At 70.2% G+C, this 45,454-nt stretch carries 38 protein-coding genes and 1 rRNA gene; 31 read left to right on the top strand and 8 right to left on the bottom strand.

Annotated features, from left to right (window positions below):
* The 7 genes from ACJMNC_RS09135 to ACJMNC_RS09105 all read left to right on the top strand — a co-directional run.
* On the top strand, positions 1 to 408 hold a 408-nt coding region (locus tag ACJMNC_RS09135; RefSeq protein ID WP_408947634.1), incomplete at its 5' end, for a DALR anticodon-binding domain-containing protein.
* 4 nt (positions 409 to 412) lie between these two features.
* Entirely contained in the window at positions 413 to 1,837 is a 1,425-nt protein-coding gene (gene lysA, locus ACJMNC_RS09130) for a diaminopimelate decarboxylase (protein ID WP_408947789.1), read from the top strand.
* Positions 1,834 to 3,141 carry a homoserine dehydrogenase gene (locus tag ACJMNC_RS09125; RefSeq protein ID WP_408947633.1) on the top strand — a complete coding sequence of 436 codons (1,308 nt, stop codon included), beginning with the start codon at positions 1,834 to 1,836 and terminating at the stop codon, positions 3,139 to 3,141. The genes lysA and ACJMNC_RS09125 overlap by 4 nt, the downstream gene beginning before the upstream one ends.
* On the top strand, positions 3,134 to 4,219 hold the full coding sequence (thrC, locus tag ACJMNC_RS09120) for a threonine synthase (RefSeq protein ID WP_408947632.1): 1,086 nt from the start codon (positions 3,134 to 3,136) through the stop codon (positions 4,217 to 4,219). The genes ACJMNC_RS09125 and thrC overlap by 8 nt, the downstream gene beginning before the upstream one ends.
* On the top strand, positions 4,216 to 5,148 hold the full coding sequence (gene thrB, locus ACJMNC_RS09115; protein WP_408947631.1) for a homoserine kinase: 933 nt from the start codon (positions 4,216 to 4,218) through the stop codon (positions 5,146 to 5,148). Before thrC ends, thrB begins: the two co-directional genes overlap by 4 nt.
* A 219-nt stretch (positions 5,149 to 5,367) precedes the next feature.
* Positions 5,368 to 7,311 (top strand): transcription termination factor Rho, encoded by a 1,944-nt coding sequence (gene rho / locus ACJMNC_RS09110; RefSeq protein ID WP_408947630.1) that lies wholly within the window; start codon positions 5,368 to 5,370, stop codon positions 7,309 to 7,311.
* 26 nt (positions 7,312 to 7,337) lie between these two features.
* A complete protein-coding gene (locus ACJMNC_RS09105; protein WP_408947629.1) occupies positions 7,338 to 7,994 on the top strand; it encodes an HAD family hydrolase in 657 nt (218 codons plus the stop codon).
* A 51-nt stretch (positions 7,995 to 8,045) separates the two neighbouring features.
* On the opposite strand, the gene ACJMNC_RS09100 is transcribed toward ACJMNC_RS09105, so the two are convergent.
* Together ACJMNC_RS09100 and ACJMNC_RS09095 are read right to left on the bottom strand one after the other, a co-directional pair.
* The gene (locus ACJMNC_RS09100) at positions 8,046 to 9,044 is read right to left on the bottom strand and encodes a carbon-nitrogen hydrolase family protein (RefSeq protein WP_408947628.1); all 999 of its coding nucleotides are present in this window, start codon (positions 9,042 to 9,044) and stop codon (positions 8,046 to 8,048) included.
* On the bottom strand, positions 9,044 to 10,213 hold the full coding sequence (locus ACJMNC_RS09095; RefSeq protein WP_408947627.1) for a sulfite reductase flavoprotein subunit alpha: 1,170 nt from the start codon (positions 10,211 to 10,213) through the stop codon (positions 9,044 to 9,046). The genes ACJMNC_RS09100 and ACJMNC_RS09095 overlap by 1 nt, the downstream gene beginning before the upstream one ends.
* Positions 10,214 to 10,417: 204 nt before the next feature.
* Between ACJMNC_RS09095 and rpmE the strand changes: the two genes are divergently transcribed.
* From rpmE to prmC, 3 genes are read left to right on the top strand one after another with little or no spacing between them, the layout of a single operon-like run.
* Positions 10,418 to 10,630: a 50S ribosomal protein L31 gene (gene rpmE / locus ACJMNC_RS09090; protein ID WP_408947626.1), complete on the top strand. Its 213-nt coding sequence runs from the start codon at positions 10,418 to 10,420 to the stop codon at positions 10,628 to 10,630.
* A gap of 33 nt (positions 10,631 to 10,663) precedes the next feature.
* Complete coding sequence (gene prfA / locus ACJMNC_RS09085) at positions 10,664 to 11,737, top strand: peptide chain release factor 1 (RefSeq protein WP_408947625.1); 1,074 nt, start codon at positions 10,664 to 10,666, stop codon at positions 11,735 to 11,737.
* Positions 11,734 to 12,597 carry a peptide chain release factor N(5)-glutamine methyltransferase gene (gene prmC, locus ACJMNC_RS09080; protein ID WP_408947624.1) on the top strand — a complete coding sequence of 288 codons (864 nt, stop codon included), beginning with the start codon at positions 11,734 to 11,736 and terminating at the stop codon, positions 12,595 to 12,597. The genes prfA and prmC overlap by 4 nt, the downstream gene beginning before the upstream one ends.
* Positions 12,598 to 12,613: 16 nt before the next feature.
* Here the strand turns inward: prmC and ACJMNC_RS09075 are convergent, their stop codons facing one another.
* From ACJMNC_RS09075 to ACJMNC_RS09060, 4 genes are all read right to left on the bottom strand, one after another.
* A complete protein-coding gene (locus ACJMNC_RS09075; protein ID WP_408947623.1) occupies positions 12,614 to 13,633 on the bottom strand; it encodes a heme transporter in 1,020 nt (339 codons plus the stop codon).
* Between the two features lie 64 nt (positions 13,634 to 13,697).
* Positions 13,698 to 15,482: a sulfite reductase subunit alpha gene (locus ACJMNC_RS09070; protein WP_408947622.1), complete on the bottom strand. Its 1,785-nt coding sequence runs from the start codon at positions 15,480 to 15,482 to the stop codon at positions 13,698 to 13,700.
* Between the two features lies 1 nt (position 15,483).
* A complete protein-coding gene (locus ACJMNC_RS09065) occupies positions 15,484 to 20,871 on the bottom strand; it encodes a glutamate synthase-related protein (protein ID WP_408947621.1) in 5,388 nt (1,795 codons plus the stop codon).
* A 207-nt stretch (positions 20,872 to 21,078) separates the two neighbouring features.
* Positions 21,079 to 22,824: a sulfite reductase flavoprotein subunit alpha gene (locus tag ACJMNC_RS09060; RefSeq protein ID WP_408947620.1), complete on the bottom strand. Its 1,746-nt coding sequence runs from the start codon at positions 22,822 to 22,824 to the stop codon at positions 21,079 to 21,081.
* Positions 22,825 to 22,991: 167 nt separating this feature from the next.
* On the opposite strand from ACJMNC_RS09060, the gene ACJMNC_RS09055 reads away from it, so the two are divergent.
* From ACJMNC_RS09055 to ACJMNC_RS08995, 13 genes are all read left to right on the top strand, one after another.
* On the top strand, positions 22,992 to 23,651 hold the full coding sequence (locus tag ACJMNC_RS09055) for an L-threonylcarbamoyladenylate synthase (RefSeq protein ID WP_408947619.1): 660 nt from the start codon (positions 22,992 to 22,994) through the stop codon (positions 23,649 to 23,651).
* Positions 23,648 to 24,880 carry a serine hydroxymethyltransferase gene (gene glyA, locus ACJMNC_RS09050; protein ID WP_408947618.1) on the top strand — a complete coding sequence of 411 codons (1,233 nt, stop codon included), beginning with the start codon at positions 23,648 to 23,650 and terminating at the stop codon, positions 24,878 to 24,880. Before ACJMNC_RS09055 ends, glyA begins: the two co-directional genes overlap by 4 nt.
* A 13-nt stretch (positions 24,881 to 24,893) precedes the next feature.
* Entirely contained in the window at positions 24,894 to 26,072 is a 1,179-nt protein-coding gene (locus tag ACJMNC_RS09045; protein WP_408947788.1) for an MraY family glycosyltransferase, read from the top strand.
* A 10-nt stretch (positions 26,073 to 26,082) separates the two neighbouring features.
* A complete protein-coding gene (locus tag ACJMNC_RS09040) occupies positions 26,083 to 26,598 on the top strand; it encodes a hypothetical protein (RefSeq protein ID WP_408947617.1) in 516 nt (171 codons plus the stop codon).
* Between the two features lie 349 nt (positions 26,599 to 26,947).
* Positions 26,948 to 27,631, top strand: coding sequence for a F0F1 ATP synthase subunit A (atpB, locus tag ACJMNC_RS09035; protein ID WP_408947616.1), 684 nt, complete (start codon positions 26,948 to 26,950; stop codon positions 27,629 to 27,631).
* Between the two features lie 80 nt (positions 27,632 to 27,711).
* Positions 27,712 to 27,957 carry an ATP synthase F0 subunit C gene (locus tag ACJMNC_RS09030; RefSeq protein WP_408947615.1) on the top strand — a complete coding sequence of 82 codons (246 nt, stop codon included), beginning with the start codon at positions 27,712 to 27,714 and terminating at the stop codon, positions 27,955 to 27,957.
* A gap of 17 nt (positions 27,958 to 27,974) precedes the next feature.
* Positions 27,975 to 28,541 (top strand): F0F1 ATP synthase subunit B, encoded by a 567-nt coding sequence (locus ACJMNC_RS09025; protein WP_408947614.1) that lies wholly within the window; start codon positions 27,975 to 27,977, stop codon positions 28,539 to 28,541.
* Positions 28,542 to 28,592: 51 nt separating this feature from the next.
* Positions 28,593 to 29,417, top strand: coding sequence for a F0F1 ATP synthase subunit delta (locus tag ACJMNC_RS09020; RefSeq protein WP_408947613.1), 825 nt, complete (start codon positions 28,593 to 28,595; stop codon positions 29,415 to 29,417).
* A 58-nt stretch (positions 29,418 to 29,475) separates the two neighbouring features.
* A complete protein-coding gene (gene atpA, locus ACJMNC_RS09015; RefSeq protein ID WP_408947612.1) occupies positions 29,476 to 31,110 on the top strand; it encodes a F0F1 ATP synthase subunit alpha in 1,635 nt (544 codons plus the stop codon).
* 1 nt (position 31,111) lies between these two features.
* Positions 31,112 to 32,068: a F0F1 ATP synthase subunit gamma gene (locus ACJMNC_RS09010; RefSeq protein ID WP_408947611.1), complete on the top strand. Its 957-nt coding sequence runs from the start codon at positions 31,112 to 31,114 to the stop codon at positions 32,066 to 32,068.
* Between the two features lie 30 nt (positions 32,069 to 32,098).
* Positions 32,099 to 33,547 carry a F0F1 ATP synthase subunit beta gene (gene atpD / locus ACJMNC_RS09005; protein WP_408947610.1) on the top strand — a complete coding sequence of 483 codons (1,449 nt, stop codon included), beginning with the start codon at positions 32,099 to 32,101 and terminating at the stop codon, positions 33,545 to 33,547.
* Between the two features lie 9 nt (positions 33,548 to 33,556).
* On the top strand, positions 33,557 to 33,934 hold the full coding sequence (locus ACJMNC_RS09000; protein ID WP_408947609.1) for a F0F1 ATP synthase subunit epsilon: 378 nt from the start codon (positions 33,557 to 33,559) through the stop codon (positions 33,932 to 33,934).
* 98 nt (positions 33,935 to 34,032) lie between these two features.
* Positions 34,033 to 34,509: a DUF2550 domain-containing protein gene (locus ACJMNC_RS08995; RefSeq protein WP_408947608.1), complete on the top strand. Its 477-nt coding sequence runs from the start codon at positions 34,033 to 34,035 to the stop codon at positions 34,507 to 34,509.
* 68 nt (positions 34,510 to 34,577) lie between these two features.
* Here the strand turns inward: ACJMNC_RS08995 and ACJMNC_RS08990 are convergent, their stop codons facing one another.
* Positions 34,578 to 35,168 carry a cob(I)yrinic acid a,c-diamide adenosyltransferase gene (locus tag ACJMNC_RS08990; RefSeq protein ID WP_408947607.1) on the bottom strand — a complete coding sequence of 197 codons (591 nt, stop codon included), beginning with the start codon at positions 35,166 to 35,168 and terminating at the stop codon, positions 34,578 to 34,580.
* 87 nt (positions 35,169 to 35,255) lie between these two features.
* On the opposite strand from ACJMNC_RS08990, the gene murA reads away from it, so the two are divergent.
* From murA to ACJMNC_RS08955, 7 genes are all read left to right on the top strand, one after another.
* The gene (gene murA, locus ACJMNC_RS08985; protein WP_408947606.1) at positions 35,256 to 36,512 is read left to right on the top strand and encodes a UDP-N-acetylglucosamine 1-carboxyvinyltransferase; all 1,257 of its coding nucleotides are present in this window, start codon (positions 35,256 to 35,258) and stop codon (positions 36,510 to 36,512) included.
* Between the two features lie 138 nt (positions 36,513 to 36,650).
* Positions 36,651 to 37,922, top strand: coding sequence for an NDMA-dependent methanol dehydrogenase (gene mdo, locus ACJMNC_RS08980; RefSeq protein ID WP_408947605.1), 1,272 nt, complete (start codon positions 36,651 to 36,653; stop codon positions 37,920 to 37,922).
* Positions 37,923 to 38,074: 152 nt separating this feature from the next.
* Positions 38,075 to 39,142 (top strand): MadB family AAA-type ATPase, encoded by a 1,068-nt coding sequence (locus ACJMNC_RS08975; RefSeq protein ID WP_408947604.1) that lies wholly within the window; start codon positions 38,075 to 38,077, stop codon positions 39,140 to 39,142.
* A gap of 3 nt (positions 39,143 to 39,145) precedes the next feature.
* Positions 39,146 to 40,663 carry a MadC family VWA domain-containing protein gene (gene madC / locus ACJMNC_RS08970; RefSeq protein WP_408947603.1) on the top strand — a complete coding sequence of 506 codons (1,518 nt, stop codon included), beginning with the start codon at positions 39,146 to 39,148 and terminating at the stop codon, positions 40,661 to 40,663.
* A gap of 37 nt (positions 40,664 to 40,700) precedes the next feature.
* Positions 40,701 to 41,897, top strand: a complete 1,197-nt coding sequence (locus ACJMNC_RS08965; RefSeq protein ID WP_408947602.1) for an iron-containing alcohol dehydrogenase — start codon at positions 40,701 to 40,703, stop codon at positions 41,895 to 41,897.
* A 2-nt stretch (positions 41,898 to 41,899) separates the two neighbouring features.
* Positions 41,900 to 43,237: a MadS family sensor histidine kinase gene (locus ACJMNC_RS08960; protein WP_408947601.1), complete on the top strand. Its 1,338-nt coding sequence runs from the start codon at positions 41,900 to 41,902 to the stop codon at positions 43,235 to 43,237.
* Positions 43,234 to 43,899, top strand: a complete 666-nt coding sequence (locus ACJMNC_RS08955) for a MadR family response regulator transcription factor (RefSeq protein ID WP_408947600.1) — start codon at positions 43,234 to 43,236, stop codon at positions 43,897 to 43,899. The genes ACJMNC_RS08960 and ACJMNC_RS08955 overlap by 4 nt, the downstream gene beginning before the upstream one ends.
* Positions 43,900 to 43,933: 34 nt before the next feature.
* On the opposite strand, the gene mftM is transcribed toward ACJMNC_RS08955, so the two are convergent.
* Complete coding sequence (gene mftM, locus ACJMNC_RS08950; RefSeq protein ID WP_408947599.1) at positions 43,934 to 44,722, bottom strand: mycofactocin oligosaccharide methyltransferase MftM; 789 nt, start codon at positions 44,720 to 44,722, stop codon at positions 43,934 to 43,936.
* Between the two features lie 625 nt (positions 44,723 to 45,347).
* On the opposite strand from mftM, the gene ACJMNC_RS08945 reads away from it, so the two are divergent.
* Positions 45,348 to 45,454, top strand: a 16S ribosomal RNA gene (locus tag ACJMNC_RS08945); the annotation flags it as partial.

Raw genomic sequence — 45,454 nt, 5'->3', positions numbered from 1 at the left:
CTGCTGCGCAAGCAGTCGTCCGACAACCCGGTGTACTACGTGCAGTACGCGCACGCCCGCCTCTGCGCTCTGGCCCGCAACGCCGCCGAACTGGGTGTCACGGCCTCCACCGAACACCTCGACCTGCTCGACGATCCGGCCGAGGGCGAACTGATCCGCACCCTGGGCGACTTCCCGGAGGTGGTGGCCACCGCCGCGGAACTGCGCGAGCCGCACCGGATCCCGCGGTACCTGGAGAATCTCGCCGGGTCGTACCACCGCTTCTACGCGCGCTGCCGGGTGCTCCCGCAGGGCGACGAACCGGCCGGCGACGTGCACGCCGCGCGGCTGAGCCTGTGCTCGGCCACCCGGCAGGTGCTGGCCAACGGACTGGAACTGGTGGGCGTGAGCGCCCCCGAGAGGATGTGAGGCGATCATGGCCCACCCCGCAGGACCCCGGCACGCCGAGATCCTCGCCGCCCCGCACCTCGCGGAACGGCCGAGTTCGCCCGAGGCGCTCGCGGCCATCCCGCCGAACGTGTACCCGCGCAACGCCTCCCGGAACGCCGACGGTGAGCTGACCGTAGCCGGCGTGGGGGTGCGCGAGCTGGCGCAGACCTACGGCACCCCGCTCTTCGTCTACGACGAGGACGACTTCCGCTCCCGCTGCGCCGACATGCAGCGCGCCTTCGGGCCGTACGGCCGCGTGCACTACGCCTCCAAGGCCTTCCTCTCCGTCCAGGTGGCCACCTGGATCGAGGAGGAGGGGCTGTCGCTGGACGTCTGCAGCGGCGGTGAACTGGCCGTGGCGCTGCACGCCGGCTTCCCCGCCGAGCGGATCGCCATGCACGGCAACAACAAGAGCGAGGCCGAGCTGGCGGCCGCCCTGGACGCCGGGGTGGGTCACATCGTGCTCGACTCGCTCATGGAGATCGAACGCCTCGACCGGCTTGCCGGCGAGCGCAATGTGGTCGCCGACGTGCTCATCAGGGTCACCGCCGGCGTGGAGGCGCACACTCACGAGTTCATCGCCACCGCGCACGAGGATCAGAAGTTCGGCTTCGCGCTGACCGGCGGGGCGGCGATGGACGCCGTCCGGGCGGTCTTCGCCACCGGCAACCTGCGGCTGGTGGGCCTGCACAGTCACATCGGCTCCCAGATCTTCGAGATCGACGGCTTCCAGCTGGCCGCGCAGCGCGTCCTGGGACTGCTCGCCGAGGTGGTCGCCGAGTTCGGCGTCGACAAGACCGCGCAGATCGAGGTGCTCGACCTCGGCGGCGGCCTGGGCATCTCCTATCTGCCCACCGACGATCCGCTGCCGGTGCAGCAGCTGGCCGACTCGCTGGCCGACATCGTCCGCCGCGAATCGGCACAGCTCGGCCTGCCGATGCCGCTGATCGCCGTCGAACCGGGCCGGGCCATCGCCGGGCCGGCCGGCATCACCGTCTACACGGTCGGCACCATCAAGGACGTCTCGCTCGACGGGGGAGCGGTGCGCCGCTACGTCTCCGTCGACGGCGGTATGAGCGACAACATCCGGACGGTGCTCTACGACGCCGAATACGATGTGCGCCTGGCCGATCGCGCCTCCGGCGCGCGGGCCACCGTCTGCCGCGTAGTGGGCAAGCACTGCGAGAGCGGCGACATCGTGGTGCGGGACTGCTGGCTCCCCGAGGATCTGGCGCCCGGTGATCTGCTCGTGATCGGCGCCACCGGCGCCTACTGCTATGTCATGTCGAGCCGGTACAACATGGTGGCCCGGCCGGCCGTCGTCGCCGTCGACGAGGGAGCCGCCCGGCTCCTGCTGCGCCGGGAGACCGTCGCAGACATCCTGAACCTGGAGGTGAGCGAGCAATGACCGCCACGAACTCGCGCCCCATCGGCGTCGCCGTACTGGGCATGGGAAATGTGGGTGCCGAGGTGGTGCGCATCCTCACCGAGGGGGCCGACGATCTGCGGCAGCGGATCGGTGCCCCGCTGGAACTGCGCGGGGTGGCGGTGCGCGACGCCAAGCGCGCCCGCGGCGTGGACCCGGAACTGCTCACCGACGACCCGGCGGCGCTCGTCGCCCACGACGACGTCGATCTGGTGGTGGAGCTGATCGGCGGCATCGAGCCGCCGCGCACCCTGATCCTGCAGGCCCTCGAATCCGGCAAGTCCGTGGTCACCGCCAACAAGGCGCTGATGGCCGCCCACGCCGGCGAACTCTCCGAGGCCGCCGAACGCAACCGGGTGGACCTGTACTTCGAGGCCGCGGTGGCCGGCGCCATTCCGGTGATCCGGCCGCTCACCCAGTCGCTCTCCGGCGACCGGGTGACCCGGGTGACCGGCATCGTCAACGGCACCACCAACTACATCCTCTCGGAGATGGACGCGACCGGCGCCGACTACGCCGACGTCCTCGCCGAGGCCGGCCGGCTCGGCTACGCCGAAGCCGACCCCACCGCCGACGTCGAGGGCTACGACGCGGCCGCCAAGGCGGCCATCCTCGCGTCCATCGCCTTCCACTCGCGGGTCACCGCCGAGGACGTCTACCGCGAGGGCATCACCGCGATCACCGCCGCTGACCTCGACGCGGCGAAGAAGTTCGACTGCACCATCAAGCTGCTCTCGATCTGCGAGCGCTTCGACGACGACGGCGTGGAGAAGATCTCAGCCCGCGTCTACCCGGCGCTGATCCCGCTCGACCACCCGCTGGCCACCGTCAACGGCGCCTTCAACGCGGTGACCGTCGAATCGGAGAACGCCGGCCGGCTGATGTTCTACGGTCAGGGCGCCGGCGGCGCACCCACCGCCGCCGCGGTGATGGGCGATCTGGTGATGGCCGCCCGCAACCGGGTGGTCGGCGGCCGCGGTCCGCTCGAGTCGACGTACGCCTCGCTGCCGGCGGCGCCGATCGACCGGGTGCAGACCCGCTACTACGTGTCCATGAAGGTGGCCGACCGTTCCGGCGTGCTCGCTCAGGTGGCCGGCGAGTTCGCCAAACGCTCGGTGAGCATCTCCGCGGTCCGCCAGGACGGCTCCGGCGAGAACGCCCGGCTGATCGTAGTGACCCATCGCGCCTCCGACCGCGCACAGTCGGAAACCGTTGCCGCACTTGAGAAGATGGACTCCGTCATCAAGGTGTCCAGTGTGCTCCGCCTGGAGGGAACAGATGAGTAACAACGACCACACCCCGGTGCACCGCGCCTGGCCCGGGCTGATCGAGGCCTACCGGGACCGGATGCCGGTCCGGGACGACTGGCAGATCGTCACCCTCCTCGAGGGCGGGACCCCGCTGATCCCGGCGCCCCATCTGTCGGAGCTGACCGGCTGCGAGGTGTACCTGAAGGTCGAAGGCCTCAACCCGACCGGCTCGTTCAAGGATCGCGGCATGACCATGGCCGTGACCACCGCCGTCAACAACGGCAAGAAGGCGGTGCTCTGCGCCTCGACCGGCAACACCTCCGCGTCGGCGGCGGCCTACGCCACCCGGGCCGGCATCACCTGCGCGGTACTCATCCCCGAGGGCAAGATCGCCATGGGCAAGCTCGCCCAGGCGGTGATGCACGGCGCCAAGGTGATCCAGGTGCAGGGCAACTTCGACGACTGTCTCGAACTGGCCCGCAAGGTCACCGCGGACTACCCGGAGATCGAACTGGTCAACTCGGTGAACCCGGCCCGTATCGAGGGGCAGAAGACGGCCTCGTTCGAGATCGTCGACGTGCTGGGCCGGGCACCCGATGTGCATGCGCTGCCGGTGGGCAACGCGGGCAACATCACCGCGTACTGGAAGGGCTACCGCGAGTACCACGCCGACGGCATCATCGACACCCTGCCGCGAATGCTCGGCGTGCAGGCCGCCGGTGCCGCCCCGCTGGTGCACGGCGCCCCCGTCAAGGACCCGGAGACCATCGCCACGGCCATCCGGATCGGCTCGCCGGCCAGCTGGAATCAGGCCGTCGCCGCCAAGGACGAGTCTCGCGGACAGTTCCGCGCCGCCACCGACGAGAAGCTGCTCGAGGCGTACCGGCTGGTCGCCGGCCGGGAGGGCGTCTTCGTCGAGCCGGCGTCCGCGGCGAGCGTCGCCGGACTGCTGGCCGCGCACGCCGACGGCTGGATCGAACCCGGCTCGACCGTCGTGTGCACCGTGACCGGCAACGGACTCAAGGATCCCGACACCGCGCTGCGCGACATGCCGCAGGTCGAGGCCATCGCCGTCGACCCGGTGGCCGTGGCCGGCGCGCTGGGCGTGGGATGACCGGCGCCTCACCGGCCACAGCGATGCTCACCGACGGACTCCGGGTGAGTGTGCGGGTGCCGGCGTCGACGGCCAACCTGGGTCCGGGCTTCGACTGCCTGGGCCTGGCCCTGGGCATCTACGACGAGGTCGCGGTGACCGTGCGCGGCACCGGTGTGAGCGTGGACGTGCGCGGTGAGGCCGCTGCCGATGTGCCGCGCGACGAGCGTCACCTGGTGGCCCGCGCGGTGGCCCGCGGGCTCGACTTCGCCGGGGTGAGTGCGCCCGGACTGCACCTGGACTGCGTCAACGCCATTCCGCACTCGCGCGGTCTGGGGTCCTCGGCGGCCGCCGTGGTCGGTGGTCTGGCCGCCGCCTCGGCGCTGCTGCTGGCCGCCGGACGCGAGGCGCTCACCGATGCGGAGCTGGTCCAGCTCGCCGGTGAATTCGAGGGGCACCCGGACAATGCCGCCGCCAGTGTGCTCGGCGGCGGAGTGGTCACCTGGACCGACACCGACGGGTGCTACTTCGGGAGGCGGCTGCCGCTGCACCCGGATCTGGTGGCCACCGCCTTCGTCCCGCAGGTCGAATCGTCCACCTCGGTGACGCGGGGGCTGCTGCCCGACGTGGTGCCGCGCGCCGACGCCGTCTTCAATCTCAGCCGTGCCGCCCTGGGCGTGGTGGCCCTGACCGTCGACCCGGGCTGTCTGATGGCGGCCACCGAGGATCGTCTGCACCAGCCCTACCGCGCCGAGGCGATGGCGCCGACCGCGGATCTGGTCGAGCAGCTGCGCCGGCACGGTCATGCGGCCACCGTCTCCGGTGCCGGACCGTCGGTGGTGGTGCTCGGGACCGCCCCGCTGACCGCCGCCGAAGCCGAGCTCGCCGCGGTGCACGGTTTCGAGATGCGCGAGATCCCGATCGCCGACGGCGTGTCGTTCGGCGGGTGATTCGTGGCGCCGGCTGTGGCCGGTGCTACACTGTAGGCGTTCCGCCGCGTGGACCGTACGTCCCGCGCCTTCGGATTTCCCCGGCACCGCCGACATCGACGCCTGGCAGCGCCGTCCGGATCGGTCGCGTTCTCACCGCGGCAGAGCATAAAGAATCTCCACACCATTCGTCATCGAATGGGCCCGACGGCCTCTGCCGCGGGCAACGAAAGGACATCCGTGACCGATACGGACCTGAGCACAGCCACTCCTGCGCGACGGGGACTGACGTCCATGCTGCTTCCCGAACTCCGCGGCCTGGCCGGTGAGCTGGGTATCAAGGGCACCTCGGGCATGCGTAAAGGCGACCTGATCGAAGCGATCCGGGCCCATCAGGCCGGTGGCCGTCCGGCGGCCGCGAGCGCGCCGGCCCCGGAGAAAGCCGCCGACCAGGCGAAGGCCCCGGCGGCGCAGGCTCGCGCCGAGCGTGCGGCCGCGCCGGACCGGGAGCAGCGCGACGAGCCCAAGCAGGAGCGCTCGGACAAGCAGGACCGGCCCCGCCGGGACGCCAAGAACGACACGGCCAAGACCGACACGGCTAAGACCGAGGCCGGCAAGAACGACGCCGGCAAGGCCGACCTCCGGCAGGGCGACAAGCAGCCCGCAGAGGGTAAGTCGGCAGAGGGTAAGTCCTCTGAGGGCAAGTCCGGCGAGGGTAAAGCCGCTGAGGGTAAAGCCGCAGAGGGTAAAGCCGCAGAGGGTAAGTCGTCGGAGGGCAAGTCCGGCGAGCGCAACCAGAACCGCAATCGCGACGGCCAGAACCGGGACAACCAGAACCGGCAGGGCGACAAGCGCAATCAGGGCGGCCAGAATCAGGGCGGCCAGAACCAGCGCGGCGGCCAGAACAACAATCAGCACGACGACGAGGACGGCGAAGGCGGCGGTCGCCGGCGCGGACGCCGATTCCGCGAGCGTCGCCGCCGCGAAGGCGGACAGGGCGGCGGCGGAGGCGAGCCGCAGCTCAATGAGGGCGACGTCGTCGCACCCGTGGCCGGCATCCTCGACGTCCTCGACAACTACGCCTTCGTCCGGACCTCCGGCTACCTGGCCGGCCCGAACGACGTCTACGTCTCGATGAACATGGTGCGCCGGTACGGCCTGCGCCGTGGCGACGCGATCACCGGCGCGGTCAAGGTGCCGCGCGAGGGGGAGCAGCAGAGCAACCAGCGGCAGAAGTTCAACCCGCTGGTGCGGCTGGACACCGTCAACGGCGGTGAACCCGATGCCTCGCGCAAGCGGCCCGACTTCAACAAGCTCACCCCGCTCTACCCCAACCAGCGGCTGCGGCTCGAGACCACCCCCGAACGGCTCTCCACCCGGGTCATCGACCTGATCATGCCGATCGGCAAGGGCCAGCGCGCCCTGATCGTGTCCCCGCCGAAGGCCGGTAAGACGACCATTCTGCAGGACATCGCCAACGCCATCACCACCAACAATCCCGAATGCCACCTGATGGTGGTGCTGGTGGATGAGCGTCCCGAAGAAGTCACCGACATGCAGCGCAGCGTCAAGGGCGAGGTGATCGCCTCGACCTTCGACCGCCCGCCGTCAGACCACACCTCGGTGGCCGAACTGGCCATCGAGCGGGCCAAGCGACTGGTGGAACAGGGCCAGGACGTGGTGGTGCTGCTCGACTCGATCACCCGCCTCGGCCGCGCCTACAACAACGCCTCACCGGCGTCCGGACGGATCCTCTCCGGTGGTGTCGACTCGACGGCGCTGTACCCGCCGAAGCGTTTCCTCGGTGCCGCCCGCAACATCGAGAACGGCGGCTCGCTGACCATCGTTGCCACCGCCATGGTCGAGACCGGCTCCACCGGTGACACCGTGATCTTCGAAGAGTTCAAGGGCACCGGCAACGCTGAGCTCAAGCTCGACCGCAAGATCGCCGAACGCCGCGTGTTCCCGGCCGTCGACGTCAACCCGTCCGGCACCCGCAAGGACGAGCTGTTGCTCAGCCCTGACGAGTTCGCCATCGTGCACAAGCTGCGCCGGCTGCTCTCCGGGCTGGACTCGCAGCAGGCCATCGATCTGCTGATCAACCAGCTGAAGAAGTCGCGGTCCAACGTCGAATTCCTCATGCAGGTGCAGAAGACCGCGCCGGGTGGACTCGACCAGGACTGAGCCCGGGCGGCGGTAGCGTGGCCGGGATGAGTGAGATTCCCGGCCGGGTGGCGGCGGTGGTGTTCGACTGCGACGGTCTGCTGCTGGAGACGGAGTCGCGCTGGACGCTGGTGGAGGAGTCGCTGTTCGCCGACCACGGCCTCGATTTCGGACCGGCGGAGAAGGATCTGCTCATCGGCCGGAGCCTCGCCGACGGCTGCGCCGCGATGGCGAGGCTCCTGGGGCGTCCCGGCGCAGGACCTGACCTCGAGGAGGAGCTCTTCGCACGGGTCGAGGCCGAACTGGCCGCCGGCGTGGAACCCATGCCCGGTGCCGTGGAGCTGCTCGGCCGGCTGCACGGACGGATTCCGCTCGGGATCGCCTCGAACAGCCCGCGAGGACTGCTCGATGCGGCTCTCGGCGCCTCCGGGATCGGGGACTGTTTCGACGTCTCGTTCGCCGGCGACGAGGTGAGTGCACCCAAGCCGGATCCCGAACTGTACCTGCGGTCGTACGCCCATTTCGGGGCGGCGCCGCAGCAGTGCATCGCCCTGGAGGACTCGGCCACCGGGGTCGCGGCCGCCCGCAGCTATCTGATCACCGTGCCCTCGCAACCGGGCGAAGCCCTCGACGGCGACCATCTCGCCGACAGCCTGGCCGATTCGGCGATCCTGCAGTGGGCGGCCCGGGTGGCGCCGAGCTGAGCGGACGGCGCACCGATCGGGTAGCGCAGAGGGGCCTGAGGCCGACTTCCGCTACCGGATCGGAACGCTCCGCTCCGCGGCGGCCAGCCCCAGGGCACGGCCGCGGGCGCGGTAGTACCACTTGGCCGCCAGATTCTGCTGATGCCAGTAGGCACGCAGCAGCACCGGCAGGTGAGGGATCCAGAAATCGTCCGCCGGCGCGCGGACCGGTTCACGCGCACCCGTCACCACGTCGGCCACCACCACGCCGGGGCCGTCCTCGGTGCTGCGGGCGGCCAGCACCGTGCCGTCCGAGGCCACGATCTGGGTGGCGCCGACGAAGCGGGTCTCGTACGGCACGGAAGCCGGGCAGCCCGGCGACAGCAGGAAATCCGTCCGGAACCGGCCGCAGTGTGAGGCCTGCAGCACCGGTGCGCCCAGCAGCCTGGCGAACTCGACCGGCGCGTTCTCCGACAGGTACCGGTTGTACTGAGCCAGAGCGCCGGTGGCCGCCGACACCGCCCGGCCCCAGTTCTCCGGCACCGTCCACCAGTGGGTGCCGGACATCATCACATCCACTCCACGCAGCCGTCGCACAGTCTGACCGCGGATCAGTTCCCAGCACACCCCGGCGCCCACCTCGCCGTCGGACGTGACGAAGCGTCCGTCGTCGTGGCCGGGCGCGTAAAAGGCGTTCTCCCACATGGTGGGCAGGTCCTTGTCGTGGACGTGCACAGTGCCGTCGGCCTCGACGAAGTGGTAGCGGTTGTAGATCTCGCCGCCGTCGGCGATGAGCATCGAGCCGCCGATCCGCACCCGGTGCCCGGTGGCGATCCGGCGCAGCATGGCCACCGCCGCATTGTCCGGCGGCAGCACCGCCTCATACGTCCGCGCCGTGAGGGGCAGGGGAGACGTGGCGAACTCGGGGACGGCGATCAACTCGGCGCCGCGCCCCACCGCCTCGGTGATCAGGACCTCCAGCCGCCGCAGGTTCTCCGGGACGTCGCCGACCACACCCTGCAGCTGCACCGCCGCCGCCCGCACAGTGGTGCCGGCCCCGCCGTCGGCCATCAGTAGACGTCGCGCAGGTAGCGGCCCTGCTCGCGAAGCTCGGCCAGCCGTTCGGCGGCGGCCGCCACATCCATGTCGCCGTACTTGGCGACGATCCGGGCCAGGGCGGCATCGACTTCGCCGGCCATCGAATCGGCGTCACCGCACACGTACAGGACCGCGCCGTCGCGCAGCCAGTGGTACAGCTCCTCGCCGTGGCCGTCCATCAGGTGCTGGACGTACACCTTCTGATCCTGCTCCCGTGAGAACGCCACGTCGAGCCGGTCCAGGGTGCCCTCGGCGTCGAAGCGCCGCATCTCCTCCCGGTAGAGGAAGTCGTGATCGCGGTGCCGGGCGCCGTGAAAGAGCCAGTTGCGGCCCGCCCCCGGCTCCTGCGCCCGCTGATGCAGGAAGCCGCGGAACGGTGCGATCCCGGTTCCCGGCCCGATCATGATGATGTCGGTGTCCGGCTCGGGCAGCCGGAACGACTTGTTCGGGCTCAGATAGATCCCCACCGTGTCGCCGGCGCTCACCCGATCGGCCAGATAGGTCGACGCGGCGCCGCCGCGATCGCGGCCGTCGCCCCACTCGTCGGTGGCCGGATGCCGGACGGTGGCCGGCGTCAGGTGCAGGGTTCCCGGGTGCGCGCTCGGCGACGAGGAGATCGAGTAGGTGCGTGCGACCAGCGGCCGCAGCTCGGCGATCAGCGCCTCCGGGGTGGGGGTCCAGTCCGGTTCCAGGTTCAGCAGATCGAGCACGTCCCGGCCCCGGGACCAGGCCTCGAGCTCCGCGCGTTCACCGGCCAGCAGCCGTTGTGCGGTGGGGTTCTCCAGTGCCGTCGCCAGATGATTGAGCAGATAGGCCGACACCGAGGTGATCTCCACCCCGGTCGAGAGCACCTGGTCGAACCGGCGGCGGCCCTTGCGGTCGACGATCTCGGTGTCGGCCGGCACCCCCAGTCGCCCGATGATCCGCGCCACCAGCCCGGGGTCGTTCACCGGCAGCACCGACACCCCGTCGCCGGGCTGGTACTCGAGGCCCGAATCGGCGATGTCGAGCACCAGATGCCGGACCTGCTTGTCGGTGTCAGGCGAGGTCAGCAGCTGATTCTCCACGACGCGGGCGGGGTACGGATTGCGCCGCGACCAGCGGGGCTTTCTCGGCTCACGACTCTTCTCGGCAGCGCTCATACCGCGATTTTAGTCGGCGCTCTCCCGGTGCTCCGCGCCGCCGCCGGGACACGGCCGGGCCGGGGCCGGACCGCGATTTCGGGGAGTCGCGGTCCCTGTGGAATAATCGATCGGTCAGTCCGGTTGTTCGGACAGTCCGGTACCGGTTCACACCGTGCGCACCCGGCCGCGGTGACCCGGCGACCACAAGAGATGAGGACATTCATGAAGCAGGGAATCCATCCCGAGTACGTGGCGACCACCGTCGTCTGCGGTTGCGGGAACACCTTCGAGACGCACAGCACCAAGAAGGACGGCCGCATCAACGTGGAAGTCTGCTCGCAGTGCCACCCGTTCTACACCGGCAAGCAGAAGATCCTCGACACCGGCGGCCGCGTCGCCCGCTTCGAGAAGCGCTACGGCAAGCGCCAGAAGTAGTCCATTCCGACAGACAGCGGTACATCGAGCACAGTGAGCAGCCAGGCACCGTCCGCGATCGACGACGTCATCGCCGAACACGCGGGACTGGAACAGCAGCTCGCTGATCCGGCGCTGCACGACGACCCGGCGAACGCCCGCCGGGTCGGCAAGCGCTTCGCCGAACTCGCTCCGGTGATGGCCACGCACGCCAAGCTCGTCGCCGCGCGCGACGATCTGGCGGCGGCCCGGGAACTCGCCGAGGCCGATCCCGGCTTCGCCCAGGAGATCCCTGCCCTCGAGGCCACCGTCGCCGAGCTCGATGCCGCGCTCACCGATCTGCTCGCACCGCGCGACCCGCACGACGGGGACGACGTGGTGCTGGAGGTCAAGTCCGGGGCCGGCGGCGAGGAGTCTGCGCTCTTCGCCGCCGACCTGGTGCGCATGTACGTCAAATACTGCGAACGGCGCGGCTGGAAGGCCACCGTCCTCGGAGTCACCGAATCCGATCTGGGCGGATACAAGGACGCCACCGTCTCGATCAAGGCCCGCGAGGCCGGGCGCGACGGTGTCTGGTCGCGCCTGAAGTTCGAGGGCGGCGTGCACCGCGTGCAGCGGGTGCCGGTCACCGAATCGCAGGGCCGTATCCACACCTCCGCCGCCGGTGTGCTGATCTTCCCCGAACCCGACGAGGTCGAGCAGGTCGCGATCGACGACAACGACCTGCGGGTGGACGTCTACCGCAGCTCCGGCAAAGGCGGTCAGGGCGTCAACACCACCGACTCGGCGGTGCGCCTGACGCACCTGCCCACCGGCATCGTGGTGACCTGCCAGAACGAGCGCTCGCAGCTGCAGAACAAGGCGCGTGCCATGCAGGTGCTCGCCGCCCGGCTGCAGGCCGCCGCCGAAGAGGAGGCCGCCGCCGAGGCCGCGGCCGGCCGTGCGGCGCAGATCCGCACCGTGGACCGCTCCGAGCGGATCCGGACCTACAACTTCCCGGAGAACCGGATCACCGATCACCGGATCGGCTACAAGGCCAACAATCTGGACTCGGTGCTGGCCGGCGACATGGAGGCGCTGCTCGACGCGCTGGTCGCGGCCGATCGACAGGCTCGCCTCGAGCAGTGAGTCAGTCGCCCGCCGCGCTGCGCCGATGGTCCACCGATATTCTCTCAGCGGCCGGAATCGACTCGGCCGCAGCCGAATCCATCGACCTGCTGGCGCACGTGCTCGGGGTGGAGCCCGGACGCCTGATCCTGGTCGACGAGGTCTCCGACGATGACGCGGAGACCTTTCGCGGGCTGATAGCTCAACGCGCACAACGTGTTCCGCTGCAGTATCTGACCGGCCGCGCGTACTTCGCGGGCCTGGAGCTGCAGGTGGGGCCGGGTGTGTTCATCCCGCGCCCGGAGACCGAACTGCTGGCCTCCTGGGCCCTCGAAGAACTGGCGGGCCGTCCGGGACCGGTTCCGGTGGCCGACCTGTGCTCGGGCAGTGGCGCGCTGGCCCTGGCGGTCGCCGCCGGATCGCCGGCGGCGCAGGTGATCGCCGTGGAGCGGTCCGCCGATGCCGCAGACTATCTGCGCCGCAATATCGACGCGCAGGGGCCGGCGGTGGCCGGCCGGGTGCAGGTGCTCCGGGCCGATGTCCTCGACCGCGACCGGATGGTCGCCGCACTGGGCGCGCGTGAGCTGATCGTCGTCAATCCGCCGTATGTGCCGTCCGGGTCGCCGGTCTCGCCCGAGGTCGCGGCCGATCCGTACGAGGCGGTGTTCTCCGGTCAGACCGGGATGGACCTGATCGAGAGGCTGATCCCGGTGCTCGCCGAGGTGCTGGCGCCGGGTGGCGCGGTGGCCGTGGAGCACGACGACACCACCGGTCCGGCCACCGTGGCGGCGTTCACCGGCGACGGGCGTTTCACGCGGGTCACCGCACACGCGGATCTGGCGGGCAGGCCCCGGTTCGTGACCGCCGTCCGCCGCGACTGAGGAGGCGCAGCCCCGTTCAGGCGGCCTGGTGCCAGCCGGCCACCTCGTGCAGCAGGGCGTCCCACTGGGCGTGATCGGCGGCGGAGACCGGACCGGTCTGGGTGAGCACCGCGCAGCAGTAGCCGTGCCGGTCGTAGAGCTCGACGGCCCCGGTGGGACCCCAGATGCCCTGGGTCCAGGTGATCCAGCAGGCGCCGAGCAGCGGCAGGGTGACCATCATCCGGGCCCGGCCGGAGACCACGAGCAGGTTCCCGCAGTTCTCCCGGGCGGCGTCGATGCGACCGGTGTGCAACTGCTGGCAGCCGGATCCGGTGGCGCACAGGCTCAGCGGCAGCGCCCGCTGCGCGGCCTTCTCGAGCACCTCCGGCAGGGCCGGTGCCGGCACCTCGGTGGCGTCGGCGCATCGTCCGGCGAAGAGCGAGCTCACCCGGGACAGGCCGCCGTCGTCGAGGACGGTGTCGAACAGATCGATCTGATCCTCCGGCGGCTGCACCTCCGATGCCGGGCGGAACGGCGGAAAGTCGGGTCCGCTCGCGCCGTCCGGGGCGGCGCCGAGCATGCCGAGGGCCTCGAAGGCCAGCCGGTCCGAGGTATGGGTGAGATAGCTGGTGTGCACCGCGGCGTCGGCGTCGTCGAACAGCCGCAGACTCGGCGGGGTGCCGCCGGCCGGGTCACAGGCGACGGCGGCCCCGATCAGGTCCGGGTGCAGGCGCAGCCCCACCTTCTCCTGCCCGGCCGGCAGCAGACCGCCGAGGGTGCTGGGACTGTGGTGCACGCCGATGTCGTTGAGGATGACCGGTCCGGCCGCGGTCACCGCCACCACCTCGTCGAGCAGCGGCATCGCCGCGCCGACCGTCAGCGGATGGCCGCCGAGCACCGAGCCGGAGAACCCGGGCGCCTCGACCAGGGCGGCCAGATCGCTGCGGCCGTCCCGGCTTCCGCGCCGGCAGCAGTGGTCGCCGCAGCCGCTCCGGGCCGGGACGGCGGCCTCGTCGCCGCGGCCCGTGGAGACCTCATCGTCGTGGAACTCGGTCATGCTGATCCTCTCCGCGGGGACGCCGTTGTCGCCGCGCTGTCGGTGCGTGTGCTGCGGGGGCCGGTCAGTAGACGTCCCGCAGATAGCGTTTGGCCGTCTTGAGCTCGTCGAGGTAGGCGCGCGCCCCGTCCGCGTCGAACCCGCCGTGTGCGGCGACGATGCCGGCCAGTGCCTCGTCGACGTCGTGCGCCATCCGGGTCGCATCACCGCACACGTAGAGGTGTGCGCCGCGCTGCAGCCAGGCGAAGAGCTCCGCCCCGGCGGCGGTCATGGCGTCCTGCACGTAGACCTTGTGCGCCTGATCGCGGGAGAACGCCAGATCCAGCCGGGTGAGCACCCCGGAGTCCTGCCAGGCCGCCAGCTCGTCGGCGTAGAGGAAATCGGTCTCGCGGTGCTGGTCGCCGAAGAACAGCCAGTTCTCGCCGGTGGCGCCGGCCGCGGCGCGCTCCTGCAGGAAGCTGCGGAAGGGGGCGATGCCGGTGCCGGGTCCGATCATGATGACCGGGACGTCCTCGGCCGGCAGCCGGAAGCTCTTGTTGGGCGTGACGTACACCTGCACCGCGCCGTCGGGGCAGCGGTCGGCCAGCATGGTCGAGCAGACCCCGCCGCGGTCCCGGTCGCCGGATCGGTAGCGGACGGTGGCCACCGTCAGCGAGACGCTCCACGGATCCGCCCGCCGGCTCGACGAGATCGAGTACACCCGGTGCGAGAGCGGACGCAGTTCGGCGATCAGCTCGTCGGGGGTGATGGTCAGCGACGGATCGACGTTCAGCAGATCGAGCACGTCCTTGCCCCACAGCCAGGCGTCGAGTGCCTCGTGGTCGCCGGCCGTGGACAGGTGCTCGAGCTCGGGATCGGCGGTGCGGGCGGCGATGTAATCGACCAGATACTTGGACGCGGTCGCGATCTCGAATCGGTCGGTGAGGGCATCGCGCAGCGAGCACACCCCGCTGCGGTCGGCGATCGGCTCCTCGCCGGTGGCACCGAGCCGCGCCAGGATCCGGTCGACCAGCGCCGGATCGTTGGCGGCGACCACCGACAGCCCGTCGCCGGGCTGATAGTCGATGCCCGAATCGCCCAGCGCGATCTCGAGGTGGCGCACCTCTTTGGCCGAGCCCGGCGCCGACAGCAGCCGGTTGACGGTCACCGTGGCCGGATACGGGTTCTTCCGGCCCCAGCCCTTCGGCGCCTCGACCGCCGGCGCCGCCGCGGACGCGGCCGGGGAGGCAGCGGCCGGGCCGGCGTCGACGGCGCTGAGTGCGTCGAGGGCCCGCGGCAGCCATTCGTCGGCGGTCGACTGGAAGTCCAGATCGCAGTCGCCGCGGTCGACGACCCGGGCGGCGCCGAGTTCGGCGAGCCGGCCGTCGAGGTTCTTGCCGGCCTGACAGAAGCCGTCGTACACCGAGTCGCCCAGGGCGAGCACCGCGAAGTGCAGCCCCTCGAGCCGGGGTGCGTCCGGACCGGCCAGCGCCAGCCAGAAGTCCTCGGCGGCATCGGGCATCTCGCCCTCACCGTAGGTCGAGCACACCACCAGCAGGCGGCTCATGCCGGCCAGCCGGGCCGGCGAGAGGTCCTCCAGGTCGGTGCAGACCGCCTGCAGTCCGCGCTCGGCGGCCAGGGTGGCCGCCTGCTCGGCGATCCATTCGGCGTTGCCGGTCTGGGTGCCGTAGGCGATCTGCAGCAGCGGTGCGGCCGGTCCCTCGGCGACGGTCGCGGCGCTGCCGGCCGCCGTGGCCGGCGCGGCGCTGGGCATGGCCACCCGGGTGTTGAGCCCGGCGAGGAAGCCGGCGAACCAGGCCTTCTGCTCACCGGTGAACGGGACGTCGGCGGGAATGTAGGGAAGTTGCATGTCAGACCCCCGTGGTCGAGGTGGCGGGACCGTCGGCCGGCGCCGAGACCAGCATGCGCAGCTGGTCGGCGACGTCCGGGACGGCACGGACGGCGAAGAGTTCGTCGAAGCTGGGCAGATGTCCGAGCAGCTCGCGGTTGCGGGCGTCCTGGAGCAGCAGCCAGCCGTAGGTGGCCGGCGCATCCATCGAGCGGACGTTGCGGCGGGCCAGGGACTGCTTGTAGTCGTCGACGCGTTTGGCGCCGATCAGTGCGGCGAGCTGGTCGTCGGTGTACCCGCCGAGGATGTCCCGGGCGTACCGGCTCACCCGCCCGACCAGTTCGAAGTCCTCGGTGAGCACCAGATTGCGGGCGGCCTCGGCCACCGACTGCTCGGTGCGGGCGCGGGCCGGCCGGGTGCGTGAGCGCCGCAGCCGGGCGTCGGCGGTGTCCCGCGCGAGTTCGAAGACGGTGAACGCGCCCAGCAGCCGGTAGGTGACCTGGTCGTCGGTGTGCCCGAGCTCGGGCACCTGCCCGCCCTGGACCGGGGTGGCCGCGCGCATATCGGCCTTGAGCGCACGCACCTGATGCACGGCCAGCGAACGGGCCAGCTCGTCGAGCAGCTCGCGCCGGTTGGTGCCGGCCATGATCGTGGCCGAATCCTGGTGTGCCACCAGGGCTCTGGGCATGGCATAGCAGAAGTAGTGCCGTTCGGTCTCCCAGTTCTGCAGCAGCCAGGAGGCCATCGCCGACTCGGTGGCCTCGGCGTGCCAGGTCAGCAGCAGGCGGGCCGCCTCGTGGTGCAGGGCGGCGAACGGGTCGCCGTCGCCGGTGATCGAGCCGACGATCACCGAGTCGGCACTGACCTGCGCGGCGAAGGTGCAGGTGGGGTCGTACTGGTACAGAAAGCCGCCGCTCATGCCGTTGGCCAGGCCGCGTCCGAAGCCGCCGAGGTTGAGCACGGCGCCGCCGGTCATGTACTCGCAGCCGAACTCGCCGAGACCTTCGACCACGGCGGTGGCCCCGGAGTTGCGGACGGCGAACCGGTCACCGGCCTCGCCGTCGACGAACAGACGTCCGCCGGTGGCACCGAAGAGTGCGAAGTTGCCGATCAGCACGTTGCCTCCGGCCGCGGCCGAGCCGCCGCCGGGGGAGCGGACCACCACCTGCCCGCCGCACATCGACTTGCCGACGCCGTCGTTGCAGGTGCCGGTGTGCACCAGGGTCATACCGTCGTTGCAGAATGCGGCGTAGGAGAGTCCGGCCGAGCCGGTGGTGGAAACCGTGACGGTGCCGGCGTCGGCATAGCGCCGGCCCCGGTCGTCGGTCAGCAGCCACGGCGCGGCCGCGGCCTCCTCCGGGGTGAGCCGGTAGTTCAGCAGCCGTTCGAGGTCGACGGCCAGCTGCGCGCCGACGCTCTTGTCCCGGTTGGTCAGGTGGACCGGCTCGGTGACGACCTGTTCGGCGTCGCCGTCGATCAGCGCGGCCGTGACCTGGTCCAGCAGGGCATCGTCGACCTCGAACTCGCCGTCGATGTAGACCGGCTCGGCGATACGGGTCTGCGGCACCGTGGCGAGCAGCGCCTCGGTGCGGAGCCGCCCGACGATGGCGTGGTGCTCGACCAGCGAGAGCAGATCGGCGCGGCCGCGGGCTTCGCGGAGACTGCGCAGGCCCAGGCTCGCGAGCACCTCGCGGACGTCGTGCGCCACATTGAGCAGGTACTGCGCCATCGCCCGCGGGTCGCCCTCGAAGACCTCCGGGTTGGTGGTCAGGCCCGCCGGGCACTTCACATTGCAGTTCTTGGCGATCACGCAGCCGATGGTCATCAGGGCCGCGGTGCCGAACTCGAAGCTGTCGGCGCCGAGCAGCGCCGAGGTGACCACGTCCCGTCCGGTCTGGTGGGCACCGGAGGTGCGCAGCGTCACCTTGGAGCGCAATCCGTTGGCGCACAGCGCCTGATGCACTTCGGCGAGACCGAGTTCGGCGGCCCGGCCCGCGTAGCGCAGGCTGGTCACGGCGGCGGCGCCGGTGCCACCGGTGTTGCCGGCCACGTTGATCACGTCGGCGCCGGCCTTGGCCACGCCCACCGCGATGGTGCCGATGCCCTCCGAGGACACCAGTTTCACGATCACCCGGACGCGGGCGGCCTTGCAGTCGTGGATCAGCTGAGCGAGGTCCTCGATCGAGTAGGTGTCGTGGTGCGGCGGCGGGGAGACCAGCTCCACGCCGGGGGTCCCGCCGCGGGCGGCGGCGATCTCGACGGTCACCTTCGCGGCCGGAAGCTGCCCGCCCTCACCGGGTTTCGCGCCCTGCCCGATCTTGATCTCCAGTTCTTCGAGCATCGGGTCGGCCAGATAGCCCGCCCAGATCCCGAACCGTCCGGAGGCGAACTGCTTGATCTTGGAGGCCCGGATGGTGCCGTAGCGGGAGTGGTGCTCGCCGCCCTCACCGGAGTTGGACAGCCCGCCGACCATGTTGGTGCCGTGGGCGACCGCCTCGTGTGCCGGGGCCACCAGCGCGCCGTGACTCATGGCGCCGGAGGCGAAGACCGCGGTGATCCGGTGCGCCGGCTCCACCTCGGCCAGCGGCACCGGCTCGCCGGCCGGGCTCGCGCGCAGGACGTCGCGCAGCGCGCTGGGCCGCTCGGCCCGTTCGTCGGTGAGGTCGGCGACGAAGGCGCGATAGGCCTCGGTGACCTGGAAGGAGTCGACGGCCTCATCGGTGAGCCGGTCGTAGCCGGAGCCGGTGTAGGCCCGTGCGTCCAGGCCGAAGGCGTCGCCGAGCTCGCTGAGGGTCAGGCCGCCGAGCTCGTCGGCGGCGCCCGCACGCTCGGCCGGCGCCGAGGGACGGTCGCCGCCGTCGAAGGCCACCGGTTCGGTGGTCAGCGCCGCGTAACCGCGCACGGCGGTGGTGCCGAAGGAGTGCCCGGCACCGTCCGAGCGTTCCTTGAACAGCCCGAGCAACGGCAGGTCCTTGTCGCTGCGCAGCGGCTGCTCGGGGTCGACGGCGCGATGATGCGCCAGCGCCAGGCTCCGGGCGATCTGCGGCAGGCCCGCCCCGCCGGCCGGCGAGGTGAGCGCGGGGAACCAGTGCGCCAGGTCCGGGTCGGCGGTGTCGAGGAAGTTCGGCTCGAAGAACTCGCCGCCGATGTAGCTCTCCACAGTGCACAGCCCCACCCGGCCCATAGTCTTCATCAGCGACTTCTGCGCGGCGGCGGTCCACCGGGCGAAGGCCTCGCCGGCGTGCTCGCCGTACAGTTCGGCGGCCCGGCGAGCCACCGAGTGCGGGTGCACGGCGGCGGTGCCGAAGCCGAGGAGCACCGCCAGATGGTGCGCGGACTCGACCTGGCCGGTGTCGGCGATGAGCGAGACGCGCAGCCGCAGACCCGAGGAGATCAGCCGCTGGTTGATGGCCGAGACCGCGAAGGCCATCGGCAGTGCGGCGGCGCCGGCGCCCGGATCCCGATCCGAGAGGACCGCGATCCCGCCGGTGGCGGCGGCGAAGGCGGCCACCTGTTCGCCGAGGGCGTCGACCGCGGCGGCCAGCGTGCGGGCGTGCTCCGCCGGATCTGCCGACGGACCCTCCGGCCGGTAGAGCGCGCTGAACCGGGCCACCGGCACCTGGTCCTGACCGGTCAGGATCTGCAGGGCGGGTGCGCTGAGCACCGGTCCGGGGAGCACGATCTGCCGGGATGCGCCGGTGGCGGCCGTCCGGCCGGGCGAGGAGACGACCTGCGGGCGGGCGCCGAGCGCCACCCGCAGGGTCATCCCGTCCGCCTCGCGGATGCTGTCGAGCGGGGGATTGGTCACCTGCGCGAAGCGCTGCGAGAAGAACCGGGCCACGCTCGGCTCGCGATCGCTGAGCGCGTTGACGGCATTGCCGAAGCCCATCGCCGAGATCAGCTCGCCGCCGGTGGCGAGCATCGGGTCCATGAAGTAGCGGAAGCTCTCCTGGTCGAGGTAGTACGCCCGATAGCGCTGCGCCTCGGTGAGTCCGGCCGGTTCCGTCGAGTCCGCGGCCGCTTCCGCCGCGCTCGCAGGCGCGGTCTGGGCTGCGCCGAGCTGCTCCAGGTCGATTTTGGCCGCGGCCAGCAGGGCCGGGTAGTCGGCGGCCGCGGCCAGCTTCCGGTAGGCGTCGTCGGTGGTGTACACCCGGTGTTCGCGGTGGTCGTAGTAGATCATCCCGCCGGCCGAGACGCGCCCGCGCGCGATCACGGTGGACGGTTCGAAGTCGATTTGTCCGGCCTCGGAGAAGGCGCACAGGTAGTCGCCGGTCTCCACGGTGCGCAGCGGCCGCAGACCCAGCCGGTCCAGGCGGGCGCCGACCACGGTGCCGTCGCCGAAGACCACGGCGGCCGGTCCGTCGTTCTTCTCCTCGTAGAGCGAGAAGTACTCGAACATGGCGCGCACGTCGGCGGGCAGGGTCCGGTCGTTCTCCCAGGCCGGCGGCATCATCGAGACGATGGCGGTGACCAGGTCGAGGCCGTCGTCGGTGACCCGGGTGGCGACGGTCTGGTCGAGCCGGGAGCTGTCGGACTGGCCGGGCGGTCGGACGATGGTGCGGCCGGCGGCCGCGGCGGCGGTCACCTGGGCGATGCGGTTCTTCTTGTCGGTGTTCAGCTCGCCGTTGTGCGCCAGGTAGCGGAACGGCTGGGCCATGGTCGGGTGCGGTTCGGTGTTGGTGGAGAACCGGGTGTGGAAGTAGATGGTGTGCACCGCATGGTCGGGATCGGCCAGATCGGCGAAGTAGCCGATCACCTCGGGCGAGGAGAGCCGGCCCTTGAGCACCTGGGTGCGTGCCGACAGCGAGAGCGGGTACAGGCCGGCCAGCTCCGGATCGGGGTAGCCGACCGCTTCGATGTGCAGCAGCGCCTGCTGCACCAGCAGATCCAGTTCGGCCGGCGGCGGGCAGGGATCGGGAGCGGCGAAGATCCACTGCCGGATGGGCAGCTGGGCGGCGGCCGAGGCGGGCCGCAGCACCGACTCGTCCACCGGGACGTCGCGCACGGTGAGCACGGCCATGCCCAGTCCGGCCATCGTCGACTCGATCAGGGCGGTGGCCGCGGCGGCCCCGGCGGGACTCTCCGGGAGGAAGAAGTTGCCCACGCAGAACCGGCCCAGCCGCAGGTCGTCGATGCCGGTGACCTTGCGGAAGAAGCTCTGCGAGAGGTCCATGCTGACCCCGCCGCCGTCACCGACGCCGGTGGCCGAGATACCCCCGCGATGGGGCACCGAACACAGGGCCTGAGCGGCCAGGGTGATCACCTCGTGGTGGGCGACGCCGTCCTTGCGGGTGATGAATCCGACACCGCAACTGCTCTTCTCGGACTCCGGATCGTACAGAGCGGGACGCGGTGCGGACTCTCGGGCGTCCCGGGGGCGGACGTCTCGGTTGCAGGGGTCGACGGACATACGACTCCTCTTCATCGGCGGGGTGGGGAATTACGCCCCTGCGACGATGAAGCGGCGTGGCACTCCCGGGCGACGGTGCCGGGGAGTCGATGTCGCGACGACGTTGGCGCGACATCCCTGTCAGCCTAATAGAGGTAAGGCTTACCTATCTAGCCCCGCGGGCGTGGCGCGCGTCTCAATTCCGGTGTCCCTCATGCCGGGCGGCGGTCAGTACACGTCCCGGACGTAGCGCTTGTCGGCTTTGAGCGCGTCCACATAGTCCCGGGCGCCGGCGGCGTCGAGACCACCGTGTTCGGCGACGATGTGGACGATCGCGTCGTCGACGTCGTGGGCCATGCGCGCGGCGTCGCCGCAGACATAGAGGTATGCGCCGCGCTGCAGCCAGGCGTACAGCTCGGCGCCGTTCTCACGCATCCGGTCCTGGACGTAGACCTTGTGGTCCTGATCGCGGGAGAAGGCGAGGTCCAGGCGGGTGAGCAGGCCGGACTCGGTGAACTCGGCGAGTTCGGACTCGTACAGGTAGTCGGTGGCGCGGTGCCGGTCGCCGAAGAACAGCCAGTTCTCTCCGGTGGCGCCCCGCGCCGCCCGTTCGTGCAGGAAGGCGCGGAACGGGGCGATGCCGGTGCCCGGGCCGATCATGATGATCGGGACGTCGTCGCCGGGTAGCCGGAACGACGAGTTCGGGGTCGGGTAGATGCCGATCTGCCGGTCAGGGCAACGGTCGGCGAGATGGGTGGAGCAGGCGCCGCCGCGATCGCGGCCGTCGCTGTGGTGGCGGACCACGGCGACGGTGAAGTGCACGCTGCCGGCGTGGCGCAGCGGGCTCGAGGAGATCGAGTACACCCGCGCGGTGAGCGGGCGCAGTTCGTCGGCGAGCTCCTCGGGGGTCAGGCTCAGCGCCGGATCGACGTTGAGCAGGTCCAGTACGTCGCGGCCCCACAGGTAGGCGTCGTAGGCATCGTGATCGGCTGTGTCGACCAGGCGCCGCAACTCGGGGTCGCCGGTGCGGGCGGCGAAGAAGTCCACCAGATGCTTTGCCGGCGTGGAGATCTCGAGCCGGTGCAGGAGGGCGTGCCGGAAGGTGGTGACCCCGTCGCGTCCCGGGATCGGTTCGTCGCCGGTGGCGCCGAGCCGGGTGATGATCGCCTCGACCAGGGCCGGGTCGTTGACGGTGACCACGCTGAAGCCGTCGCCCGGCTGATACTCCAGACCGCTCTCGCCCAGATCCACCTCCAGGTGGCGCACCTCCTTGTCCGAGCCCTCCCTGGAGAGCAGTACGTCGGCGGTGATGCGGGCGGGGTAGGGGTTCTTCCGGCCCCACGGCGACTTGCCGGCCCGCCGCCCGGCGGCGGAGGTCTGCGCCGCCTCGGCGGGCTCGGCGCTCCTCGCGGATTCCGCAGGCTCGGGCTCGGGTTCGGCGTCCGGCTCTGCTGCCACAGGGGCGGGCGCGGTGGTCTGCGCGGCCTCGGTGAAGGCGGCCATGGCGCGCGGCAGCCACTCGTCGACCGGCGGCTGGAAGTCCAGGTCGCAGTCGACCCGCTCGATCACCCGGGTGCCGCCGAGTTCTTCGAGCCGGGCGTCGACGTCCTTGCCGGCCTGACAGAAGAAGTCGTAGATCGAGTCGCCCAGGGCGATGACCCCGAACTGCAGCCCGTCGAGCCGGGGTGCGTCGGCGGCACTGAACTCGTCCCAGAAGTCGGCGGCGTCGTCGGGGATCTCGCCTTCGCCGTAGGTGGCGCACACCACGACCAGCCGGTCGAGTCCGGCCAGGGTGGCGGTGTCCAGGTCGGCGCCGTCGATCACGCTCGCCTCGAAGCCGGCTTCCACGCCTTTCTCCACCACCTGGTCGGCGATCCACTCGGCGTTGCCGCTCTGGGTGATGAACACGACCGACAGGGTGCGGGTGTCGGTGGCGAGGCTGCCGGTGTCGGGAGCCTGGTGCAATTGGGTCATGGCGTCGGGCTTTCGTCGTCGGTGGCCAAACTTCTGGACAGTCGTCTATTTAGGTTAGCTAAGCCTAAGGTCATACGGAAGAGTGAAAGCGGTCCGGATCCGGGGTGCCGATCCGGATCGCCGAAGGCGGTACCGGGCCGCGGCGCGCCGCGTGCAAGGATGGAACGGTGAGTGCCGTCTTCGACTGCAGTGATCCCGCCGAGCGTTCCGCCGGACTGCACGCGGCCGTCGCCGCCGCCCGTAGCGGCCGGCTGGTCGTGATGCCCACCGACACCGTGTACGGGCTGGGCTGCGATGCCTTTGACTCGGCGGCGGTCTCCGATCTGCTCGCCGCCAAGGGGCGCGGGCGCGACATGCCGGTCCCGGTGCTGGTGGGGTCCTGGCACACCGTCGACGGGCTGGTGGCCTCGATGACGCCGCAGGCCCGGGAGCTGGTGCAGGCCTTCTGGCCGGGAGGCCTCTCGCTGGTCATGGAGCAGGCGCCGACTCTGGCCTGGGACCTCGGCGACACCGACGGCTCGGTGATGCTGCGCATGCCGCTGCACCCGGTGGCGATCGAGGTGCTGCGTGAGGTGGGACCGATGGCGGTCTCGAGCGCCAACGTCTCCGGACAGCCGCCGGCCGTCACCGCCGCCGACGCCCGCGCCCAGCTCGGCGAGGAGGTGACCGTCTATCTCGACGGCGGGCGCGCCGAACTCGGCACGGCCTCGACCATCGTCGACCTGACCGGTGAGACGCCGCGCGTCCTGCGCGAAGGGGCGGTGAGCCTGGCCGAGGTGGCCGAGGTCCTCGACTGCGTCCCGGACGAGCTGCGGGCGGACCGATGACGGTGCCCGATCCGCTGGCGGCGGCCGACCCGCAGGTCGCCGCGCTGATCGAACGGGAGCAGCGCCGCCGCGACCGCGGGCTGCAACTGCTCGCCGCCGAATCGTCGGCCACCCCGGCGGTGCGGGTGGCGATGGCCTCGGTGCTGGCCGACAAGTACGCCGAAGGCTATCCGGGGCGCCGCTACCACGGCGGCTGCGAGGTGGTCGACGAGGTGGAGAACCTCGCCGCCGACCGCGCCCGGGCACTCTTCGGCGCCGACTACGTCAACGTCCAGCCGCTGTCCTGGGTGCTGGCCAACCTGGCCGTGCTGGCCGCCTTCGCCCAGCCGGGCGATCCGATCCTGTCCCTGGGCCTGCGCCACGGCGGGCACCAGTCGCACGGCTCGCGGGCCAACTCCTCGGGCCGCTGGTTCAACGTCGTCAACTACGGGGTCCGCCGGGACACCGAACAGGTCGACTACGACGAGCTGCGCACCCTGGCGCTGCTGCACCGGCCGCGCGTGATCGTCGCCGGCGGCACCTCGTACACCCGGGACTGGGACCTGCCCGCACTGCGGTCGATCGCCGACGAGGCGGGCTGCATCCTCTGGGTGGATGCCGCCCACACCGCCGGCCTGGCCGCCGGGGGCGTGCTGCCCTCGCCGGTGCCCTACGCCGACGTGGTCACGGTGGCCACCAACAAGGTGCTGCGCGGTCCGCGCGGGGGACTGCTGCTGGCCCGTGCCGAACACGCCGAGGCGCTCGGCCGCGCGGTCTATCCCTTCCTTCAGGGCGCACCGGCGATGCATGCGATCGGCGCCAAGGCGGTGGCCTTCGCCGAGTCGGCGACCGATGCCTACCGTGCCTATGCGAGCACGGTGGCCCATGCGGCCCGGGCGCTGGTCGCATCGCTGGAGGAGTACGGACTGCGGCCGGTGGCCGGCGGCACCGACACCCACGTCGGCATCGTCGAGGTCACCGGGCTGGGCCTGACCGGGCGGCAGGCCGCCGACCGGCTGGCCGCATCCGGGATCGTCGTCGACAAGGCGATCACCCCGTTCGACGAGCAGCCGGTGGCTCTGGGCAGTGCGATCCGCTTCGGGACGGCCGTGGCCGCGGCCGCCGGCCTGAGCGCGCAGCGCATGCCCGAGGTGGCCCGGTTGATGGTGCAGGCCATGCGTACCCCGCTCGGCGACACCGCGCGACACGAGGGCACCGCGAGCGAGATCGCCGCCCTGCTGTCCGAGTAGCCTGAGCGGCGTGATGGATCCCGGGAGCGGCGCGATGCCGATGGCGCTCGCCACCACCGTCGGCGGCGCGGGCGTCCCGCTCCGCGAGCTCGCGCTGGTGGCGCTCAGCGCCGCCGGGATCACCTATCTGCTGACCTCCCTGGTGCGCGTCTTCGCGGTCCGGGCCGGGGCCGTCGCCGTCCCCCGCGAGCGCGACGTGCACGTGATCCCCACCCCGCGGCTCGGGGGAGTGGGGATGTACGCCGGGGTGGTCTGCGCGATCGCCCTGGCCGCTCAGCTGCCGGCCCTCAACCGGGGTTTCGCGTACACCCACGACATGCTCGCGGTGGTCACCGCCGGACTGGTGATCGTCCTGGTCGGGGTGATCGACGACCGCTGGGGACTCGACGCGCTCACCAAATTCGTGGGTCAGCTCACCGCCGCCGGAGTGCTGGTGGTGATGGGCGTCAACTGGAATCTGCTCTACGTCCCGTTCGCCGACATCGGCACCGTGGTACTCGATCCGCTGCAGGCCGGGCTGCTCACCATCCTGATCACGGTCACCACCATCAACGCGATGAACTTCGTCGACGGTCTCGACGGACTGGCCGCGGGTCTGGGGCTGATCGCGGCATCCGCCGTGCTCATCTTCTCGCTCGGACTGCTGCACGATCAGGGCGGTGACGTCAGCTACTACCCGTCGGCGCTGATCACCGCCGCCCTGGCCGGCGCCTGTCTGGGTTTCCTGCCGCACAACTTCTCGCCGGCCCGCATCTTCATGGGCGACTCGGGCGCCATGCTCATCGGGCTGATGCTGGCGGCCGCGTCGACGAGCGCCTCGGGCCGTCCGGCGCGCAACGCCTACGGCACCGCCGATCTGTTCACCCTGCTCTCCCCGCTGGTGCTGGTGGCGGCGGTGATGTTCATCCCGCTGCTCGACATGGCCATGGCGGTGGTCCGCCGCACCCGGGCCGGAGTCGGCTTCTACACCCCCGACAAGATGCATCTGCACCACCGGCTGCTGGAGCTGGGCCATTCCCAGGCGCGGGTGGCGCTGCTGATCTATCTGTGGGTGGGGGTGCTGGCCTTCTCGGTGGCCGCCTGCACCCTGGTCGACCCGGTGATCGTCGCGCCGTTCTTCGCCGCCGGTCTGCTGATCGCCCTGGTGGCCACGTTCGCGCCCAGGTTGAGCCGCCGGCTCGCCAGTCGATAGCCTGAACCTCGTGTCCAGTACCGATGATGCCGGCAGCGCCGGTTCCCGCGACGAGGCGACGCCCGGCGCCGACAGCCCCGGCGGCGAGACCGCCGAGACCGAATACGACTCGCTCGCCCCGCTCAAGACCGGTCTGCGGTACGGGATCTGGGGGCTGGGCATCCTGACGGTCCTGGGCCTGCTGATCTTCTGGCCCAAGGACGGTCTGCCCGGCCTGTGGGGCGTGCTGATCGGCGCCGGCGTGGGCGGCGCCTTCATCCTGATCACCGCGGTGGTCATCCTGACCTCGGTGAACCTCAAACCGTCGGCCACGATGGCGGCGGTGATGGGCTCGTGGTTCCTCAAGATGGTGGCCGTGCTGGTGGTGATGGCGATCCTGAGGGAGATGGACTTCTACTCCAAACCGGCCCTGGTGACGATGCTGATCGGTACCATCATCGCGGTGCTGGGCAGTGAGGTGTGGGGTGTGATGAGCACCCCCACGCCCTACGTCGAACCCGCACGCGACAACGCCGACCGCAAGTGAGCAAGGTCACCGCAGATCCGCTGACCAGCTACTACAACCGATAGTAGTTCGGTGGGCGATCCTGATCAGCCGGTCTGACCAGGGGGCGATTCGCGGGCACCGATAACTACTTGATAAAGTTCTGCACGCAAGAGCACACGAGGTTGCAACGCAGATTCGCGCTGCCATGCCGTCGTGCTCACCACACGATGGCCGATCCGACCGGAAGACCACTCACCTTCCGGCGCTAGAACGGGAGAGACCGCTGAGCGCAACAATCGTCGCCGACGAATTCCACCAGCCTTCGCTGTGGGACTTCTTCCCGAAGGAAGTTCTCTTCGCAGACACCCCGTTCGCCCTGGACCGGCTGATGATCATCCGGGTGGTCGTGGCCGTCCTGGTGGCCCTGTGCTTCGCGCTGGCGATGCGGAACGCCAAGCTGGTTCCGGGCGGCGTGCAGAACGTCGCCGAGAACGCCCTGGACTTCGTGCGGATCAACATCGCCGAAGAGATCCTCGGTAAGGAGAACGGCCGCAAGTACCTGGCGATCATCGCCTCGATCTTCTTCGCGACGCTGTTCCTGAACCTCACCTCGATCATCCCGTTCCTGAACATCTCGTCGAACGCCCGGATCGGCATGCCGATCGTGATGGCCGCCGCCGCCTACATCACCTATGTCTGGGTGGGCGTGCGCAAGTTCGGTTTCTTCGGCTTCGTGCGGTCCTCGATCGTGCTGCCCAACGTGCCGCTGCCGGTGCACTTCCTGCTGGTGCCGATCGAGTTCATCTCGACCTTCCTGCTGCGGCCGTTCACGCTGACCGTCCGACTCATGGCCAACATGCTCGCCGGCCACATCATGCTGGTGCTGTTCTTCGCCGCCACCCAGTACTTCCTGTTCAGCGGAACCTGGCACATCGTCTTCGCGCCGTTCTCGCTGCTCGTCGGCATCGGCTTCACCTTCTTCGAGCTGCTCGTGATCGTTCTGCAGGCGTACATCTTCGCCCTGCTGACCGCGGTCTACATCGACCAGTCGATCCACGCCGACCAGCACTGATCCAGACCAACCACCGACTCAACAGAGACTGACTCGCTCGCCCGACCGGGTGGGGAGCCACCAAGAAAGGGAATCGCAAGATGAGCTACATCGCCCAGACTCTCGCCGAAAGCTCCGAGATCACCGGTAAGGGCTTCGGCGCCATCGGTTACGGCCTCGCCGCGATCGGCCCGGGCATCGGCGTCGGCATCGTCGCCGGCAAGGCCATCGAGGGTATCGCCCGTCAGCCCGAGCTGGCCGGCCAGATCCGCACCACCATGTTCCTGGGTATCGCACTCTCCGAGGCACTGGCGCTGATCGGTATCGTCACCGGCTTCATCTTCTGATCGCGGGAAGACAGATCATGATCAACGAGTTGATTCTCGCAGCCTCGGAGGAGGGTGGCGAGCACGAGCCGCCCAATCCGCTGCTGCCCCAGTGGTACGACATCATCTGGTCGTTGGTCGCCTTCGCCGTCGTCCTCTTCGTGTTCTGGAAGTACGTCATCCCGATGTACCAGAAGGTGCTCGACGAGCGGCGCAACACCATCGAAGGCGGCATCGAGCGCGCCGAGGCCGCACAGGCCGAAGCCAATGCTCAGCTCGCGGCCTACCGTGAGCAGCTCGCCGGCGCCCGTGAAGAGGCCGCGGCCATTCGCGAGGAGGCCCGCACTCAGGGCGGACAGATCATCGCGGACATGAAGGCCCAGGCCACCACGGAAAGCGATCGGATCATCGCCAACGGCTCCGCCCAGCTCGACGCCCAGCGTCAGCAGGTCGTCTCCGAACTGCGCGGCGATCTCGGACGGATGTCGATCGACCTGGCCGAGAAGCTGGTCGGCAGCTCGCTCACCGACGAGGCCCAGCAGGCCGGGACCGTCGACCGGTTCCTCGCCGAGCTCGACACCGTCGGCAACGAGTCCGCCAAGTAAGCGACCCCGGCACGCCGCCACCGCAAGCGCAACCAGAAGGAATGTAGGTACATGCACGCAGCGTCAAGCCGTGAAGCCCTCGAGGGGGCTCGCGTCGAGCTGGAAGCAGCCCTGAGGGGCAGCGATGCGCCGGCCACCACCGGCGTCACCGTCGGCACCGAGCTGCTCTCGGTGTCCGCCACCGTGTCGGACGACCGGGCTCTGCGGACCGCCCTCGGGGATTCGGCCACCGCGCCGGATCTGCGGGCCGGCATCGCCGAGCGCGTGCTCACCGGCAAGGTGCATGACCTGACCCGCCAGACCGTCGCCTCGGCGGCGGCCCGGCACTGGTCCACCGACGCCGATCTGGTTGCCGGACTGGCGAGTCTCGGGCGCGAGGCACTGCTGCTCTCCGCCAAGGACAGCGGCGAGCTCGACACCGTCGAGGACGAGCTGTTCCGGCTCTCGCGGGTCGTCAAGGACAACACCGAACTCGAGCAGGCCCTGTGCGATCCGGCCCGCTCGGCGAGCGATCGGGCCGGCCTGCTGGCTTCGCTCATCGCCGGCAAGGTCAACCCGGTCACCGAACGCCTGGCAGTCCAGGCGATCACGACCGACACCGACAACGCTCCCGGTGACGTCATCGACTCCCTGTCCGGTCTGGCGGCCGCCGCCAACGGGCGCAAGGTGGCCTATGTCAGCTCGGCGACCGAGCTCTCTGCGCAGCAGCGCACGGAGCTGGCGGGCAAGCTGTCGGCGATCTACGACTCCCCGGTCACCCTGCACATCGACATCGACTCCGAGCTGCTCGGTGGCGTCGTCGTGCGTGTGGGTGACGAACGTATCGACGGCAGTATCGCCGGCCGGCTGGCGGCTCTGCGCCGCAGCCTGCGGTGACCGTCACTGATTATCAAGATTCCCAGACCACCCAAGAAAGCCAGGAAGAGCAAGGAACATGGCCGAACTGACCATCTCCTCCGAGGAGATCCGGAGCGCTATCGCAAGTTACACCGAGGAGGTGGGTAGCGAGGCCACGCGCGAAGAGGTCGGCACCGTTACCGATACCGGCGACGGTATCGCCCACGTCGGCGGTCTGCCCGGCGCCATGGCGAACGAGCTGCTGGAATTCCCCGGCGGCATCCGCGGCGTCGCACTGAACCTCGACGTCGACAACGTCGGCGCCGTCATCCTGGGTGACTACGAGAACATCGAAGAAGGCCAGGAGGTCAAGCGGACCGGCAACGTGCTGTCGGTGCCCGTGGGCGACAAGTTCCTCGGCCGCGTGGTGGACCCACTGGGTGCGCCGATCGACGGTCTGGGATCGATCGAGGCCGAGGCCGACCGCGTCCTCGAGCTGCAGGCCGCCACCGTGCTCGAGCGCCAGCCGGTCGAGGAGTCCCTCGCCACCGGTATCAAGGCCATCGACGCCATGACCGCCATCGGCCGCGGCCAGCGTCAGCTGATCATCGGCGACCGCAAGACCGGCAAGACCGCGGTCTGCATCGACGCGATCCTGAACCAGAAGGCCAACTGGGCCACCGGCGATCCGGAGAAGCAGGTCCGCTGCATCTACGTCGCCATCGGCCAGAAGGGCTCGACCATCGCCGGCGTCAAGCAGACGCTGGAGGAGAACGGCGCGATGGAGTACACCACCATCGTCGCCGCCCCCGCCTCCGACTCCGCCGGCTTCAAGTGGCTGGCCCCGTACACCGGCTCGGCTCTCGGACAGCACTGGATGTACCAGGGCAAGCACGTCCTGATCGTGTTCGACGATCTGTCCAAGCAGGCCGAGGCCTACCGCGCCATCTCGCTGCTGCTGCGCCGCCCGCCGGGCCGCGAGGCCTACCCGGGCGACGTCTTCTACCTGCACTCGCGTCTGCTGGAGCGTTGCGCCAAGCTCTCGGACGAGATGGGCGGCGGCTCGATGACCGGCCTGCCGATCATCGAGACCAAGGCCAACGACGTCTCGGCGTTCATCCCGACCAACGTCATCTCGATCACCGACGGCCAGGTCTTCCTGGAGTCGGACCTGTTCAACAAGGGCGTCCGGCCGGCCATCAACGTCGGTATCTCGGTCTCCCGTGTCGGTGGCGCCGCCCAGACCAAGGGCCTCAAGGACGTGTCCGGCTCGCTGCGTCTGGAGCTGGCCCAGTTCCGTGAGCTCGAGGCCTTCTCGGCCTTCGCCTCCGACCTCGACGCCGCCTCCAAGGCGCAGCTCGAGCGCGGTGCCCGCTGGGTGGAACTGCTCAAGCAGGACCAGAACAGCCCGGTGGCCGTCGAAGACCAGATCGTCTCGCTGTACCTGTGCGGCGAGGGCTTCATGGACTCGGTGCCGGTGGGCGACATCCGCCGCTTCGAGGCCGAACTGCTCGGCGATCTGCACCACAGCGCCAAGGGCGTCTACGAGAACATCGCCGGCGGCAAGAAGCTCAGCGACGACGACAAGTCGGCCCTGGCCACGGCCACCGACAACTTCAAGGCGGGCTTCATCGCCTCCGACGGCAGCCGCGTGGTCGAGGTGCCGGCCGACGCCCTGGCCGCTGAGGACGTCGAGTCCGAGACGATCCGAGTGACGAAGAAGCAGAAGTAACATGGCAACCATTCGGGAGCTGCGTTCGCGGATCCGGTCGATCCAGTCGACCAAGAAGATCACCAAGGCGCAGGAGCTGATCGCGACCTCGCGGATCACCAAGGCACAGGCACGGGTGGCTGCCGCCCGCCCCTACTCCGAGGAGATCACCCGGGTCGTCACGACGCTGGCCAGCGCCTCGTCGTCGCTCGAGAGCCCGCTGCTGGTGGCCCGGGAGAATCCGCGCCGGGCTGCGGTCCTGGTGGTCACCAGCGACAGCGGTCAGTGCGGCGGCTACAACGCCAACGTCCTCAAGGAGACCGAGGAGCTGCTGTCGCTGCTGCGCTCGGAGGGCAAGGAACCGGTCGTGTACGTGATGGGCCGCAAGGGCATCGGGTACTACACCTTCCGCGACCGTCCGATCGCGGCGAGCTGGTCCGGCTTCTCGCAGCAGCCGGCCTTCGCCGACGCCGGTGCCGCCGTCACCCACCTGGTGGACTCCTTCCTCACCGGTTCCGGTGAGCAGGTGGATCTGCCCGGCGGCGGCTCCATCGAGGGCGTCGACGAGTTGCACGTGGTCTACACGCGCTTCGTGTCCATGCTCACCCAGCGACCGGTCGTGCGCCGGATGGCGCCGGTCGACGTCGAGTTCGAGGTCGAGCAGCTCGACCTCGGCGAGGACATGCTCGACGAGACCCCGTCCAACGGCGGCGTCCCGGCCGACATCGAATTCGAGCCGGAGGCCAAGCAGCTGCTCGACGCGCTGCTGCCGAAGTACGTGGCCTCGCGGATCTTCGCGGCGCTGCTCGACTCGGCGGCTTCGGAGAACGCGGCCCGCCGCACGGCGATGAAGGCCGCCACCGACAACGCCACCGAGCTGGAACGGACCCTGTCCCGCCAGGCGAACGCGGCACGTCAGGCTCAGATCACCCAGGAAATCAGCGAGATCGTCGGCGGCGTCGAAGCGCTGGCCCACTGACACACGACCAACGAGGAAAGTGAAGTAACCATGACTGCAGCAGTCACCGATTCGACCGCGGGCGCCGCTTCGGCGACCGCCGGTCGCGTCGCCCGGGTCATCGGGCCCGTCGTCGACGTCGAGTTCCCGCGTGGCGCCGTCCCCGATCTGTTCAACGCCCTGCACGCCGAGATCACCCTGCCGGCCGTGGCCAAGACGCTGACCCTCGAGGTCGCGCAGCACCTCGGCGACAACGTGGTCCGCACCGTGTCCATGCAGCCCACCGACGGCCTGGTCCGCGGCGCCTCGGTCACCGACACCGGCAAGCCGATCTCGGTGCCGGTCGGCGACGTGGTCAAGGGCCACGTGTTCAACGCGCTGGGCGACTGCCTGGACGCGCCGGGCACCGGTCGCGACGGCGAGCAGTGGGGCATCCACCGCAAGCCGCCGGCCTTCGACCAGCTCGAGGGCAAGACCGAGATCCTCGAGACCGGCATCAAGGTCATCGACCTGCTGACCCCGTACGTCAAGGGCGGCAAGATCGGCCTGTTCGGCGGCGCCGGTGTGGGCAAGACCGTGCTCATCCAGGAGATGATCACCCGTATCGCCCGCGAGTTCTCCGGTACCTCGGTGTTCGCCGGCGTCGGGGAGCGCACCCGTGAGGGCACCGACCTGAAGCTGGAGATGGAGGAGATGGGCGTCCTCCAGGACACCGCCCTCGTCTTCGGCCAGATGGACGAGCCGCCGGGGACGCGTATGCGCGTGGCCCTCTCGGCCCTGACCATGGCCGAGTACTTCCGCGACGTGCAGCACCAGGACGTGCTGCTGTTCATCGACAACATCTTCCGGTTCACCCAGGCCGGCTCGGAGGTCTCCACGCTGCTCGGCCGGATGCCGTCCGCGGTGGGCTACCAGCCGACCCTGGCCGACGAGATGGGTGAGCTGCAGGAGCGGATCACCTCGACCAAGGGCCGTTCGATCACCTCGCTGCAGGCGATCTACGTGCCGGCGGACGACTACACCGACCCGGCCCCGGCGACCACCTTCGCCCACCTCGACGCGACCACCGAGCTCTCGCGCCCGATCTCGCAGCTGGGTATCTACCCGGCCGTGGATCCGCTGACCTCCACCTCGCGCATCCTGGAAGCCTCCATCGTCGGCGACGAGCACTTCCGCGTCGCCAACGAGGTGAAGCGGATCCTGCAGAAGTACAAGGAACTGCAGGACATCATCGCCATCCTCGGTATGGACGAGCTCTCCGAAGAGGACAAGGTCACCGTCGCCCGCGCCCGTCGCCTGCAGCGCTTCCTCGGCCAGAACTTCCTGGTCGCCGAGAAGTTCACCGGCCAGGTGGGCTCCGTGGTGCCGCTCGCCGACACCATCGAGGCCTTCGACCGGGTCTGCAAGGGCGAGTTCGATCACCTGCCCGAGCAGGCGTTCAACAGCTGCGGCGGTCTTGACGACGTCGAGGCTGCGGCCGCCAAGATCGCCGGAAAGTAGTCGCTGGACATGGCTGAGAAGACCTTCCGACTGGACGTGGTCTCACCCGACACCTCGCTGTACTCGGGCAATGCCACGATCCTCGTCGCACAGACCACCGACGGCGAACTGGGCGTCCTGCCCGGCCACGCACCGCTGCTGGGCGAACTCGCCCCGGGCGGTTGCGTGGTGGTCACCGAAGAGAGCGGCGACAAGATCGCCATGGCGGTCCAGGGCGGCTTCCTCTCGGTGACCGCCACCGAGGTGAAGGTGCTCGCCGAGGCCGCTCAGTTCGCGTCGGAGATCGACGCGAGCGCCGAGCAGGCCGCTCTGGAGGCGGCGGAGGAGGGCAGCGCGGCATACCTGCAGGCGCGTTCCCGGCTCCGTGCCGTCGCCGCGGTGAGCTGATCCGGCGACCGACGATGATGTGTGCAACCAGCCGCCCCGAACGATCGGGGCGGCTGGTTGCCTTTTTCCGCTCGTGTAGCAGCAGGGGAGTGTGAGCAGTGCCCTGGTGGTCCTGGCTGATCCTGGCGGTTCTGCTCGCCGGGCTGGTGCTGCTGGCCGTCCTCGTCTATAGAGTGACGGAGGTGCGGCGGGCCGGGACCCCGGTCATCCTGCGCCGGCTGCCCGCGGCGGCCGATCAGGGCTGGCGGCACGGGTCCGTGCACTACAACGACTATTCGCTGGTGTACTACCGGCTCAGTTCACTGCGCATCGGCCCGACGGCGGTGCTGCCCCGGCGCCGGCTCGAGATCGTCGGCCGGCGGCACCCCGAGGGCACCGAGCTGGAGATCATGGAGCCGGACACGGTGATCGTGCACCTGACCGTGAACGCTCCGGGCGGCAAGAAGCTGCCGCCGTCCCGCGCCGGTGAGCGCGCCGACTACGAGGTGGCCCTGGACCGGGACCTGCTCACCGGACTGCTGTCCTGGATCGAAGCGCGGTCGCCGAGCCGCGCACGGTGGCGCCGCGCCGCCTGACGGGGCCGCCGCCTGACGGGGCCGCCGCCTGACGGGGCCACCGCCTGACGGGGCCGGCGCAGGAGCGGTCAGCGATTGCGGCTCTCGCCCGGCACCCACTTCACGTCCCCGCGGCCGTCGCGCACATTGGCCACCCGGCCCAGGATGAACAGCAGATCCGAGAGCCGGTTGAGGTACTTGGCCGGCAGCACGCTGGTGTTCTCCGGATCGGCGTCGATCGCCGCCCACGCCGACCGCTCGGCACGACGGGTGACCACCCTGGCCTGATGGAGCAGTGCCGACAGGGCTGTGCCGCCCGGCAGGATGAACGAATCCAGCGGGGTCAGCTCCTCGCCGAACCGGTCGCACCAGCCCTCGAGGGCGTCGATGTAGCTCTCGAGCACGCGCAGCGGCGGATACTCCGGATTCTCGACGACCGGAGTCGACAGGTCCGCGCCGGCGTCGAAGAGATCGTTCTGCGCCACGGTGAGGACCTCGGCGATGTCGGTGGGCACGTCGCCGCCGAGCGTGAGCGCCAAACCGATCGCGGCATTGGCTTCGTCACAGTCGGCGTAGGCGACCACCCGGGGATCGGTCTTGCGGACGCGGGAGAAGTCGGAGAGTCCGGTGGTGCCGTCGTCGCCGGTACGGGTGTAGATCTTCGTCAGATGCACTGCCATGATCTCCAACCTAGCCGCTGCGGCGTCGCGCCGGAGCGTGCCGGACGGCGGCGGGCTCCGCCGGAGCGATGCCCTAAACTGACGGACGTGAGCGATCGCTATCTCGTGACCGGTGGTGCTCGGCTGGCCGGTCGGGTCGTTGTCGGGGGCGCAAAGAACAGTGTGCTGAAGCTGATGGCCGCGTCGCTGCTCGCGCACGGCCGGACGGTGCTGACCAATGCACCGGAGATCGCCGACGTCCCGCTGATGGCCCAAGTCCTCGAAGGGCTCGGCGCCTCGGTGCAGATCGACGGCGACCGGGTGACCATCGACACCCCTGAGGTGCCGAGCCATCACGCCGACTTCGAGGCGGTGAAGCAGTTCCGGGCCTCGGTGTGTGTGCTGGGGCCGCTGATGGCCCGCTGCCGTCGCGCGGTGGTCGCGCTGCCCGGCGGCGACGCGATCGGCTCCCGGCCGCTGGACATGCACCAGGCGGGGCTGCGGGCCCTCGGTGCGCACAGCGCCATCGAGCACGGCTGTGTGGTGGCGCAGGCCGACGATCTGATCGGGGCCCAGATCGGCCTGGAGTTCCCGTCCGTCGGGGCCACTGAGAACATCCTGATGGCCGCGGTGCTGGCCGACGGCGTGACCGAGATCGACAACGCCGCCCGGGAGCCGGAGATCGTCGACCTGTGCGAGATGCTGATCGAGATGGGCGCCCGCATCGACGGGGTGGGCACCGAGACCCTGATCGTGACCGGGGTGGAGCGGCTCTCGCCGACCAGCCATCACGTGGTCGGCGACCGGATCGTCGCCGGCACCTGGGGGATCGCGGCCGCGATGACCCGCGGGGACGTGGAGGTGGTCGGCATCCCGCCGCAGCACCTGGCGCTGGTGCTGACCAAGCTCGAGCACGCCGGCGCCGTCGTCGACCGCTTCGAGGACGGTTTCCGGGTGCGTCAGCAGGACCGCCCGCGCTCGGTGAACACCGCCACCCTGCCGTTCCCCGGCTATCCCACCGACCTGCAGCCGATGGCGATCGGGCTGGCCTCGATCTCCGAAGGGATGTCGCTGATCACCGAGAACGTCTTCGAAGCCCGGTTCCGGTTCGTCGAGGAGATGGTGCGGCTGGGCGCCGATGCCCGCACCGACGGGCATCACGCGGTGGTCCGCGGCATCGATCAGCTCTCCTGCGCGCCGGTCTGGTCCAGCGACATCCGGGCCGGGGCGGGTCTGGTGCTGGCCGGACTGGTGGCCGACGGGGTCACCGAGGTCCACGACATCGAGCACATCGATCGCGGCTATCCGCACTTCGAGGAGAATCTGCGCGCCCTCGGCGGCGAGATCGAGCGGGTTCGCGGCTGAGACCTGTCCGACCGGACAGGTGGGTCACCTGAACCTGCGGGCACTCTCGGGTGCACAGGGTCAGGTCCCATTGCCCATGCTGTGACCTGGGGAACATTCTGGTGAGGAACCGCAGTCACCTCACAAGGAGAGCACCTCATGGCCATCGAGCTGAATCAGATCTGGGACTTCCCGATCAAGGAGTTCCACCCCTTCCCGAAGGCGAAGCTGGGAGTGGGCGCCCACGACATCCTCGGTGTGGAGGCCAAGGAACTCGGCATGACCCGGGTGCTCCTGATGACCACCGGTCTGCGCGGCTCGGGCATCATCGATGAGCTCAAGGGCAAGATCGAGTACCAGGGCGTGGACGTCGTGCTCTTCGACGAGGTCGAGTCCAACCCCAAGGACTACAACTGCATGGACGCCGCGGCGCGGTACCAGTCCGAGAAGTGCGACGGCATCATCTCGGTCGGCGGCGGCTCGAGCCACGACGCCGCCAAGGGCGCCCGCATGGTGATCGCCCACGACGGCCGCAACATCAACGAGTTCGAGGGATTCTCCAAGGCCACCAACAAGGAGAACCCGAAGCACATCGCCGTCTCCACCACCGCCGGCACCGGCTCGGAGACCTCCTGGGCCTACGTCATCACCGACACCTCGGACATGGACAACCCGCACAAGTGGGTGGCCTTCGACGACACCTGCCTGGTGGACCTGGCGATGGACGATCCGCTGCTCTACTACTCGTGCCCCGAGCACTTCACCGCCTTCTGCGGCTTCGACGTGCTGGCGCACTGCACCGAGCCGTACGTCTCCCGGCTCGACTTCGCTCCCTCGCTGGGCAATGCGAAGTACTCGATCGAGCTCATCCGCGATCACCTGCGCACCGCCGTCTACGAGCCCCACAACCTCGAGGCCCGCACCGGCATGATGCACGCCCAGTACATCGCCGCACAGGCCTTCAACTCCGGCGGCCTGGGCCTGATCCACTCGCTCTCGCACGCCTTCAGCGCCTTCTACGACAGCCACCACGGCCTGAACAACGCGATCGCCCTGCCGCGGGTCTGGGAGTACAACCTGCCGGCCCGCTACGAGCGGTACGCCGACATCGCCGCGCTGCTGGGTGTGGACACCCGCAACCTGACCACGGTGCAGGCCGCCGACGCCGCGGTCGAAGAGGCCATCCGGATCTCCAAGGACCTGGGCATCCCGGAGAACTTCGGCCAGCTGAACGTCGACACCTACGAGAAGAACCAGATGAACACCGGCAAGTACGCCGGCAAGGGCACCGGGGTGGACACCTCGGAGAAGCAGATCCGGGCGATCAGCGAGCACATGATGGGCGACTGGTGCACGCCGGGCAATCCGCGTGAATGCACCGTCGAATCGATGATCCCGATGGTGCGGCACGCCATGACCGGCACCTACTGACCGGGACGCGGTGAGCAGACACCGACCGCTGCTCCACCGCACCGATGCCCTCCGGGCGGCCGACGACGCGCCGGCCGCCCGGAGTTCCATCCGAATCGCCCCCGCCGCACCCGGCAGAGAATCTCGCCGCACCCGGCAGAACCGAGGACCTGATGAGCGACGCCGCCCCCGACACCCCGACGACCGCCTTCGCCGCGGTCGACGACCTGTCCGACGCCCTGGCCGGCCAGGGTTATCTCATCGACGCCGAGCTGGCGGTGGTGGTGCATCTGGCCACCCTGCTCGACCGGCCGCTGCTGCTCGAGGGCCCGGCCGGGGTGGGCAAGACCGAACTGGCGAAGGCGCTCGCAGCGGCCGCCGGCCGCGACCTGATCCGGCTGCAGTGCTACGAGGGACTCGACGAGGCCCGCGCCCTGTACGAATGGGATTACGCCCGGCAGCTGCTGCACGTGCAGATGCTGCGCGACCGGATCAGCGAGGAGCTGTCCGGCCATGCGACGCTCGCCGAGGCCTCGGCCGCGCTGGCCCGCACCGAGGTGGGCGTCTACACCGAGGACTTCCTGGTGCCGCGCCCGCTGCTCTCGGCCATCATGTCCGACGAGCCGACCGTGCTGCTGGTGGACGAGGTGGACCGCACCGACGAGGCCATGGAGGCGGTCATGCTCGAGGTCCTCGCCGAGCGGCAGGTGACCGTACCCGAACTGGGCACCTTCACCGCGCGATCGGCGCCGTGGGTGATCCTCACCTCCAACGACACCCGCGAACTCTCACCGGCGCTCAAACGCCGCTGCCTGCACTTCTCGGTCGACTACCCCGACGCGGACCGCGAACGGCGCATCGTCGCGGTCCGGGCGCCGGACGTGGAGGACGAGATCATCGGCGACGTGGTGGACCTCGCGCGCCGGCTCCGCGACCTGCCGCTGCGCAAGAGTCCGTCGATCGCCGAGGTGATCGACGCGGCCAGGGCGGCCTCGCATCTGAAGGCCGATCCGGCCCGCCGCGAGCGCATCGGCGGCGTCGATCCGGCGCTGCTCTCGCTGCTGCTCAAGTTCGGCACCGACGTCGAGCACGCACGCCGGGCCCTGGCCGCCGGGCTGCCGGCCTCCCCGGCGGCCGAGCGGGGCCCGGCCGAGACCGAGTGGGCGGCCGCACCGGCCGGCGGCTCGGTCACCGAGCGCGCCTTCGGCGCCGGCCGGGCCCGGAGCGCGGCGCGGGGCTGACCGGTGATCGACTTCCGCGACGACGCACTGGATCTGCTCGCGGTCCAGTTCGGCCGGGTGCTGCGCCACTTCGCGGTGGCGGCCTCGCCGGCCGAGGTGATCGACATCCGGCGCGTCTTCGACATCGTGGGCGCAGCCGACATCGAGCGGCTGGCCACCGCACTGCGGGCGGTCAGCGCCAAATACGGCTATGAGCGAGAGGGCTTCGACCTGGCCTTCGCGCTGTTCTTCCAGCGCACCGGGGCGCCGCCGCCGGAGGACGATCTGCCGCGCGTGCGCGGCCTGGCCGGGGAGCTGCCCGACGATCTCGAGTGGGACGAGGAGTTCACCGGCGCCGCCCGGATGATCGGCGCCGACGAGCACACCGTGGAGATCGGCGAGCTGATGATCGACGATCCGGACGCCCGCGAACGCACCGGGGAGAGCGCCCACCGCGAGGAGAACGACTTCTCGGTCTCCTCGGGCGCCGAAGCGCTCCAGGTGGACACCGACTCGTCGGCGGTCTCCGGCGGGGTGACCTACACCGTCGAGGTGGACCACGCCGCCGCCGGCGAGGCCGGTGAGCTGGTGGGCACCGCCGCCCGGGTGGAGGGCACCGACCTGACGCTCTCCGATGCGGGGGCGCTGCTGGCGGCGCTGTCGGCCTCGGACGGCCGGGCCGCCTACGGCGTCGACGGCGCCGAAGGGCTGGACGAACATCGCAGGCAGCAGCTCGAGCAGGCCCTGGCGCGGTTCGTCGAAGCGCTCAGCGACCGGCTGGCCGCCGCCGATCCGGCGCCCGGCGACGACGAGGGCCCGCCCGCGCCGGTCTACCGGGATCAGGCCGACATCGACCGGGCCTGTCACCGGCTGGTGCAGCGCATCCGCGGGGCGCCGCGACGGGTGAGCCGGCGCACCGACGCCGGCCCCCTCGACATCCGTTCGACGATGCGGGCCGCCGTCAGCACCGACGGTGTGCCGATCGACCTGTGGCGCCGGCGCCGGGTGCCCGGCCCGGTGCGGCTGCTGGTGCTGGTGGACGTGTCGCTGTCGGTGCGTCCGGTCACCGGCTTCATTCTGCGGCTGGCCCAGACGCTGCATCGCTTCGGCGACCGCTGCGAGGTGATCGCCTTCGTCGACCGGCCGGTGCTGGTGACTCCCGCGCTGCGCAGCGCCTCCCCGGAGGCCGCCCTGACCGCGGTGCTCGCCGCCGACGGTCTGGACCTGTCGGCCACCAGCGACTACGGGCGGTTCTGGACCGAACTGGTCGCCGAGCACGGCGACCTGCTGACCCGGCGCACCAGTGTGCTGGCGGTGGGCGACGCCCGGTCCAATGCCTTCGACCCGCGGGTGGACCTGCTGGCCGACGTCGCCCGCCGGACCCACCGGCTGGCCTGGCTGACCCCGGAGCCCTCCCGGTACTGGACGCAGACCGGCTGCGCACTCGGCGACTACGCCGAGCACTGCAGCGGGGTGATCAGCGCTCGCGACGGCGCCGAGATCCTCGAGCGCTGCGACGAACTGGGTGCGGCACTGCGGTGAGGGCGGTACCTTCGGGACGGAACGAGGAGGTCGGCCGGTGATCGGTGCCAGTCCCGGAGCGGCGGCCGCGGCTCGCCGTCGTCCGGCCACCCGCGTCACCAAGTTCCACACCCCGGAGATCGTGCTGGGGCGCGGCGCCTTCCCGGAGGCCGCCCGCGCGCTGGCCGGACTCGGCGTGCGCCGGCCGCTGCTGGTCGCCGACCGTCGGCTGGCGGCGACCGTCTGGTACGACCAGCTGCTGATCGAACTGCGTGCCGGCGGACTGGCGCCGGCCGTCTACCTGGACGTGACGCCCAACCCGCGGGCCACCGAGGTCACCGCGGGCTTCACGCGCTACGCCGAGCACGGCGCCGACGGGTTGATCGCGCTCGGCGGCGGCTCGGTGATCGACACCGCCAAAGGTGTGGCGGTGCTCGCCTCCAACGGCGGGCTGATCCTCGAATACGAGGGCATCGACCGCGCCGACCGTCCACTGCCGCCGCTGGTGGTGGTGCCGACGACGGCGGGCAGCGGCGCGGACGTCTCCCAGTTCTGCATCATCAACGACGCGCAGCGGCACACCAAGGTCACCATCATCGGCCGCACCCTGGTGCCGAACGTCTCGGTGATCGACCCGCAGCTGCTGACCACCGCACCGCAGGAGGTCACCGCCCAGGCCGGCATGGACACGCTCACCCACTGCGTGGAGGCCTTCGTCTCGCTGGCGCACAGCCGGCTCACCGACACCCTCGCCGTCGAAGCGCTGAGCGGGGTCTGGACCAACCTCGAACGGCTGGTGCAGGATCCCGGCGATGCGGAGGCGGGGGAGGAGATGGCGTTGTCCTCGCTGCGGGCCGGGATGGCCTTCACCAACGCCATCCTCGGCGCCACCCACGCGATGAGTCACCCGGTGGGCGGGCGCTGCGATGCCCCGCACGGCACCATCAACTCGGTGCTGCTGCCTCACGTCATCCGTTACAACGCGCAGGTCTGCGCCGACGACTTCGTCGATCTGGCGCGGGCGATGGGCATCGACGACAGCGGTCCGGCCCGCTCGGTCGCTGACCGTCTGGCCGACGAGGTCGCGGCTCTGGCCGCGCGGGTGGGCATGCCGGCGACGCTGACCCCGCTGGGGGTGGCCCACGACGACCTGGACATCCTGACCGGCAATGCGCTGGCCGATTCGTGCATGATCACCAACCCGCGCCGGCCCGACGCGACCGAGGTGCACCAGCTCTATCGGCAGGCGCTGTAGCCGTGGGCGCGCCGGAACCGGATCTGTCCGCCCTGGTCGGCCTGCACACGGTCAAGGGCGGGCACTACGCCCAGTACCGCGGTACGGCGGCGCGGCTGGGCCGGGTCATCACCGCGCTGGAGGGCATCTCCAAGGCGCTGGTGCAGACCGCCTCCGGCCCCGACGTCCTGGTGGCGGCGGTCGTCGACGCGGTGCGCGAACACCTCGGTGCCCGCTGGGTGCTGTTCGCGCTGGCCGACGGCGCACTCGAGCAGACCGGGCCGCGGCATCTGATCGCGGAGCGCGACGGCACGATCTCGGCCTTCGAGGGGGTCGCCGGCGCGCCGGTGCCCACCGATCTGCCGGATGCGGTGCTCAACCGGCTCAACGACATCCTGCGCGGGGAGGCTGCGGTGCTCGCGGCGCCGATCGTCGAAGACCATCATCTGCACGTCCCGGTGGAACTCGACGGAGAGGTGGTCGGCGGTCTGTCGGCCTGGACGCCCGACGGTCATCCGGTGGACCCGACCGATCTGATCGTGCTGCGCATCCTGGCCGGCCAGGCCACCGTCGCACTGGTCAATGCGGAACTGTTCTCGCAGGCCAATCAGCGGGCGGCCGAACTCGCCGAACGCAACGACGAACTCGAGCGCACCCAGCGGGAGCTGTCGGCGGCGCAGCGCCGGACCCTGCTGAGCACCGAACGCTCGCGGATCGCACGGGAGTTGCACGACTCGGTGGGGCAGTCGGTGCTCTCGGCCGGTCTGCAGATGGAATTGGCCCGCGGCGAGGTGAGCCCGGCCGGACTCGAACACCTCGACAAGGCGGTGGGCCTGAGCCGGGACGCGATGAAGCAGCTGCGCGGGGCCATCTACACGCTCGGCGACAGCGGGGCGTCGTCGCTGAGCATCCGCGGCACCCTCGACCAGCTGTGCGCGCTGCACCTGCCGTCGGACACGCGCAGTGCGGTGGTGGTGCGTGGACGGCCGCGGGAACTGCCCGGCGATGTGCAGCACGCCCTGCTGCGGATCGCAGGCGAATCGCTGTTCAACGCCTCCGCCCATGCCGGGGCGACCCAGGTGACGGTGACCCTGGCCTACGACGCCGAGCGGATCGCCCTGTACGTCGACGACGACGGCTCCGGCGATCCGGAGCGGCTGCGCACGCTGATGGCGGCCGCACTGGAGGGCGACTTCGCGGCCGGTCACCACCGCGGCCTGGCGAACATGTCCTCCCGTGCCGCCGAGCTCGGCGGGCGGGTGCGGATCCGCCGTTCCCGGCTCGGCGGGGTACGGATCGCGGCCACCGTGCCGGTGCCGGCCGACCGGCCGACCGAGCCGAACAGGAAGGAGCCGTCGTGAGTGTCGATGGCGGAACAGCGCAGCGCCGGCCCATCCGGACGGTCCTGGTGGACGATCACGCCCTGCTGCGCGAGGGGCTCCGCTCGCTGCTCGACCGGGACGACGAGGTCGCCGTGGTCGGGGAGGCGGGCTCCTTCGACGAGGCGCTGGCCGAGATCGCACTGGGCAGGCCCGACGTGGTGGTGGTGGATCTGAAGCTGACCGCGGCCACCGAATACGAGGGGCTGCGGCTGATCAAGGAGATCTCCCGGCGTCACCCGGAGGTGGCGATCCTGGTGCTGACCACCTTCCTCGACGACGACCTGGTGATCCGGGCTGTGCGGGCCGGCGCGCGCGGCTACGTGGTCAAGGACGTCGACACCACCGAACTGCTGCGGGCCATCCGGGCGGTCTCCACCGGCGGCAGTGCCTTGGACCCGCGCAGTGCGACCATCGTCATGCGGACCATGGCGGGGGAGCGGAACGTCTCCGAGGAGCTCACCGAGCGCGAGCGGGAGGTGCTGCGGCTGCTGGCCGGCGGGTTGTCGAACGCCGAGATCGGCCGTCGGCTGTTCATCTCCGAGTCGACGGTCAAGTTCCACATCCGGAATCTGATCCACAAGCTCGGCGTCACCAAGCGCACCGACGCGGTCTACGTGGCCAGCAAGCGCGGCCTGATCTGACGGGCGGATGCCGGCGCAGCCGGGCGACGGCGGTTCAGGCCTTGTCGAGGACCAGCCACCCGCCGTGATCGGTGAAGATCTCGGCGTAGCAGTGCGTCCAGGGCGCCGCCCACCGCTGCAGGTCGTCGACGGTCAGCCGCTGCAGGTGACCGAAGTGCGGGCTGGGCTGCTCCTCGAAGGGCACCGCCACCACCACCCGCCCGCGCGCCACCCGCAGTGCCTCGGCCAGGGCCTGGGGGACCTCGGACTCATCGAGGTGTTCGAGCAGGTGGATCAGGGTCACGGTGTCCACCGACTCGCTCGCGCACGGCAGGGCCCGGGCGTCGCCGTAGACGGTGGTCAGCGGCACGGCGAAGTCCTCGGCGGCAGTGGCGAGCAGGTCCAGTGCTCCCGTGCACAGGTCCAGCGCGCTGACCGTCATCCCGTCCTGGGCGCATTGCAGGGCCAGGAATCCGAAGCAGCAGCCCACTTCCAGCACGCTCTCGCCCGCCAGCAGCGACCGGGCCCGGCGATGGACCGGGGCGAAGGGCGAGGATCCGTCGCGCAGTTGGGCCACCGAGTTCCGGTAGAACGCCTGCCAGGCGCGCTGCGGGGAGTCGGCGCAGTCGGTGATCACCTGCACTGCCGCCGCCTCGAAGGCCTCCCGGCCCCGCAGCCGGCCGGCGCTCACCAGCGATTCGAGACCGGCCACGACACTGGCATCGCTGAGCTCGTCGAGAGTCAGCCCGTGCTGTACGCGTCCGTCGCACATCTGCCACGCCGGAGCAGCGTCTCCGGCCTGCGAAGCGGTGTGCGGTGCCTGGTCGAGCGTCGTGAGGGCCATGCCTTCGACGCTAGAAACCGCAGGTCGGCAGGGGAACTGACCGAACGGTGGCCGACACCTGACCGATCGGCCAGGTCGGGAGTGACCGGGATTACACAGGCGTCCGGCGGCGTGTTCGACTGTTTCGGGGCCTGTGCGCCACCGCATGTACGTCGCTGACCTGCGATGACGCCCGGATCTCCATCCGGCGACCTGGCGATTTGCCTACCGCACGACATCTGCGTAACTTAATCCAAGTCAAAGCGGCCCGCCGCCGAGACGGCCAGCCGAGATCCGGCACTGTTCCGATTACGAACAGCGGTGGATCATGCCCAGGACATCACGTTCTGGTACGCTGGAACAGTTGCCCGGATTCGGGTGGCGCAACAGATGTTCACTGAAGTTCGCTCCATTTTTTGGTGGGGTGGTGTTGGTGGGTGTGTGTTCTTTGAGAACTCGATAGTGTGTGATGGATTTTCTTGTGCCGCATTTTTTGGCTGGTACAGGGAATGATTTTTTGATTGTTTTTTGCCAGTCAATTCTTTTTTTGGATTGTTTTTTGGTCAGGTTTTTGTTCTCTGATCGTTGTGTTGAAATCTTCTGTTGCCGGCCCTTTTGTGGGGTTGGTGGTGGGGGTTTTGATTTTTGTTCGGAGAGTTTGATCCTGGCTCAGGACGAACGCTGGCGGCGTGCTTAACACATGCAAGTCGAACGGAAAGGCCCAGCTTGCTGGGTACTCGAGTGGCGAACGGG

Origin of the sequence: Gordonia sp. VNK21 (genome assembly GCF_046098115.1) — a bacterium.
Classification (GTDB): domain Bacteria; phylum Actinomycetota; class Actinomycetes; order Mycobacteriales; family Mycobacteriaceae; genus Gordonia.
Note: the sequence above shows the minus strand (reverse complement) of the source record. Positions and strands in the feature narration are given on the sequence as shown.

Excerpts from the sequence above, each read along its gene's own strand:
- ACJMNC_RS09065 (WP_408947621.1), bottom strand. The coding sequence starts at position 20,871 with ATGTCCGTCGACCCCTGCAACCGAGACGTCCGCCCCCGGGACGCCCGA.
- ACJMNC_RS09020 (WP_408947613.1), top strand. The coding sequence starts at position 28,593 with ATGCACGCAGCGTCAAGCCGTGAAGCCCTCGAGGGGGCTCGCGTCGAG.
- ACJMNC_RS08990 (WP_408947607.1), bottom strand. The coding sequence starts at position 35,168 with ATGGCAGTGCATCTGACGAAGATCTACACCCGTACCGGCGACGACGGC.
- ACJMNC_RS09125 (WP_408947633.1), top strand. The coding sequence starts at position 1,834 with ATGACCGCCACGAACTCGCGCCCCATCGGCGTCGCCGTACTGGGCATG.
- ACJMNC_RS09105 (WP_408947629.1), top strand. The coding sequence starts at position 7,338 with ATGAGTGAGATTCCCGGCCGGGTGGCGGCGGTGGTGTTCGACTGCGAC.
- atpD (WP_408947610.1), top strand. The coding sequence starts at position 32,099 with ATGACTGCAGCAGTCACCGATTCGACCGCGGGCGCCGCTTCGGCGACC.
- glyA (WP_408947618.1), top strand. The coding sequence starts at position 23,648 with ATGACGGTGCCCGATCCGCTGGCGGCGGCCGACCCGCAGGTCGCCGCG.
- mftM (WP_408947599.1), bottom strand. The coding sequence starts at position 44,722 with ATGGCCCTCACGACGCTCGACCAGGCACCGCACACCGCTTCGCAGGCC.
- atpA (WP_408947612.1), top strand. The coding sequence starts at position 29,476 with ATGGCCGAACTGACCATCTCCTCCGAGGAGATCCGGAGCGCTATCGCA.
- ACJMNC_RS09100 (WP_408947628.1), bottom strand. The coding sequence starts at position 9,044 with ATGGCCGACGGCGGGGCCGGCACCACTGTGCGGGCGGCGGCGGTGCAG.
- thrB (WP_408947631.1), top strand. The coding sequence starts at position 4,216 with ATGACCGGCGCCTCACCGGCCACAGCGATGCTCACCGACGGACTCCGG.
- ACJMNC_RS09000 (WP_408947609.1), top strand. The coding sequence starts at position 33,557 with ATGGCTGAGAAGACCTTCCGACTGGACGTGGTCTCACCCGACACCTCG.
- ACJMNC_RS09095 (WP_408947627.1), bottom strand. The coding sequence starts at position 10,213 with ATGAGCGCTGCCGAGAAGAGTCGTGAGCCGAGAAAGCCCCGCTGGTCG.
- ACJMNC_RS09075 (WP_408947623.1), bottom strand. The coding sequence starts at position 13,633 with ATGACCGAGTTCCACGACGATGAGGTCTCCACGGGCCGCGGCGACGAG.
- rpmE (WP_408947626.1), top strand. The coding sequence starts at position 10,418 with ATGAAGCAGGGAATCCATCCCGAGTACGTGGCGACCACCGTCGTCTGC.
- ACJMNC_RS09025 (WP_408947614.1), top strand. The coding sequence starts at position 27,975 with ATGATCAACGAGTTGATTCTCGCAGCCTCGGAGGAGGGTGGCGAGCAC.
- ACJMNC_RS09030 (WP_408947615.1), top strand. The coding sequence starts at position 27,712 with ATGAGCTACATCGCCCAGACTCTCGCCGAAAGCTCCGAGATCACCGGT.
- ACJMNC_RS09045 (WP_408947788.1), top strand. The coding sequence starts at position 24,894 with ATGGATCCCGGGAGCGGCGCGATGCCGATGGCGCTCGCCACCACCGTC.
- ACJMNC_RS08975 (WP_408947604.1), top strand. The coding sequence starts at position 38,075 with ATGAGCGACGCCGCCCCCGACACCCCGACGACCGCCTTCGCCGCGGTC.
- atpB (WP_408947616.1), top strand. The coding sequence starts at position 26,948 with ATGATCATCCGGGTGGTCGTGGCCGTCCTGGTGGCCCTGTGCTTCGCG.
- ACJMNC_RS09060 (WP_408947620.1), bottom strand. The coding sequence starts at position 22,824 with ATGACCCAATTGCACCAGGCTCCCGACACCGGCAGCCTCGCCACCGAC.
- mdo (WP_408947605.1), top strand. The coding sequence starts at position 36,651 with ATGGCCATCGAGCTGAATCAGATCTGGGACTTCCCGATCAAGGAGTTC.
- ACJMNC_RS09070 (WP_408947622.1), bottom strand. The coding sequence starts at position 15,482 with ATGCAACTTCCCTACATTCCCGCCGACGTCCCGTTCACCGGTGAGCAG.
- thrC (WP_408947632.1), top strand. The coding sequence starts at position 3,134 with ATGAGTAACAACGACCACACCCCGGTGCACCGCGCCTGGCCCGGGCTG.
- ACJMNC_RS09010 (WP_408947611.1), top strand. The coding sequence starts at position 31,112 with ATGGCAACCATTCGGGAGCTGCGTTCGCGGATCCGGTCGATCCAGTCG.